Here is a 54,586-nt window from a genome sequence, read left to right as displayed (position 1 = left end):
ACCGCGGGCGGCGCGATGTTCGCCGCCTTCCCCGAGTGGTACGCCTCGCTGTTCTCCGGCTTCTACCTGCCGCTGCTGCTGATCCTGCTGGCGCTGATCCTGCGCGGGGTCGCGTTCGAGTACCGCGGGAAGCGCCCCGCGGCGTCGTGGAAGCGGCGCTGGGACTGGTGCATCGTGTTCGGTTCCGTCGTGCCCGCGTTCCTGTGGGGCGTCGCGTTCGCCAACATCGTGCGCGGCGTGCCGCTGGACGCCGGGCACAACTACACCGGCAGCCTGTTCACCCTGCTCAACCTGTACGCCCTGCTCGGCGGCCTGACCACCCTGGCCCTGTTCCTGACCCACGGCGCGATCTTCGTGGCGCTGAAGACCACCGGCGACATCCGGCACCGGGCCAACCTGCTGGCCGAACGCCTCGGCGTGTTCGCCGCGATCGCCGCGGTGCTGTTCCTCGGCGTGACCCTGCTGCGCCGCGCCACCCCGGCCGCCGTCGTGCTGGCCGTGCTCGCCGCGCTGTGCCTGGTCGGCGGCCTGGTCGCGAACCGGCTGCCGTCCCGGACCGACCCCGACGGCCGCCGCGAGGGCTGGGCGTTCGCGGGCACCGCCGCAGCGATCGCACTGGCCGTGGCGTCGCTGTTCGCCGACCTCTACCCGTTCGTGCTCCCCTCGACGGTCGACCCGGTCACCAACAGCCTGACCGTGGCCAACGCGTCGTCCACCCCGTACACCCTGAAGATCATGACCTGGGTTGCCCTGGTCTTCACGCCGATCGTGCTGCTCTACCAGGGCTGGACCTACTGGGTGTTCCGCAAGCGCATCGGCACCCATCACATCCCCGACGAAGCCGCACAGATGCCCGCGCCCGGCAGCCCGCCCGGCAGCCGGGCCGCCGCCGGATAGCCGCTCGGCGCTGCCGCGCTACCGCTCGCCGACGCGGCACTGACACGCATTCACCACCACCACTACACTCGCGGATCGGGAGCAACGACCGTCCACCCGGGTGGGCGGCCTGATCCGACTGCCGAGGGCGCACCGGGCCGAGCCCGCGTGGCGGCAGCGCACCCGCGCATCTCCCGCTCCGCGGCCTCCGCGGCCGGGACCTGCGTCTCTCCTCGGCAAGGAGCAAACTCCATGACCCCACGCAGAGCCCTGCACGCCCTGTGGCTCGCCGTCGTCCCGCTCATCGCCGCGGTGGTCCTCACCGTGGCCTCCCCCGCCGCCGCCGCGACCCTCACCGAGGTCACCGGCTTCGGCGCGAACCCCGGCAGCCTGCGCATGTTCCTCTACGTCCCGAACACCGTCGCGCCCCGCCCGGCTCTGCTGGTCGCGGTGCACTGGTGCCACGGCGACGGCCCCGCCATGTACAACGGCTCCGACTACGCCCGGCTCGCCGACCAGTACGGCTTCATCGTGGTCTACCCGTCGGTGACCCGCAGCGACGGCTGCTTCGACGTGGCGTCGGCGGCCACGCTCACCCACAACGGCGGCGGCGACTCGCTGAGCATCGTGTCGATGACGAAGTATGCGCAGCAGACCCACAACGCCGACCCGGCCCGCACCTACGTCACCGGCGTCTCCTCCGGCGGCATGATGACCAATGTCCTGCTCGGCGCGTACCCGGACGTGTACCGGGCCGGCTCGGCCTTCGCCGGGGTGCCCTTCGGCTGCTTCGCCGGGACGGAAAGCTGGCACAGCGCCTGCGCCCAGGGGCAGGTCGTCAAGACCCCGCAGCAGTGGGGCGACCTGGTCCGCAACGCCTACCCCGGCTACACCGGGGCACGGCCGCGGATGCAGCTGTGGCACGGCGTCAACGACGAGGTCCTGTCGTACGTCAACTTCGGCGAGGCGATCGAGCAGTGGACCAACGTGCACGGCCTGAGCCAGACGCCGACCTCGACCGACACGCCGCAGTCCGGCTGGACCCGCACCCGCTACGCCAACGGCTCCGGCCAGGTGCTGGTCGAGGCGGTCAGCATGGCCAACACCCCGCACAACCTGCCCGTGCAGTACGGGGCTGCGGTCGCCTTCTTCGGCCTGAACACCACGGCCAGCCCGTCGGCGGGACCGTCCACGTCGCCCAGCGCGTCGCCGTCGGTGTCGCCCTCGCCGTCCCGGCCGCCGTCGCCGAGCGCCTCACCCTCGCCGAGTGCGTCACCGTCGCCGAGCGGCTCGCCCCCGGCACCCGGCGGCTGCACCGCGGCGTTCACCGTGAGCAACGCGTGGACCGGCGGGTTCGTCGCCGCCGTGCGGGTCACCGCGGGCAGCGGCGGGGTCAACGGCTGGCGGGTCGCGCTGGCCCTGCCGTCCGGGACGACCCTCGTCAACGGCTGGAACGGGCAGTTCACCGGGGCCACCGGCACGGTCCAGGTGAGCAACCTGGGTTACAACGGCAAGCTGGCCGCGGGCGCGTACACGGAGTTCGGCTTCCAGGCCAACGGTGCGCCGACCGGCACCACGGTGTCCTGCACGGCCCTGTGACGCCCCCGTGACGGCCGCCGGAGGCCACCGGCGCTGAGCGCCGGGTCGTGGCGTGCCGGAGACCGGGATGCCCACGGACCCGGCGCTGCGCAGCAAGAAGCGGGGCGGCCGCGCGAACGGCCACCCCGCTTCCGTGCTGTCTCAGGCGCCTGCCGCGCCCAACTCGGCCAGCTTGGCCTCTAACTCGGCCAGCTCGGCCCGCAGCTTGAGCGCGTGCGCCTCGGCCTCGGCCCGCTCCGCGCCCAGGATCTGCTCCACGGCCTCCTGCACACCCGGCACGTCCAGCATCGACACCATCTTCAGCGCCTCCTGCGCCTTGATGATGTAGGGCTTGGCGAGCGCCTTGGTGCCCTGGACCGCCCCGACCGTCCACTCGCCCTCGGTGTAGGCCAGCGTCACGGTCAGCCCCGCCGGCGGCTTGACCTTGGGGCCCTTCGCGGCGGGCTTGCGCGGGGCGGGCGCGACGGCGGACGGCGTCTCCTGTTCGGACACCTCGGGATTAACGGACACGGGTCGCTCCTGACGGCCAGGCTTCTCACGGATGATCATAAACTCGGGCTCGGGCGGGGCGACAGGCTCCGGAACCGGCTCGGGCACCGGCTTGCGACCGGTCGCACCCTTGGGCGGGATGGTGAGGTCGCCTGGGGCGAACGGCAGCACGTCGCTACCGAACTTCACCATGATCCATTCATCGTGGGTGGCCGGGTCGTCGAGCTGCACGACCTGTCCCAGCTGGCCCGCGATCTGGCCGGCCGCCTCGGTGAACATGACCCTGGGTCGCTTGCCGGACGCAAGCGTCTCCTGGATCTGCGTCAACTCCTGAGTCGACAGTCCCGCCATAACCGCGCTCCCACACCCTCGCCGAACACATGTTTGATACGCATGTTCTATCAGAGCCCACCGACAACATCGGCACTGACACCATGCGGAAAGTGGGGACATCTTCGCAGCACCGGCCCGCCGCGCGCACCGGGTGTGTCGGCGGTGACAGTGTCACGGCCTGTCACGCTCGTTGCACGGTTGCTCTAATGGAGCGATGGGGATCATCATCGTGACCGGCGGCAGCCGCGGCATAGGCGCTGCCACCTGCGTAAAGCTCGCCGCGGCGGGCCATGACGTCGTCGTCGGCTACCGCGGCGACGCCGATGCGGCGGCGGAGGTCGTCGCGAAAGTGGCTGCGGCGGGACGGCGGGCGGTCGCGGCGCGCGTCGACGTGTCCGACGGCACGCAGGTGCGCGAGCTGTTCGACCGTACGCAGGCCGAGCTCGGCACACCCACCGGACTGGTCAACAACGCCGCGGTGAGCAGCGCCATCGGGCCGTTCACCGAGCTGTCCGAAGCCGACCTGCGCCGGGTGGTCGAGGTCAACGTCATCGGCGCGATCCTGTGCGCCCAGGAGGCGGCCCGCCGGATGGGACCCGGCAGCGCGATCGTGAACGTCTCCTCGGTCGCCGCGAACCTGGGCAGCCCCGGCGAGTACGTGCACTACGCCGCGTCGAAGGCGGCCGTCGAGACGCTGACCGTGGGCCTGTCCAAGGAACTCGGCCCGGCCGGGATCCGGGTCAACACGGTCTCCCCCGGCGTCATCCACACCGGATTCCACGCCGGCAGCGGCGAGCCCGGCCGCGCGGACCGGCTCGGCCCGGCCGCCCCGCTGGGCCGCTCCGGGCAGCCCGAAGAAGTCGCGAACGCCATCGCCTGGCTGCTCAGCGACGAAGCCTCCTACACCACCGGCGCGACCCTCAAGGTCTCCGGCGGCCGCTGACCCTTCCCCGCGCACCGCGCCCGCGATCGTTCGACTTTCCTGGCACCTGGGCGAATGCCGCCTCAAGATGCGCAAAGGCGCCCGGCAGTCGAACGATCTTGACCGACCCTCCCCCGGCCCGGGGACGGAAGGCCATTGACCGGTTCGGCGGCTTGGCGGATAGTGATGCTATCCGTTATCCAGAGAGGGCCGCCATGTCCGCCGCCACCGTTTTCACCGCAGGGATCCTGCTCATCACCGTGTCGACCATCGTGTTCGGCGGGCTGTCGCTGCTGATGAGCATCGTCAAGCGCATCCCCGGCTACCTCGACAACCCGGTCCGGCGGGCGCTCTGGACCGCGGGGCACGCGCACGCGGGCGTACTCGTGATCTTCGCCCTGGTCGCCCTGCCCTACCTCGACCAGACCGGCTACAGCGCGGGTACGCAGACCCTGGTCCGCGCACTGCTGGTGGCCCCGCCGATCGTCATGTCGCTCGGCTTCTTCCTGTCCGTCGTCCGACCGACCGACACCAAGCCGAACAAGCTCATCTGGCTCGTCCCGCTCGGCGGAGCCTCCCTGGCCGCCGGCACCCTGACCCTCGGCCTCGGCCTGGTCTGACCGGCAGGACGCCGAAGCCCGCGTTGATCATGAGGTTAGGCCCACGACACACCGTCGACCCGTGCCATAATTTCATGATCAACACGGAGGGGGCGGGGGGTCGGGGAGGGCGGGGGCGACGATGACCGGTTCGGCGAGGGGGTGGGCGGAGCGGGGCAGGATCACGCGGACGACCAGGCCGCCGCCGGGGCGGGGCACGGCGACGGCGTCGCCGCGGTGGGCCTGGGCGACCGCGCGCACGATGGACAGGCCGAGGCCGCTGCCGCGCGACGAGCCGACCCGGTCGGTGAGCCGCCGGAACGGCTCGAACAGCGTCGGCACCTCGTACGACGAGATGACCGCGCCGGTGTTGCTCACCACGATCTCGGCGTGGCGGGGCCGGGCGATCGTCTGCACCCGCACCCAGCCGCCCTCTACGTTGTAGCGGGTCGCGTTGTCGATCAGGTTGCGGATCATCTGCTCCAGCAGGATCGGGTCGCCCGTCACCGGCGCGGGGGCCAGGTCGCGGCCGATCTGCACGGTCAGCCGCCCGGCCAGGGCCTCGGTCGTGTCCGCGGCGATGGTCGCCAGCTCGGCCACGTCGACCAGGCGGCGCTCGGTCACCGCGTCCTCGGCGCGGGCAAGCGTCAGCAGGGCGTCGATGAGCCGCTCGTGGCGCTGGTTGACCGCGAGCAGGTTCTCCCCGAGCTGGTGCACCTGCGGCGGGCTGTCCGGGCGGCTCATGGCGACCTCGACCAGGGTGCGGTTCAGCGCGATCGGGGTCTTCAGCTCGTGGGCCGCGTTGGCGATGAACCGGCCCTGTCCGGCGAAGGCCTCGTCGAGGCGGTCTAGCATGCTGTCGAAGGAGTCCGCGAGGCTCTTCACCTCGCCGGGCGGTGCGTCCAGGTCGATGCGCTTGTGCAGGGTGCGCCCGGCGATCCGGTGCGCGGTCGCGGTGATCATGCTGAGCGGCCGCAGCAGCCGCCCGGCGACGAACCAGCCCGCCGCGGTGGCCACGACCCACATCGCCAGCAGCGTCAGGCCGCCCTTGAACAGCAGGTTGGACTGCATCGAATCCATGATCGTCTGCTTGGACGCGTCCAGCGAGCTGATCGCCTGCTCGGTGTTCGGGAAGCCGCCGGGCCCGAAACCGGAGTACTTGTCGGCGAAGATGATGCCCAGGCTGTACGCCATGGCGTTGTCGACCATGATCAACATGCCCGCCAGCACCGACCCGCCCGCGAGGGCGAACACGAGGCTGAACACGACGGTCAGGCGTACCCGCAGGTTGCCGCGCCACTCGCCCATCAGCGGATCCGGTAGCCGACGGCGGTGACCGTCTCGATCGGCTGCGGCTCGCCCAGCTTGCGGCGCAGGCCGCTGATGGTGACCCGGACGATGGTGGTGAACGGGTCCATGTGCTCGTCCCAGACCTTCTCCAGCAGCGTCTCCGCCGACACCACCGCCCCCTCGGCCCGCAGCAGCTCCTCGAGCACCGCGAACTCGCGACGGGACAGGCTCACATAACGCCCGTCGCGGTACGTCTCGCGGTGGTGCGGGTCGAGCCGGATGCCGGCCCGCTCCAGCACCGGCGGCGTGGCCGGGCGGGCGCGGCGGCCCAGCGCGCGCACCCGGGCCACCAGCTCGGCGAACGCGAACGGCTTGGCCAGGTAGTCGTCGGCACCGAGGCTGAGCCCGGCGACCCGCTCGGCCACCGTCACCGACACGGTGAGCATCAGCACCCGCACGTCCAGGCCCTGCGCCACGACCTGCCGGCACACCTCGTCCCCGTGCACCCGCGGCAGATCCCGATCCAAGATCATGACGTCGTACGCGTTGACCGCGAGCTTCTCCAGCGCGGCCGCCCCGTCGTAGGCGACGTCGACGGCGAAAGCCTCCTGCCGCAGCCCCTCGGCGACGGCCTCGGCCATCAGTTCCTCGTCCTCCACGACCAGGACCCGCACCCCGCCACCTCCGCGATCGACCGACCGCCAAGTATGCACGGGCGTTGTTAGCGCAGCGTTAGTGAAATCCCTCTCGGCACCCTCACACGCCCTGCTGTTGGCTACCGAGCGTGACTGGAGAGCTGGCTGAGGCGGTAGTCGACCTCGCGGCCGTCGCGGGCAACGTCGAACGGATCGCCGGGGCCACGACCGCCGCGGTGATGGCCGTGGTGAAGGCGGACGGGTTCGGCCACGGCGCGGTGCCGGTGGCCCGCGCCGCGCTGTCCGGCGGCGCGACCTGGCTCGGGGTCACCAGCGCCACCGAGGCGCTCGAACTGCGCACCGCGGGCCTGACCGCGCCGGTGCTGAGCTGGCTGCACGGCCCCGGCACCGACTTCGCGGCGCTGGCCGCCGCCGACGTCGACGTGTCCGTGGCCGCCCCGGAGCTGCTCGACGCGGTCGCCGCCGCAGCCCGCGGCACGGGCCGCACCGCCCAGGTCCACCTCAAGATCGATACCGGCATGTCGCGGCACGGCGCGACCGCCGACGGCTGGCCGGAGCTGGTCGCCTGGGCCCGCAAGTACGAGCGGGAGGGCGTGCTCGCCGTGCGCGGCGTGTGGTCGCACCTGGCCACCGCCGACTCCTCGCCGTACGGCGTCACCGCGCAGACGGCGGCGTTCGCCGAGGCGGTGACGTATGCCCGCGACGCCGGGCTGGACCCGGAGCTGCTGCACCTGGCCAACTCGGCCGCCGTGTTCACCGCCCCGAGGACCCACTTCGACCTGGTCCGGGCCGGCATCGCGGTGTACGGGGTCGAGCCGGTGCCCGGTCGCGCCTTCGGGCTGCGTCCGGCGCTCACCCTGCGTACCCAGGTGATCATGGTTAAGCGGGTGCCCGCCGGCACCGGGGTCTCCTACCAGCACACCCACGTCACGGCCCGGCCCACCACCCTGGCCCTGATCCCGCTCGGGTTCGCCGACGGCATCCCGCGCGGCGTCGACGGCCGCGCACAGGTCCTGCTCGGGGGGCGGCGATTGCCGATCATCGGCCGCGTCGCCATGGACCAGTGCATCGTCGACGCCGGCGAGCTGGACGTACGCATCGGCGACCCGGTGACCGTCCTCGGCCCCGGCGACTGCGGCGAACCCACCGCCGCCGAGTGGGCCACCTGGGCGTCGACCAACCCCCACGAGATCCTCACCGGCATCGGCACCCGCGTGCCCCGCCGCCACGATGGGAAGGGCACCTTCTACACGGACGTCCGATGTGAAGGTGCCCTTCCTTCCTGCACCACGGAAGGAAGCGTTCGATGAAGCTTGCTGTGATCTACGGGGGGCGGAGTGGGGAGCACGACGTGTCGTGCAAGTCGGCCCGCAGCATCCTGGCCCACCTGGACCGGGTCCGGTACGACGTCACCGAGGTGGTCATCGGCCGCGACGGGGCCTGGCACGTCGACGGCATCCCGGTGAGCATGGGCGACGCGCTGCGCACGCTCGGCCGCGCCGACGTGGTCTTCCCCGCGCTGCATGGCCCCTACGGCGAGGACGGCACCGTGCAGTCGCTGCTGGAGCTGGCCGGGGTGCCGTACGTCGGCAGCGGTGTGCTGGCCAGCGCCACCGGCATGGACAAGGAGTTCACCAAGAAGATCCTGGCCGCCGACGGGCTGCGGGTGGCCGACGGCGTCGTGCTGCGCCCCGGCCAGGACGACGTGTCCCCCGCCGACCGCGAGCGCCTGGGCCTGCCCGTCTTCGTCAAGCCGGCCCGCGCCGGGTCCAGCATCGGCGTCACCCGGGTCGACGACTGGGCGCAGCTGCCCGCGGCGCTGGCCGCCGCCCGCGCCTGCGACGGCAAGGTCCTCGTCGAGGCCGGGGTGGCCGGGCGCGAGGTCGACGTGGCGGTGCTGGAGCACCCGGACGGCACGCTGCAGGCCGGGCCGCCGCTGGAGATCCGGGTGGCCGGTGGGCACGACTTCTTCGACTACGACGCCAAGTACACCGCCGGCGAGGTGGTGTTCGACATCCCGGCGCGGCTCGACCCGTGGGTGACCGCGCTGCTGCAGTGCCGGGCGTTGCAGGCGTTCGCCGCTCTCGAATGCCGCGGCCTGCTGCGCGTCGACTTCTTCCTGCCCGCCGACGGCAGCGAGCCGGTCCTGAACGAGGTCAACACGTTCCCCGGGTTCACCGCCGCGTCGCAGTACCCGCGCATCTGGCAGGCCGCCGGGATGTCGTACCCGGAGCTGCTGGACACCCTCGTGAACACCGCGGCCGCCACGGCGGCCCGCTCGCTGACCGCCCTGGCCGGGCGGCGCTGAGACGCCGCGGGGCCGGGCCACTGGGGTAGTGCCCGGCTCCGCGGACACCTCGCGCCGGCCCGGGGACGTCGGCCGCCCGAACCTGGCGGCTTAGGCGGATCGACGTCTCCGGGCCGGCGCACCACGCCCGGTGACGGGCGGCACCAGCGGCGCACCCGTGCGGGGTATCCGCCCCCGCGCCCGATATCCTGGGCAGATGATCAAGGCAGTGGTGTTCGATGTGGGCGAGACGCTGATCGACGAGACCCGCATCTGGAGCCGCTGGGCCGACCGCCTCGGCGTGCCCCGCTTCGCGATGCTCGGCCTGCTCGGCGGCATGGCCGCCATGGACCGCCCGCACGGCGACGCGTTCGCGCTGCTGCGCCCCGGCCTCGACGTGGACGCCGAGATGGCCGCCTGGGCCGCCGACGACCCCGACGGCCTGCGCGAGAACTTCGACTCCGCCGACCTCTACCCCGACGTGCGCCCGGCCTTCGCCGAGCTGCGCCGCCGCGGCCTCGCCGTGATCATCGCGGGCAACCAGCCGCCGCAGGCCAAGGCCGCGCTGGAGCGCATGGACCTGCCCGTGGACGCGATCTACACCTCGGCCGAGTGGGGCATCGAGAAGCCCCACCCGAGCTTCTTCACCAAGGTCGCCGAAGTGGCCGACCTCGCCCCGGCGGCGATCTGCTACGTCGGCGACCGGGTCGACAACGACGTGCTGCCCTCCACCCGCGCCGGTATGAAGCCCGTCCTGGTCCGCCGCGGCCCGTGGGGCTACCTCGGCTCGGAGAAGCCCGAGGCGGCCCGTCACGCGGTCATCGTCGACGGCCTGGACGCCCTGCCCGACCTGCTGCGCCCCGCCTGATCGGGTGCTGATTCGCCAACCGCCTGCGGCCCGCCGCCCGCGCTCCTTAGCGTGGAGGTGATCCGTCGAGGAGGAGCGATGCCCAAGAACAACCAGTCCCGCCGGCACCCGCGCCCGGACAAGCCGCGCGTCGAGCAGGACCAGCCAGGCACGCCGCACGCCGAGCACGACCACGCGCCCGGTGAGCACGCCGCCTGGGCGTCCGAGCACGCGCAGGAGCAGTCCCGCCAGCGCGCCATGGCGGCGCGGGAGAAGGCCACCCGCACCCAGCTGTCGGTGGGCCAGTCCGGCGTGATGCGCCTCAAGAAGGGCAACCAGCCCCGCGGCGGCCGCTGACCGGTCCCGCAGACCCGGCCCCAGGGCCGTGACCTGCTGCTACCGTTGACCGAATGGAAGGCTGTGATACCGGGCCGGGCCGACGCCCGGCCTGCGCGTACCGGCTGGATCTGCTGGCGGGCCCCAGGTGATCAATGGTGGGCGACCACTGGATTCAGCTCGTTCTGGTAGCCGTACTGATCGTATTGAACGCGCTGTTCGCCGGCAGCGAGATGGCGCTGGTCTCGCTGCGTGAGGGCCAGCTGCGCCGGATGGGGCAGCAGGGTGGCGGCGCCGCGGCCGCCGCGGCACTGGCCCGGGACCCGAACCGGTTCCTGGCCACCATCCAGATCGGCATCACCCTGGCCGGGTTCCTGGCGTCGGCGACCGCCGCCATCGCACTGGCCGAGGTGCTGCAACCCGCGCTGGGCTTCCTCGGCCGCGCGGCCCGGCCCGCCGCCGTCATCGTGGTGACCCTGCTGCTGACCTTCCTCACCCTGGTCTTCGGCGAACTCGCGCCCAAACGCGTCGCCATGCAGCACGCCGAGCGGTGGGCACGCCTGGCCGGCCGCCCGCTGACCGTGCTCGCCACCGTCTCCCGGCCCTTCGTGTGGGTGCTGAGCAAAGCCACCGACCTGGGCGTACGCCTCATGGGCGGCGACCCGCACCGGCACCGCGGCGACGAGATCACGCCCGCCGAGGTGCGCGACATGGTCAGCGTGCACCGCGGTTTCACCGCCGAGCAGCGGCTGATCATCGCCGGGGCCGTGGAGATCACCGAGCGGGTCCTGCGCGAGGTGCTGATCCCCCGCCGCAACGTGTTCACCCTCGACGCCGACCTGCCCGTCGAGGTCGCCCGCAAGGAACTCGCGGGCTCCGGATTCTCCCGGGCCCCCGTCGTACGGCGGCGCAACCTCGACGACACGCTCGGCGTCGTGCACCTGCGCGACCTGCTGCTCGACGACGCGGACCGGCTGGCCGACATCGCCCGACCGGCCCTGCTGCTGCCCGACTCCCTGCACGCCGCCGACGCGCTGCGCCGGTTCAAGGTCGAGCACCAGCAGTTCGCGCTTGTCGTCGACGAGCACGGGGCGGTCGACGGCATCGTCACGCTGGAGGACCTGCTGGAGGAGGTCGTCGGCGAGATCTACGACGAGACCGACCGCGACGTGCTGGCGGTGCAGCAGGGCGACGACGGCGACATGCTGCTGCCCGGCACCTTCCCGATCCACGACCTGCCCGACATCGGGGTGAACCTGGACGAGCGGCCCGGCGGCGACTACATCACCATCGCGGGGCTGGTCATCGCGATGCTGGGCCACGTGCCGACCCGGACCGGCGAGATCGTGCACCTCGACGGGTGGACCGCCCAGGTGACGTCAGTGGACCGGCATGCCATCACCGAGATCAGGCTGCGGCCCTGCGGCGGCCCGGCCGGCGACGCGCTGTGCCCGCCGAAGCCGCGTACCGGCTGATCGCGCGCTACCGGATGCGGCGGTTCGACGCCGTCCGCCTGATGCGCTTCGTCCGGCCGTGGCGCGCCAGCAGATCCAGTACCTCGGGCGCCCTGGAGACCTCGGACAGGTTCCGCTGCAACCAGTCGGTCCAGCTCGCCATCACCGCGGCGTCGAGGCCGGGCACGTCGCCGTGCGCTTCCAGGATCGCGTGTTCCGCGGCCCGGCGGGACGCGTATGCCCGCCCTGACTCGTCGCGTGCCAACGCCACCCACTCGCCTCGGGACTTCCGATCGACACCGAGCATCTGCACGACCACGGCCATCACCAGGACCGGGTCCGGGTCGGCAGCGACGGTGGCCATCAGCTGCCCGTGGCACTCCCGCCGGCTCATCGCCTGCTCGTACACCGGCCAGCGCTCGTGCTCGTCGTGCGGATCCTCCGGCACGGGAACACCCGCGCAGCTCGCGAGCACCGTCAGCGCACCGGCGAACGCATCCCCACCCGACATGACACGGCCTCCTTGTGCAGTCTCAGCCCAGGTAGGGGTTCGGCCGGTGATCGAGGTGGTGGCGCAGGCGCAGGCGGGTCGACTCGTGGATCGGCATGGCGTCGAACTCGGCCGGGTCGGCATAGCGCAGGTCCGTGGACTCGTCGCTGAGGGCCAGGTCGCCGCCGACGGCACGGGCGCGGAACACGAGGCTGAACTGCTGGCGGACCTCGCCGTCGCCGTACGCGATGACGTGCCCGGGGTCGGTGTAGACGCCGACCAGGCCGGTGATCTCGATGTCGAGGCCGGTCTCCTCGCGGACCTCGCGCACCACGCACTGTTCGAGGGTCTCGCCGACCTCCATGGTGCCACCGGGCAGCGACCAGTTGCCCGAGTCGGCCCGCCGCTGCAGCAGCACCCGGCCCTGCCCGTCGACGATTACCGCGACCCCACCGGGCACGATGCGGGTGGCCGCAGGCGCGGCAGGGTCGTGGTGATAGTCCCGCCGGATGCTCACGCCGTCTTCGTACCAGGCAGCGCGCCGGTCGCGCAGTACCGGCGCAGGATCTCCATCGCGAGTTCCACCGGCAGGTAGGCCTCGGGCGGGTAAACGTGCACCCGCGTGTCGGCGAAGGCCACCCAGAACGTCTGCAGCCCGTCCATCGTCACCACCGACTGCCGCCGGAGGTCGTCCGGATCGGTCACCAGCACGCTGCGCTCCTCGCCGAGACGGATCCGCACCGTCATACCGGACTCGGGTGTGAAGTCGGCGTGTCTGGGCAGCGTGACCGTGCTCAGGTGCAGCCGCAACACCTCGGCGTGCAGCTGCGCCGAGGTATGCACCACCCGGCGTTTGGTGCCGCTGTCCCACGTCAGGAGCCCGCCGCCGTCCCGGTCCACCGGGGCCGCCCGCCGCGACACCGCCCGGTCGACGTGCGGTGCCGTCGGCGGCGCACGCATGATCTTCGCCCGCTGTGCCATGCGATCCGCTTGCTCCGGACCGACCGTGGACCGCGGCGCGGGCGTCCAGGCGGACGCCACAGCCGATCGCGGCGGCGCATCGCGTTCGAGCCGGCGGATGACGCGCCAGAAGACCAGCGCAAACGCCGCCGTCCAGAGCACCAGCGTGATCGCCCGTGGCCCGCCACCACTCGGCCAGACCGGGAACAGCGCGCGAATGACCAGGATGCCCAGGCCGTAACCGATGGGCACTGACACCACCAGGCCGAACGGCCAGACCTGCCGCCAAAGGTGGAGCCTTCTGTCAGCAGCGGACTTGAACTCCGGCTCGGCAGCGGCCGGCTTGCGGCCCAACCTGACCAGGACCCAACACCATCCCACGAGGCTCGCGCCCACGACCACGTGCCGTGCCACGGACAGCCAGGTCACGTCGTACCACGTCCGAGGTGCGACCGCCGCGAGCACCGTCAGCAGCAGGATCGCCAGCAGCAGCCAGAAGGAGCGACTGGTCCGCAGCTCCCCGACGACGGTCCTGACCATCGGCGCCGCCCCGCCCGGCGGCGGGCTGGCACTTTCCTGGCCCTCGCTTTCGGCAGCCTGGCCTGACGTTTTCGGCGCTGCCGATCGGTCTGCGGAAGCGGCCTGCACCCGGAGCAGAACCGCCAGGAACGCACCCAGAAGAGCACCGCGCGCAACGTTGCCGTCCTTGGGCACCAGCCAATAGAAGACCGCGATGAACAGCAGAGACGTCACCACCGGCGCAGTCAACCGAACAGCATGCCCGTACCGTGTCCACCACCGACTCGCCATCGTCCGCCCCCGCGTCTTGCCGATCATCGGCCGAACGAACCATAACGGAGCCCCGCCAGCCGGTGAGGTCGGCGCAGGCCCGGTCAGTGAGCCAAGCCGGCGAAAACCACCGCGAGCGTGCGGGTCTGGAGCCGCTCGTCCCAGCCGCCGGACACCGCGCCCTGGCACACGGCGCTGAGCAGCGCCATCACCTCGGGCAGGCGTACGTCGGGGCGGACCGTGCCGGCCTCCTGCGCGGCGTGCAGCAGCCCGTCCACGGAGCGCTCCAGCATGCCCACCGCGTCGGGGATGCTCAGCTCCGTACCCGCCTGGGCGAGCAGGTCGAGCACGGTCTTCTGGCGGGCGGCCTGGGCGACCAGGGCGGTGAAGAAGTCGAACAGGGCCGCTCCGGGCGGACTGTCACGCCGCAGCGTCTCCACCTCGGACACCAGCCGCGCCAGCAGGTTCTTCATGATCTCGCGGAGCAGGTCGCCTTTGGTCGGGAAGTGCCGGAAGACGGTGCCGATGGCGACCCCGGCCCGGTTGGCGACCTCCTCGGTCGACGCGGCCGGTCCGCGCTCGGAGAACACCTGCTCGGCGGCCTCCAGGATGCGGTTGCGGTTGCGCAGCGCGTCCGCGCGCAGCGGCTTGTCCTCGGCCGGCAACGGCCCTCCCCTTGAAAAGTGAGTCACCACTCATTATCGTGCGAAGTCGAGTCGCCGCTCATCTTAGCTGGAGGTGTCCCATGTCCACGCCCCGCGAAGCGTTCGCCCGGCTGCGGCAGCAGTGGTTCCTGTCCGACCAGCCCACCCTCGACCCGGACCTGTTCACCGAGGACCTCGTGGTGGAGATGCCGTTCGCCGCGCCCGGCCACCCGAACCGCATCGAGGGCCGGGCCGCGTTCGTCGCGTTCGCCCAGGCCGGGCGGGCCGCGCTGCCGGTGCGGTTCGACCGGTGCCTGGTCACCGCCGCCCACGAGACCGCCGACCCGGACGTCATCGTCGTCGAGTACGAACTCGGCGGCACCGTCACCACCACCGGCGCGAAGGCGTCGGCACCGTTCATCGGCGTGCTGCACACCCGGGACGGCCGTATCTGCGGGTGGCGGGAATACCAGCACACCGTTGCGATCGCCGCCGCCCTCGCGGGGGCCTGACCGTCCGCCCCGCCCACAGCTCAGGACCGCGATCCGCTCGCGTCCGACCTGATCGGCCTTTCGCACGCCCGGACACTCCGGGCGGGGAGTTCACCGGTGATGAAGTAGCGGTCGAGAACGTCGATCGCGGCCTCGACACTGATGGCCGACTCCGGCGGGAACACCGCCATGCCGTCGTCCGTGCGCGTGACCGGCGCGACGGCCAGGCCGCCCGGCGTCATCGTCACGACGAGCGGGTCGCCACCGACTGACATGATCGTCACCAGGCTGTCCTCGCCGCCCAGGGCGACGCTGACCCGCGCGCCGACCGCCGGCACGAAGTCGACGATCCGCAGGCTGTGCACCGAGCTGAGGTGCAGGTGCAGCAGTTGTCTGCGCAGTCGCGCGGAGGTGCGGACCGCACACTGCCTGCCACCTGCGTGCCACACCAACATCGCGCCGAACCGGGGCGACGGGACGTGGCGTGATCCGTCCGATGGGCGCGGGGCGGCGCCCGTCGGCCTCGCGGGTGCGGTCTGCGTGGCAGGAGCCGGCGGACGAACCGGCGGCCCGGACCGTTTCAGGGCCAGCACAGCCCCGCCCACAGTCAGCACGGCCAGCGCCAGCTCCAGCAGATCCGTCCAGAACCAACCCCAGTCGGCGGGAACGAGCCGGTGCACGATGAAAACGCTCACGATGAACATCGGGAGTGCCGACGCCAGCAGGACGTATCGCCAGTACGGCCGCCGCAGGCGGAAATCCGGCCGGACCGCGCCTGCCCGCCGCTGCGGATCGCCGGACCGAGCCGCCGTCCACTCCGCCCACACCCGCAGGTAGGTACACGCGGCACCGAGAAGCCCGCAGCCCGCCAGCTTGAGGACCGTCTTCGCCACGATCCAGTCCTCTGGCACGTACAGCTCGATACCGCGCAATCCGATGCAGAAGATCCCGGCGACCGGCACAACGGCGACGATCCACCACAACCGAACCATGCAGCGACGCCCCCGTCATGAAGATGATCACGCAGACAGTAGCGGTGATGGGCCAGGCGGTGGGGGTCAGAGCAGTTTCTGCTTCTTCAGGTAGCTGACCAGTTCGTCGTACGCGCCGCCCTCGTTGGCGAACATCGCCACGTTGCGGGCGGTGGTGAACCACGGACCGGTGGACGGGCGCACCTCGCGCAGCGCGGCCTCGAAGTCGCGCTGCTCGATCATCCGCAGGTCGCCGCTGGTGATGGAGTCGTGCATGGCGTACTCGGTGGCGGTCTCGCACAGGTGCGCCAGGTCCGCGCCGGAGAACTGCTCCGTCGAGGCGGCGAGCTTCTTCAGGTCGATGCCCGCGATGGGCCGCTGCCGCAGGTGGTACTCGATGATCGAGCGCCGGGCGGCGGCGTCCGGCGGCGCGACCAGCACGGTGCGGTCCAGCCGGCCGGGGCGGCGCAGCGCCGGGTCGACGTCCCACGGGGCGTTGGTCGCGGCGAGCACGAACACTCCCTCGTTGGCGCCCTCCATGCCGTCGAGTTCGGCCAGCAGCTGGTTGCCCAGCGTGCGCATCGCCGAGGACTTCATCTGGCTGCGCTTGTGCCCGAGCGCGTCGACCTCGTCGAGGAAGATCACGCACGGGGCGTTGCGGCGGGCCGTCTCGAAGATCTCGTGCAGGTTGCGCTCGGACTCGCCGATCCACATGTTCAGCACGTCGACCAGCGAGATCGTGGTGAACTTCGCGCCCATCTCCCCGGCGACCGCGCGGGCCAGGAACGTCTTGCCGCAGCCGGGCGGGCCGTAGAGCAGCAGGCCGCCGCGTAGGCTCTTGCCGTACAGCTCGCGCAGCTTCTGGTTCTTCATCGGCGCGAGGAACGCCAGCTCCAGGCGCTTCTTCACGTCGGCCATGCCGCCGACGTCGGCCAGGCGCACGTCGCTGCTCTCGACGTCGAAGACCCGGTCCCCCTCGCCCTTCACGGCCTCGGGCTCGTCGTCGGCGGGCGCGAAGCGCAGCGGCACCGAGTCGGCGAACTGCGCCTCCATCGCCAGCCAGTCCAGATCGGCACGCGGGGCGGCCGGCGGCGCGCCCTGGGGCTGCACGTCCTCGGACCGCACGGCCTCGGGCTGGGCGGCGGCGGGCGCCGGTCCGCCGAGCGCGCGGGCCATCAGCGCCTGCGCCTGCTCGTGCTGAGGCTGCTGGGCCAGCACCGCCGCGAGCTGGCCGATCGCCTCCGCGGGCCGGTCCGCGGATACCAGCAGCTCGGCTACGTGCAGCCGCAGCGGCAGGTCGTCGGGACGGGCAGCTACGGCCGCGAGCAGACTTTCGATCAGCGAGGAGCTCATGGCGTGCCATTATGCTGTGCCGACCCGAACCGGCAACGCCCCTGCCTGAGGACCCCCATGAACGACGACCTGTTCCAGCCGACCATCGGCGCCCGCCCGGTGGTCACCGAGCGCCCGTGGCGGCCCTCCTCTCTCGTCTACCCGGCGTTCTTCGGCGGCCCGCTGGCCGTGACGATGCTCGGGGTGCTCAACGCGCGCCGCCTGTCGCTGGGCCGCAACCAGCAGCTGATCCTGGCCGGGGCGGGCCTGGCCGCCATCCTCGCCCGGCTGGCGGTGACCGGCCTGCTCGGCGGGCAGGTCGGGGCCCGGACCCTGGGCACCCTGTTCGGGCTCGCCGTCTGGGGACTGATCGCCGCGACCCAGAAGAAGGCGTTCCGGGCGTACCAGTACGGCGACGGCGAACCGGCGAGCCTGTTCGGCCCCGGTCTGGCGGCCGTCATCGGCTGCGGACTCCTCGAGAACCTCCTGATCGCCGTGGTGGTGGACTGATGACCGAGAACGCCCACGCGCCCGCGCTGATGCGCGCGCACGCGCTGCTGTCGGCCGACCGGCCCGAGGAGGCGCTGCGCGAGCTCGCGGCGCTGCCTGCCTCCGAAGCCGTGTCGGCGATCGTGTTCGAGTTGCGCGCGGCCGCGCTGCTGCAGCTCGAACGCTGGTCCGAGGCGTCCGAGGCGGCCCGGTCCGGCCTCGCCGCGGGCGGCCCCGACCCGGACCTGCTGTGCCAGCTGGGCCTGGCCGAATACCGGCTGGGCCGGCACGAGACCGCCGAGCGGGCGCTGCTCGACGGGCTCGCGCTCGCGCCGGAGGACGTCAGCCTGCTGTGCGTGTACACCCGGCTGTGCCTGGAGCACGGCCAGCTCGACAAGGCCCGCCGGCTCGTCGACCTGGCCGCGGCCCAGGACCCGGACTCCCCGACGGTGTACTCGACCCGGGTGCAGCTGGCCCACGCGAGCGGCGACGACGTGCTCGCCCAGCGGATCAGCCGCGCGTTCGTCGCCGCGCACCCCGAGAACGCGCAGGCGCACGCCCTGCTCGGCGGGACCAGCGCGGCCCGCGGGCAGGTCCGCTCGGCATACTCGGGGCTGCGTCAGGCGGTCGCGAACGACCCGGGCGACCGCGACTACGCGCAGGCCGCGTACGAGGCGCGGATCGCGATGCACCCGCTGCTGGTGCCGCTGCGCCCGTTCGCCCGATTCGGGCCGGTCAAGACGTGGATCGCGGCGATCGTGGTCATCTACGGCCTGCGCAGCCTCGGGCTGTCCACGCTGGCGACGGTGGCCGCGGTGGCCTGGTTCGCGCTGTGCGTGTACTCGTGGGTCGTGCCGCCGCTGCTGCGCAAGTGGATGATGCGCCGCTGGCGCTGACCCGTCACCGTCCCGGTGGCAGCCTGCCCGTGGTGAAGTAGCGGCAGGCCGCGTCGAACGCCGTCGCCACCGGCAGCTCCGGCGCCGGCGGCGTCTCCTGCCCGGCGGCCCCACCCTGCAGGGGCACGGTGTGCGGGCCTGCCGGGTCGGCGGCGACGGCTCGGGGCGTGCCGCCGTCGCCGGGGGCCACCGCCAGCAGGCTGTGTGTGCCGCCGAGCAGCAGGCTGACCCGGTCGCCGTTGGCGAGCACCAGATCGGCTACCTCGGGTGCGCCCGCGAGTGCGCGATGCACGAGGTCCAGCCGGGTCCGCAGCTCCTCCGCCGTCCCCACGACGAGGGTGTTGCCGCCCTGGCCCCACACCAGGCGGCCGTGGCCGCTCGCGGGCACCCGGATGCGGCGACCGGCCTCGGACGAGTACACGAAGTCGGCGCCGCGGTGTTCGCGCCGCTTGCGGAGCAGCTCCCGCGTGGTGGACACGGCGATCACCGGCAGGCCGACGGCCAGCACCAGCCGGAACCACATCGACCAGCCGCCCCGCTCGACCGCCTCCGGCACCCGCAGAATGCTGTAGACGCCCAGCACCAGCGCCACCCAGGGCATGCCGCCGGCAACCGCCCGCGGCCGCCGTACGGCGAAGCTCCTTTTGGCACCCATCCGCACGCTCCCCGTCGTCAGCCGCCGAAGGTAACGCCCGCCCGCCACGGTCGCGGCCCGACCGGACCCCACCCGGCAGGCGGCCGTGGCATGATCTGCGGCCATGCGCCTTCTCGACGACGAGGCCCTGCAGCGGTCCTCGGTGGTGGCGAACAACGCGATGAACCGCGAGCGCGGGCTCGACGGCGTCAACAGCTACGCCCGTGACCTCGGCTTCCATCCACTGGACCGGCTCCGGCCGCAGCTGGTGGAGCACGGCTCGGCGGCGTGGCTGGACCTGTGCTGCGGCCAGGGCCGGGCGCTGGCCCAGGCGGCCCGGCAGGCGCCGGACGGCCTGGCCCTGGTCGGCGTCGACCTGGTCGACCACTTCGACCCGCAGGCGGCCGGGGTGGACGGGCTCACCCTGGTCACCGGCTCGGTCTCGCAGTGGCAGCCCGGCCGGACGTTCGACCTGATCACCTGCGTGCACGGGCTGCACTACGTCGGCGACAAGCTCGGCGTGCTGGCCCGCGCGCTGACCTGGCTGTCCCCCGGCGGCATGTTCGCCGCGCACCTGGACGTGGCGAGCATCCGGCTGGCCGACGGCACCCCGGCGACGCGGCTGGTACGCCGCCTGCTGCGCGACGCCGGGGTCGACTACGACGCCCGCCGCCGCATCGTCACCCGCACCGGCCCGGCCGTGCTGGACCTGCCGCTGGAATACGCCGGGGCCGACGACCGGGCCGGCCCGAACTACACCGGCCAGCCCGCCGTCGACTCCTACTACCGCCCGCTGCGCACCGGCACCCGCCCCGACCCGGTGCCGCCGCCGCGCCGCGCGGTGGCCGTCGACGACCGGGGTGTGCGCGTCGAGCATGACGGCTCGGTCTTCGACGTCGCATGGCACGACGTCCACCGCGCCTCGGTCTCCCGGCTCGTCGTCGAGGTCGCCGGCATCGACCATCTCGAACTGACCGTCGACCTCGTGTACGGCCACCACCTGACCATCCCCGACAGCGACGACGGGTTCGCCGCGGCCGTCGCCGAGTTCGCCCGCCGGTCCGGCCGCGCCGAGCCCGACCTGGCGCACCTGCGGGCCGGGCTGGACGACATCGAGCTGTGGCAGCAGGACGCCTGACCCTGCCCGGTCCACCGGCCCGTGATTGGCCGTCCCGCCGGTGGCGTCGGCCGGGTTAGGGTGCCGGTATGCGGATCAGGATCATCGACGCGTTCACCGACCGGCCGTTCGGCGGCAACCCGGCCGGGGTCGTCGTGCTGGCCACGGACACGTTCCCGGACGAGGCATGGATGCAGCGCGTGGCCGCCGAGATGAACCTCGCCGAGACCGCGTTCGCGCACCCGCGCGGCGGGCAGGACTGGGCGCTGCGCTGGTTCACGCCGCTGTGCGAGGTGAACCTGTGCGGCCACGCCACCCTGGCCATGGCCCACGCGCTGGTCGACGATCAGTTGATCGGCGACCGGGTCGCGTTCGACAGCCGCAGCGGCATCCTGACCGCCGCCCTCGCCGCCGACGGGGCCATCACCCTGGACTTCCCGGTCTCGCCGCTGACTCCTGCCGAGCCGGTCGGGGTCGCCGAGGCGCTGGGCGCGCCGGTGCTCGCCGCGTACGAGACCGGACCGGCGCTCGGCGACCTGCTCGTCGAGGTCGCCGACGAGCAGACGGTCCGCGGCCTGCGCCCGGACCTGGGCCTGGTCGCGGCACTGGCCACCCGCGGGGTGATCGTCACGGCGGCCGCCGCCGACCCGGCGTCGGGGTACGACTTCGTGTCGCGGTTCTTCGGCCCGGCCGTCGGCGTCCCCGAGGACCCGGTGACCGGCAGCGCGCACACCGCGCTCGCGCCGCTGTGGGCGGCGCGGCTGGGCCGCGACGAGCTGGTCGGGCTGCAGGCGTCGGCCCGGTCCGGGCTGGTCCGCACGGCCCTGCGCGGCGACCGCGTCGAGCTGACCGGCCGCGCCGTCACCGTCCTGGACGGCACCCTGCACGCCTGATCGGGAGTCGGCGACGCAATGCGCGTCAGTCCCCCTGCTTTGCCGCGCGCACGCGGGCCTTCTCGCGCACCTTCTCCGGCAGCGCGTCGGCGGCCAGCAGGCTCGGCAGCAGGTCGGGCTCCAGGGTCAGGGCGCGGAACGTCAGCGCCACCGTCACGTCGTGGTCCGGGCGGTGCAGGACGGTGACCGGGTCGCCTTGCTTGACCCGGCCGGGCACGACCACGCGCAGGTACGCCCCCGGCAGGGCGCGCTGCGTGAACGTCTTGATCCAGCCCCGCTCGCGCATCTGGTCGGCGAACGTGCGGCACGGGATGCGCGGCAGCGACACCTCCAGCACCGCCTCGTCGCCGACCTGCCAGCGCTCGCCGATGCGGGCCCCGTTCACGTCGATGCCGGACGTGGTCAGGTTCTCGCCGAACATGCCGCCGGGGATGTCGCGCCCCAGCTCCGCCGCCCAGCCGTCGAGATCCTCCCGGGCGTACGCGTACACCGCCTGGTCGTCGCCGCCGTGATGGCGCCGGTCGCAGATCTCGTCGCCGACCACGCCGCTGCCGAGCCCGCCCTGCTTCGGCCCCGGTGCGCGCAGCTCGACCGATCCGGTCACCGGATGCTTGTCGATCGCGGTGACGCCGGTGTCGGCGGCGTCGCTGTGCCGGGCCTTGCCCAGGTTGACGGAGAGTACGGTGCCCATCGGGCCAGCCTAGTGGGCCCTGTCCGGACGGGCTGCGAGTATCGTCCCCGCCATGATCCGCCCCGCTGTGCCGGCCGACGTCCCGGTGCTCATCGACCTGATCCGCGAGCTCGCCGAGTACGAGAAGGCCCCGCAGGAGGCCAAGGCGACGCCGGCACAGCTGCACGAGGCCCTGTTCGGCCCGCACCCGGCCGCGTACGCGCACCTGGCCGTCGACGACGAGTCCGGCGAGCCGGTCGGCATGGCGATGTGGTTCCTGAACTTCTCGACCTGGCACGGCGTGCACGGCATCTACCTGGAAGACCTGTACGTGCGTCCGGCGGCGCGCGGCCAGGGCCACGGCAAGGCCCTGCTGCGCGAACTGGCCCGCATCTGCCGCGAACGCGGCTACACCCGCCTGCAGTGGTGGGTCCTGAACTGGAACACGAGCGCGATCGACTTCTACCGCTCGATCGGCGCGAAGCCGATGGACGACTGGACCGTCTACCGCGTCTCCGACGAAGCCCTGACCGCCCTGGCCCGGTAACGCCCGCGGCTGACGCCGTTCCCGCTTGCAGTTTCGGGGAAAGCGCACGAATCAGCGACGTGATTTCTGCACTTTCCCCGAAACTGCGGGCCGCTTGCGCGGGAGTCGGGCTCTGCGGTTGAACAGGGGGTTTGACTGACGGCGGTTGATGCCGAAGGCTGGCTTCCATGCTTGACCCGGGGTTGACGCTCGGCGGCCGGTACACGCTGCAGACTCTGATCGCCCGCGGTGGCATGGGTGAGGTGTGGAGCGCCGACGACACGGTGCTGGCCCGCCGGGTCGCGGTGAAGGTGCTGCTGCCGAACCTGGCCGCCGATCCCGGCTTCGCCGCCCGGTTCCGGGCTGAGGCGCAGGCGATGGCGGCGCTCAGCGACCCGGGCATCGTCGAGATCTACGACTACGGCCAGGCCGACGGCATCGCGTACCTGGTGATGCAGTTCGTCGAGGGCGAGTCGCTGCTGTCGCTGGTGCGCCGGGTCGGGCCGCTGGAGCCCGCCCGCGCGATGCGGCTGCTGGCGCAGGCCGCCGACGCCATTCACGCAGCGCACCTGCAGGGCATCGTGCACCGTGACGTGAAGCCCGCGAACCTGCTGCTGCGTCCGGACGGGCGGCTGGCGCTGACCGACTTCGGCATCGCCCGGATCGTCGCCGCCGACCGGCTCACCGCCGCGGGCGAGATCTTCGGCACCGCGTCGTATCTGGCCCCGGAGCAGGTGACCGGCTCCGACATCGGTCCCGCGACCGACGTGTACGCCCTGGGTGTCGTCGCCTACGAGATGCTGACCCAGCGCCGGCCGTTCGCCGGGGACACCCCGTTCGCGGTGGCGATCCAGCACGTGAACGAGCCGCCGCCGGAGCTGCCGCCGAGTGTTCCCGAGCCCGTCCGGGCGCTGGTCATGCGGGCGATGGCCAAGGACCCGGCCGACCGGTGGCCCAGCGCGGCCGCGCTGTCCCAGGCCGCCTCGGCGGCGATGCGAGAGGTCGCGGGCCAGGCCGCAGCCGGTGTGCCGGCGACGCCGAACGCTGCGCTGCCACGGGCGGCGACCGAGACCGGGCCGGCCGTGGCCGTAGCCGCGCGACGGCGGCCTGTGCTGGTCGGCGCGGCGGGAGTGCTGGCGCTGGTGGCGCTCGTCGCCTTCGTGCTGTCCCGGGGCGGCACCCCGCCCACCGACGCGCAGGGCCCGGACGCGTCCCTGCCGGTGGCCGCTTCGGGTGCCACCCTCGCGGGCTCTCCGGCCCAGGCGACGGGCTCCGCGGCGGGCACGACACCGACGCACACGCTGTCACCGCCCGCCAGGCCCGGCGAGAACGGGCCCTCAGACGCCCCCGCGAACTCGACCGCTCCCGGCCCCGCCGACCCGGCGAGCCCCGCCGCCTCACCGAGCCCGCAGTCCACGACCCGGACCGTGCCGGGCATGTTCGGCTGGCGGGAGGTCGAGGTGACAGAGGCGATGCAGCGCCTCGGCCTGGTCGCCCACATCGAGTACCGGTCGACGCCCGACAAGTGCCACGTCCTTGAGCAGACCCCGGCAGGCGGCTCCGTCGTCGCAGCCGGATCGACCGTCGAGGTCGTCATCGCCACCGCCACCGGCGTCTGCAAAGTCGTCTGATCCGCTCAGCCCCGCCCCGTCCCCGTCGGGCTGACGCCGCGGCGAGCCGAGATCCGTACCGCCACGGCGCCGATCAGCAATGCCGCGGCGGCGACGTGCAGGACGCGTACGCCGGTGGCTGCCGCCAGCTCTGCACCCGGCAGCGACGGCACCACCGCCAGACCCGCCAGCGCCGTGACGGCTGCGGCCGTCCAGAAGATCCGTGGCCGGGGCTCGAGCAGGCCCGAACCGACGCCGATACCGTCATCGTCCTCGCTGTCGGCCAGGGCGGTGGCGCGATCACGGCCGGTGCGGGCCGCGAGGGTGACGACGACGGCCGCCCCGATCACGGTGCTGGCCAGGTCGGAAACCGTCCACCAGGGGACCTCGCTGATGTCTGCCCAACGGACGCCGAAGACGACGTGAATCCAGCCGTCGGTGTGGGTGAGCCGGTCCCAGGCGACGTGGCTGGCCGCGCCGAGCAGGCATGATGCGGCGGTGATCCACCAGTGGCGCCGGTGGTCGGCGAGCGCGGCGTACGACCGCCAGGCGAAACGCCGGCTGTCCGGCAGGTGGACAGCGACCGTGCCGACCGAGCGCCGGACGATCCAGGTGAATGCCAGTGCCGTCGGCAGGCACCACCACAGCAGCGCCGACCACGCGTGCGTGTCGGCGAACAGCCGCCCGTCCGCGTCCAGCACCAGGTAGGCGACGTCCGGTGCGACCGTGCCGGACGCCAGCGCCACACCGTCGAACCAGCGTGGCCGCCACAGCTTCAACGGCAGCACCGCCGCCAGGTGCGAGGGAAACGTCAGCGGCATCGCGGGAGCATAGCCGCAGGATCCGGACGTGTGGTGGCCGCTGGAACCACCCCGACCCGGCCAGATCCGAATGTGCACGCCGGGCGGGTTGGGCGGCGGGTGACGGGGTATGCGGGCGTCATGACCAAAGACGTGGTGGCGCCGCCGGGCGGGGTGATGACCGACGAGGTCGGCACGATCACCGGTGAGCTGACCCTCGAGCCGAAGGTCGGCCCCGACGGCACGGTGCGCCTGCGGGCGCAGTACAAGGGCGCCGAGGAGTGGTACACCGTCAGCGGCGCGCAGATCAAGGTCCCCGACCCCGGCAACGGCGACGCCGTCGACCGCGCCGCCCAGGACCTCCTGTCCCGCTTCATCCCCTGACCCACCGGCCCGCGGCTTCGCGACTCTGACGGAGTTGCGCCCTCGACAGGTCCTGAAGGCCGCGACTCTTTAAGAGTTGCGCCAAACGGGGGCCGGGTGGGGCGAGATAGTGTGGCGATCATGCGTTATCGGGCACTGGGAAAGTCGGGGCTGGTCGTTTCGGCGGTCGGGCTGGGGTGCAACAACTTCGGATGGCGGCTTGATCTGGACGGCACGCGTGCCGTGGTCGACGCCGCCATCGACGCGGGGATCACGTTCTTCGACACCGCGGACATCTACGGCCGGGCGACGGCGATCGGGGCGTCGGAGTCGATGCTGGGCGAGGTCCTCAAGGGACGCCGCGACCAGGTCGTGCTGGCCACCAAGTTCGGCCACCAGGGCGCGGACATGGGCTACGGCCCGGCCGCGGGCGCAAAAGGCGGGCGGGCGTACATCCGCCGGGCGGTCGAGGAGTCGCTGCGGCGGCTGGACACCGATCACATCGACCTGTACCAGCTGCACACGCCGGACCCGGTGACGCCGCTTGCGGAGACCCTGGCCGCGCTGCACGAGCTGGTCGTCGAGGGCAAGGTGCGCTACGTCGGCAGCTCGCAGTTCGCGGGCTGGCAGATCGCCGACGCCGCACGGCTGGCCGAGTCGATGGGCGTGACGCCGTTCGTCAGCGCGCAGAACCACTGGTCGATGCTGGAGCGCGGCAGCGAGATCGAGGTCGTGCCCGCGGCACGGCACTTCGGGCTGGGCGTGCTGCCGTTCTTCCCGCTGGCGAACGGCCTGCTGACCGGCAAGGTCCGCAAGGGTCAGGACGCGCCTTCGGACAGCCGGCTGGCCAAGGACCAGGCCGGGTTCATCACCGACGAGCGGCTGAACACCGTCGAGGCGCTCGCGGAGTGGGCCCAGGCCAACGGCCACGAGCTGGGCAAGGTCGCGATCGGCTGGCTGGCGGCGCAACCGGGCTGCGGGTCGGTCATCGCCGGCGCGACCAGCCCGGCCCAGGTCGCCGCGAACGCGGCCGCCGCCGACTGGGAGCCGACCACGGCGGAGCTGGCCGAACTGGACAAGCTCGCGCCGCTGCCCACGCTGTGACACCAGGTGGAGAGGAAACGGTCGTGACCGGAGTCGAGGTCGTCGAGGTCCCCGAGAGCAGCCGCTACGAAGCCCGCCAGGGCGGCCGCCTGCTGGGTGTGCTGACGTACCACCGCAAGCCGGGGTCGATCGTGTTCGACCACACCGGCGTCGAACCGGAGGCGCGCGGGCGCGGCATCGGCGCGATGCTGTGCGCGGCGGCGCTGGCCGGGGCCGCCGAGGACGACGTGCACGTGGTGCCGTCGTGCTCGTTCGTGCGCCGCTGGGTGCAGGACCACCCGGAATACCTGCCGCTGATCGAGCGGGCGTAAATCACTGGCAGCTCGGTGGGGCCGGCCGTTAGGCTGGCCCCACTATGAAGCTGTGACATCACCGACCGGCCTGTGACCTGAGGCTGCGACCCGCCCGACCGCGTACGCGGGGGCGTCGCACACGCCCGGCAGGCTTCTGTTTGCGAAAACCTCCCGGTGGTGTTCATGCCTGCACAAACCCTCATTGCTGTCGATCTTGTCAAGTTCTTCGGTGACCGCCGCGCCCTCGACGGCGTCAGCCTCACCGTGCCCCCCGGCCGCCGGGTCGGCCTGGTAGGCGAGAACGGAGCCGGGAAATCCACCCTGCTGCGGCTGCTCGCAGGGGTCGACTCCCCCGACAGCGGGACGGTCGCCCGGCCCGACGACACCGGGCTGCTGCACCAGGAACTGCCCTACGCCCCCGGCGACACCGTCGGCGACGTGCTCGCCGAGGCGCTGGCCGACAGCCGCGAGCTGCTCGCCCAGCTCGACGAGCTGGCCCGCGACCTGACCGGCGAGGACCGCCTCGCCGCGTACGGCGCAGCGCTGGCCAGGGCCGAGCAGGTCGACGCCTGGGACGCCGAACGCCGCGCCGAACTGGTCATGCACGGCCTCGGCCTGGCCGCACTCGACCACGGACGCGCCCTGGGCACCCTGTCCGGCGGGCAGCGCTCCCGCGTCGCCCTGGCCGCGCTGCTGGTGCGCCGACCGGCCGCGCTGCTGCTGGACGAGCCCACCAACCACCTCGACGACGAGGCCGTCGCGTTCGTCGAGCAGCAACTACGGCAGCTGCCCGGCGTGGTCGTGGTCGCCAGCCACGACCGGGTGTTCCTCGACGAGGTCTGCACCGACATCGTCGACCTCGATCCCAGCGACGACGCCCACGGCGGCCTGGTCCGCTACGGCGGCGCATACACGCAGTACGTGCAGGCCAAGCGGGCGCAGCGGGCCCGCTGGGAACGCGCGTACGCCGACCGGCAGGCCGAACTGGAAGCGCTGCGGCTGGCCGCGGCGACCACCGCCCGCGACGTCGCCCCCGGCCGCGCGCCACGCGACGGCGACAAGATGGGCTACAACTTCCACGGGGCGCGAGTCCAGGCCCAGCTGTCCCGGCGCGTACGCAACGCCGGGCAGCGCCTTGCGGTGCTCGAACGCGACCCGGTCCGCAAGCCGCCCGCGCTGCTGCACTTCCAGGCGCCCGCGCTGACCTCCGCCGGCGGCGAGGACACCGCGCTCGCCCTGCGCGACGTGCACGTGCCCGGCCGCCTGCGGCTGGACCGGCTCGACCTGGCACCGGACGGGCGGCTGCTGGTCACCGGAGCCAACGGGGCGGGCAAGTCCACGCTGCTGTCGGTGCTGGCCGGGCGGCTGCGCCCCACCGAGGGCAGCGTCACCCGCCGCCGCGGGCTGCGGGTCGGGCTGCTCGCCCAGGACGACCGGTTCGACGACCCGGCCGCCACCCCGCGCACGCTGTACGAACGCACCTACGCCGCCGTACCCCTGGTCGAGCTGGGCCTGGTCGCCCCCCGCGACCTGGACCGGCCCGTCGGCGCGCTCAGCGTCGGGCAGCGCCGCCGCCTCGCCCTGGCCCTGCTCATCGCCGACCCGCCGCACCTGCTGCTGCTCGACGAGCCCACCAACCACCTGTCCCCCGCGCTCGCCGACGAACTCGAAGACGCGCTCGGCCGCGCCCCCGGCGCGATCGTCGTCGCGAGCCACGACCGGTGGCTGCGCCGGCACTGGCCGGGAGCGCGGCTGGACCTCGTCTGCTAGGAAGGTGTGAGCGCAGGTCGAGTGGACCCCGCACTTACGAGGAGATCAGTTCCGTGGTTTTCAAGAAGATGCTCGCCGCCTTCGGTGTCGGCGGCCCGTCGGTGGACACCGTGCTCGCGACCCCCGTCGTGCAGCCAGGCGGCACGCTGTCCGGCACCGTGCACATCCGCGGCGGTGACCACGACACCCTGATCGAGTACGTCTCCGTCGGCCTGGTCACCCGGGTCGAGGTGGAGGGGCACGACAGCGAGTACGACACCACCGTGGAGTTCCACCGGGTGCACCTGACCGGCTCGTTCAACCTGCCCGCCGGTGCGCAGCACTCCCTGCCGTTCACCGTCGAGGTGCCGTGGGAGACCCCGGTCACCCGGTTCTACGGCACGCCGCTGCACGGCATGACCATGGGCGTGCGCACCGAGCTGTCGGTGGCCAAGTCCGTGGACAAGACCGACATCGACCCGGTCGGCGTCGAGCCGCTGCCGCTGCAGGCCGCGGTGATGGAGGCGTTCACCCGGCTCGGCTTCCACTTCACCCGCGCCGACCTGGAGCGCGGCCGGATCAGCGGGGTGCACCAGACGCTGCCGTTCTACCAGGAGATCGAGTTCCACCCCGCGCAGGCGTACGCCGGCCGCATGCGCCAGCTGGAGCTGACCTTCATCACCAGCCCGCAGGGCATGGACGTGATCCTGGAGTTCGACAAGCGCGGCTTCCTCGGCTCGCACGACTCGTTCAGCCGCCACCACGTCGGCCACGCCGACGCCGGCCGCACCGACTGGCCGGCCGTCGTCGACGGCTGGATCCGCGGGGCGCTGGACCGCCACGGCGCGGGCCACGGCGGCGGCTACGGGCACGGCGGTGGGCACGGCTTCCACGGCGGGCACGGCGGCCACCAGAGTCACCGTGGGCACGGCATGGGCGGCGTCGCCGCCGGTGCGGCCGCGGGCTTCGTCGGCGGCATGGTCGCCGGCGAGGTGGCCGAGGAGGTCTTCGACATGGACATGGACTTCGGCTTCGGCGACGAGTAGCCACCGGTTTCTCCTGCGGCCCGGCCGAAGAACGCGAAAGCCGCCGTCCCGCACCGGGACGGCGGCCTTCGCCGCGTCGGGGCCTACTCCGTCGCGGTCGCGGCGGCGTTCTGGATGACCTTCGCGACCTGGTCCGGGTGGGAGATCATCACGACGTGCGACGCGCCGTCGACGACGACCGTCTCCTTGGACCCGGCCCGCTGCGCCATGAACGCCTGCGCCTGCGGCGGGATGTTCTTGTCCGCCGAGCCGTACACGAACCACGACGGGATGTTCTTCCACGCCGACGCCGGTGACGGCTCGTTCAGCGCCGCCTCGGTGATCGGGCGCTGGGCGACCGCCATCAGCTTCGCCTTCTCCGCCGGGACGTCGGCGGCGAACTGGTCCTGGAACTTGGCCTGGTCGATGTAGAGGTCGTTGCCGCCACCGGCCAGCGGCACCGGCTTGGCCAGGGTCGGGCCCAGGGTGCTGCCGGGGAACTTCGCCGACAGCGCCGCCGCGGACTCGCCCACCTCGGGCGCGAACGCCGCCACGTACACCAGCGCCTTGACGTTCGGGTTGCCCTCGGCCGCGTTGGAGATCACGCTGCCGCCGTAGGAGTGCCCGACCAGCACCACCGGCCCGGGGATGCTCTTGAGCAGCGCGGCGACATAGTCGGCGTCGCTGCTCACGCCGCGCAGCGGATTCGCCGCGGAGATCACGTTGTAGCCCTGCGCCTGCAGCAGCGGCACGACCCCATCCCAGCTCGACGAGTCGGCGAACGCGCCGTGTACCAGCACGATCGTCGGTTTCGTCTGCTTGCCCGCCGCAGCGGCGGGCGCTGCCGTGAGCGACATGAGCAGCACGGCGGTGACAAAGCCGAAGAAGCCCGCGAGGGCCCGGCGGATGAACATGGTCTACTCCTCCCATCCCAAGTACGGCCCCGGGGGTTCGACCACCGCCCAACTTACGCCAGGCGCACGACCGCCCACCCGGGTTCGCCCAGACCGCCGCTATCGATCATCGGCGGGACAGTCGCTATGGTTGCCGGGTGTTCAAGGCCCTCGTCTGCTTCATGCTGCTCTTCATCGCCATCGGGGCGATCGGGATGTGGCTCGCCACCAAGCGCCGCCAATCATGATCCACAGCACCCCCGTGCCGGCTCGTGGACGCCGGTAGCCTCACGCTGCTGCTGACCGCCGCCACCGCCGCCGGGTGGGTGGACGCCGTGGTCGGCGGCGGCGGACTGCTCCTGCTGCCCGCACTGCTCATCGGCCTGCCGCCCCAGGTGCCGCTGGCGACCGCCCTGGGCACCAACAAGATGACCGCGATCGCCGGCACCACCAGCGCCGCGATCACCTACGCGCGGCACACCCGCATCGACTGGCGCGTCGCCGGGCCCGCCGGAGCCATCGCCGTGGTCGTCTCCGGCATCGGCGCGTGGCTGGCCATCGAGCTGACCCCCAACAAGGACGTCTACCGGCCCGTCGTGCTCGGCATCCTGGTCGCCGTCGCGCTGTTCGTCACGTTCCGCCCGAACAACGGCATCTACGCCCACCCCGAACGGCGCACCCAGGGCCGCGCCGCGCTCGCCGTCGCGCTCGCCGGCGGCCTCATCGCGCTGTACGACGGCATGATCGGCCCCGGCACCGGCACCTTCCTGGTGCTCACCTTCACCACCGTCATCGGCGCGGACTTCCTGCACGGCTCGGCCATGGCCAAGATCGTCAACGCGGGCACCAACCTCGGCGCGCTCATCGTGTTCGCCGCCGGCGGCCACGTCTGGTGGCAGCTCGGCGCTGCCATGGCCGTCTGCAACATCATCGGAGCCCAGGTAGGCGCGCGAATGGCCCTCAAACGAGGGTCCGGGTTCGTCCGCATCGTGCTATTGGTCGTCGTGCTGGCCCTGATCGCCCGGCTGTCCTACGACCAGTGGCTGGCCTGAGCGCCACCGCTCCGCCAGCGCGTGCGCGGCGACCCGCTCGATCACCAGGCTCACCGCGGGCCAGTGCTCCCGGCCCGGCCTGGTGATCGAGAACATGCGCCGCCGCACCGGCACCCCCGGCATCGGCACGTACCGCACCCCGGGATGCGCGGGCAGGTGACCGGGCACCAGCGCCACCCCCAGATCCGCCGACACCAGGTCCAGCACCAGATCCATGCTGTCCGCCCGATGCTCGATCATCGGCTGGTACGCCGCCAGCGCGCACACCCGCACCGCCAACTCGTCGTCGGCCGGCCCGCGCGAGTTCACCACCCACGACTGCCCCGCCAGCGCGCACAACCGCCCCGGGCCGTCGATCTCGTCGGGCAGCGCCCGCTCCGACGGCACCGCCAGCACCATCGGCGTCTCACACAGCTGCCGCACCACGTAGCCGTCATAACCACGCGGAACCAGGTCGTAGTCGTACACGAAACCCAGGTCGACCTGGTCGTCCTCCAGCAGCCGCACCACCTCCGGCGGCTCCCGCTCCTGCAGCAGCAGCTGCAACCCCGGATGTGACACCGCCAGCTCCCGCACCACCGGGATCAGATCCCCCGACAGCACCGACGCGTACGCCGCCACGTGCACCGCCCCGCCCGGCTCCCCGCCCCGGGCCAGCGCCGCACGTGCCGCGTCCACCGCCGCCAGGATCGGCCGCGCGTGCGTGACCAGCCGCCGCCCCGCCGGAGTCAGCCGGACCGTCCGCCCCGTGCGCTCGACCAGCGGCGCGCCGACCTCCCGGGTCAGCGTGGCCAACTGCTGCGACACCGCCGACGTGCCGTACCCGGTGGCCTCGGCGACCGCGCGCAGCGTGCCCCGGTCCGACAGCTCGACGAGCACGCGCAGCAGCCTGGTGTCCACACCCCCATCATCCGCGATCCGCGGACGGTCAGTCCGCAGACCCGTGGTGGACGGCGTGATCTTCATCCGGTGACATGGAGTGGTGACCGCAGTCGACCTCGCCACCGGCACCACCCGCCGCCGCCAGAGCACCGCCCCCGCCATCGGACTGATCATGGGGTCGATGCTCTCCGTGCAGGTCGGCGCGGCCGCCTCCACCCGCCTGTTCGACGACATCGGTCCCGCCGGCACCGCCTGGCTGCGCGGCTGCTGGGCAGCCCTCGCCTTCCTGCTCATCGCCCGCCCCTCGCCGCGCTGGCTGCGCGCCCAGTCCCGGCACGACCTGCTCGGCGCGGTCGGCCTCGGCGTGGTCAGCGCCGCGATGAGCATCGCCTTCTTCGAATCCATCGCCCGCATCCCGCTCGCCACCGCCGTCGCCCTGGAGTTCCTCGGCCCGCTGTCCCTGGCCGTGCTGCGCCGCACCGGCCGCTGGGGCCTGCTGTGGCCCGCGCTGGCGCTGGCCGGGGTGCTCGCGCTCACCCGCCCCTGGCGCGGCGACATCGACCTCGTCGGCGTCGCGCTCGCCCTGGTCGCCGCCGCCGGCTGGGCCGGCTACATCGTGCTCACCCAGCGGGTCGGCGACAGCTTCAGCGGCGTCAAAGGCCTCGCCATCGCGATGCCCGTCTCCGCCGTCGCCGCCGCCCTGGTCGGCGCACCACAGGCCGTGCCGAACCTGACCTGGGCCATCGTCGCCCAGGCCGCCTGGCTGGCGCTGCTGCTGCCGGTGCTGCCGTTCGCGATGGAGCTGCTGGCGCTGCGGCGGCTCACCGTCGCCGCGTTCGGCACCCTGATGTGCCTGGAACCGGCGTTCGCCCTGGCCGTCGGTGCCACCGTGCTGCACCAGACCCCGCACCCGCTCCAGATCGCGGGCGTCGCCTTCGTCGTCGCCGCAGGCATCGGCGCCCAACGCTCCGGCCGCCGCTGAAGAAGCGAAGGAAGGGCGCCTTCACAACGCTCCGCGTGGCAGAAGGCGCCCTTCCCGACGTGGAACCGGCTGTGGGCAGCCGGTTCCACGTCACCTGGTGGTCAGGGCCTGTTCCCGCTCGGCCGCGAGCTGCCCGAGCCGGGCCTGCGTCTGCGCCAGCCGGCCGTTGAGCTGCTGCCCAATCTGGGCGACCTGCTGATCGCAGTGCTCCACGCGGGCCTGCGCCTGCTTGATCCGGTCCCGTACCGCCAGGTCGGTGAAGATGTTGTCGAACCACACGTCCAGGAATCGGGTCATCCCGTCGATCGCCAGAGTGGCCGCCGTCCCGCCCCCGGCGACGTCCGCTAGCTCGGCGTTCAGGGCGGCGATGCGCTGGTCGGCGAGCGCCGCCGCGGTCGCCGCCTCGTCGAGCCGGTCATGCTTGATCGCGCTGCTGATGACGCCGCCGCCGAAGAACGTGTCGTAGGTCGACCAGCCGGCCGCGCTGTCCAGCAGCCTCTTGAGCTGGAGCAGCGCCGCCGAGGCCGCCTCGGCGGCACGTTGCGCCTCCCGGATCTCCTTGGTCTCCGCCTCGGCCACACCACGTGCCTCGGCGATCTCCAGCAGTCGTCGCGCGCGAGGGTCGCCGGTCTCGGCGAGGGCCCGCTCCTTCTCGTCGAGCACTGCGGCATACCGGCCCGGGGCGTCCTGAAGCGCGGCCAGGCGTGCGCCGACGACGTCGAGTTCCCGCCGCAGCGCGTCCACGTCGGCCCTGGCCCGCGCCAGCCGGTACGCCGCCGCGTCGGCCTCGGCCTGCTCCCGGGCGATCGCGTCGTGGCGGGTGCCCCGCAGCGCGGCGATCACCCGGGTGAGGGTGACCGTTTCGAGGCGTACGACGTCGCGCGCCTCCCGGTCGTGGGCCTTCGACAGTTCGAGCGCCCGTGCTTCGGCGTCCTCGATCAGCCGCAGCAGTTCACGATGCCGGGCGGCGGCGGTCTGCCGCTCGCGGTGCGCCTCGGCCGCGGCCGCCAGCCGCGCCTCCATGTCCCCGTGTCCCATGCCCGACATTGCAGCAGCACCGGGCAACAAGCCTGCCTGCTGCGCGGCGGCGCCACAGCCGGTGGGTCCGCGTCCGCGCGCCGTCGGCGGGAGGCGGACGTCACGGCGTCTACCGGATCCTAGGACGCTAGGCTGAGATGGGTGCTGGCAGGCGGCCAGTCCGGTGGTCCACACTGGATCTCTGCCGAGCCCGTCGGACGAGGGAGTCGACTATCAACACCGTGCCGAGTGTGTCCGAGACGCTCCCCGGGGCCCGCGCGGCGATCCTGGCCCGGCTGTGGGGCGCGCTGGTCCGCGAGCCGCTGCCCGGCGTCGTCGAGCGGCAGGTGTACGGCGGCGACACCCGCGTCACCCTGGCGAACGGCCGGCGGCTGATCGGGTCGACCGCGCTGGCCCAGCCGTTCGCGGTCCCGCCGGAGGGCATGCGCGTCGTCACCGACGCCGGGGCGTTCGACGACCCGGTCGAGCTGCTGCGCGCCCTGGGGCTGCCGGGCAACGTCACGCGGCTGGCCGACGAGGTCGCCGACAGCGTCGCCGGGGTGGCCCTGGCCCGCGCCAACCAGCCGTACCGTCCCGGCGGGGAGCCGACACTGACCGTGCTGGCAGGCCGCCCCGACGGGCTGGCGCTGCTGGAGCAGTCCGTGGTGGACGGTCACCCGCTGCACCCGTGCTGCCGCACCAGGATGGGCATGTCACAGGCCGACGTGCTGCGGTTCGCGCCCGAGCACCGGCCCACGGTGGCGCTGGAGGTGTTCACCGTGCCGGCCAAGCGCTGGCTGACCACCGGGGCCGGGCTCGCACCGCGGCTGCCGGTGCACCCTTGGCAGCGCGAGCACGTGCTGTCGGCGTACCCCTTCCTCAAGCCCGACGGCGACCGGATCGCGGCCATGCCGCTGATGTCGCTGCGCACCCTGGCCGCGGTCGCCGACCCGACGCGGCACTACAAGACGGCCATCGACGTGCAGATGACCAGCGCGGTGCGGATCGTGTCGCCCGCCGCCGTGCGCAACGGCCCGGTCGTGTCGAAGCTGCTGTCCGTCGTCAGCGCCGACCTCGGCCTGCGGGTGTGGCCGGAGCTGGCCGCGGGCGCGGTGCTGGACAACGACGGGACGCCGCTGCGCAGCCTGGCCGTGGTCGTCCGGCGGGCCGCCCGGCCCGGCCCGAACGAGGTGATCCTGCCGATCGCGGCGCTGGCCGCCCCGTCCCCGGCGGACGGCCTACCGCTGATCCGCGAAGCGGTGCTGCTCGGTTACGGCGGGCACCCGGCCGGGTTCCTCGCCGACCTCGCGGGGCTGATCGTGCCGGTGCTGCTGACACTGCTGCACCGGGGCGTGGCACTGGAGGCGCACGGGCAGAACCTGCTGGTCACACTCACCCACGGGCGGCCGACCAGGCTGTCCTACCGCGACGTCGGCGGGGTGCGGCTCAGCCCCGCCCGGCTGCGCCGCCACGGCGTGGACGTGCCCGCCCTGCACGGCGACCTGGCCAGCGACGACCCGGCGCAGTTGCGGGCCAAGGCGCTCGGCTCGGGCATCGCGGTGGCGCTCGGCGAGCCGATCGCGGTGCTGTCGCGCGAGTACGGCATCGAGCCGCAGCAGCTGTGGCGGCTGGTCCGTGACCGGGTGGAGCAGACGTACGACAACCTGCCGCCGTCGGCCGCCGCGGACGCGCGGTCGGTGCTCGGCGACCCGCTGCCGCTGAAGGCCACCACCGTGATGCGGCTGGCCGACGACCCGCTCGACGACGCCTGGGCACAGCTGCCCAACCCCCTGGTCGCGTGATGCGCCCGCTCGCCGACCCGCTCGCCGCCGAGCTGGCGGACCTGGCCCCGCAGCTGCTGAACGGCTACTTCGACGCGCTGCCGCAGGCCCGGGTGACCATCGCCACCCGGCTGGCCGAGGCGCTGTGGCGGGAGGACATCGACGACGCCCGCGCCCGCTTCCACGGCGAGCGGCACGGCTTCGACCGGGTGCTGCTGGACCCGGTCGACGTGGACCCGGTCACCCTGGTGACCCACGAGGGCCTGCGCGCGGAGCTGGACAGCGCGGTGCACGGGCTGGCGCTGGCGTACGCCCGCCGGGCGACCATGGACCCCGGCCACCGCGCCGCCGCCGCCGTCGCGGGCGCTGCCGACCTGCTCGCACTGCTCGACGGCACCGCGCCCGACGAGCGCACCGCCCGGCTGGAGCAGCTCGCCGTCGAGGGGCACAACCTGCACCCCTGCGGGCGCACCCGGCTGGGCTGGAGCACCGGCGATCTGATCGCGCACGACCTGGAGAGCGAGTCGACCGCGATCGGGTTCCTGGCCGTGCCGCCGGAGCTGGCGCTGGGCGACGACCTGTCCGAGCGGCTCGGCGTCGCCGCCCCCGGCGGGCGGCGGCTGCTGCCGGTGCACATCTGGCAGCTGCGGCACCTGACCGGCCTGCACCCGGAGCTGTTCGCCGACGGCACGCTGCGGGTGCTCGACGAGGTGCTGCCGGCCCGGCCCACCGCGGCGCTGCGCACCGTGCTGCCGCCGGGGTCGACCTACCTGAAGTTGTCGCTGGACATCCAGGTCACCTCGACCCGGCGCAGCATCTCCATCGCCTCCACCCGCAACGGCCCGGCGCTGAGCGCGGTGCTGGCACAGCTGCTGGAGCTGGTGCCGGGCGGCGACCGGGTGCTGCTGATGGCCGAGCCCGCGGGCGTCGCCGGGCTGCTGGAGGACGGCCGCCAGCTCAGCACCATCGTGCGCGACGGCCTGGGCGGCCGGCTGACCCCGGACGAGCAGCCGGTCCCGGCCAGCTCGCTGGCCGCGCTCGACCCCGTCACCGGGCGGACGCTGCTGTCCGGCCTCGTCGACCGGTACGCGAACGCCCGCGGCCTGGCCGAGCCGCGGTCGGCGGCGGCGGGCTTCCTGCGCGAGTACGCCGGGCTGCTGCTGCCGCCGGTGCTGGCGCTGGCCGCCCGGCACGGCATCGGACTGGAGGCGCACCTGCAGAACTGCGTCCCCACCTTCATGCACGGGGTCCCGCACCGGCTGGCCCTGCGCGACCTGGCCGGCCTGCGCGTGCACCACCGGCGCCTGGCCGCCTCCGGGGCGCGGCTGCAACTGTGGCCCGGCTCGGTCATCGGCACCGACGACGAGACGGTGCTGCTGTCGAAGGTGGCCTACACCGCGTTCCAGGCCCACCTGGGCGAGCTGGTGCTGCGGCTCGGGCACTCGCACGGCCTGGCCGCCGGCACCGCGTGGCGGATCGTGCGGGATGTCGTGGACGAGAGCCTGGCCGGGCATCCCGACCACGCCTTCTACACGGCCGCGACGGTGCCGCACAAGGCGCTGACCCGGATGCGGCTGGCCGGTGCGGGCGACCTCTACGTCCCCGTGCAGAATCCGCTCCATGGCCTCTGACCAGCGCTCCCCGCACGGCCGACACGGCGTCCCTGAGCGGGTCGCAGCGGCGCTGCGCGAACTCGACGGACCCGTCTGCGCGTACGTCTACGACCCGGACGTGCTGCGGGCGCGGGTCGGCGAGCTGCGGCGGGCGATGCCCGGGGTGACGGTCTGCTATGCCGTGAAGGCCAACGGGCATCCGGCGATCGTCGCCGCGGCGGCGCGCGCCTGCGACGGCCTTGAGGTCGCTTCAGGTGGCGAGCTGGCACTGGCCGAGGCCGCCGGGGCGCGGCGGATCGTGTTCGGCGGCCCGGCCAAGACCGACGCCGAACTGGCCCACGCATTGCGCCTGACCGCGACCGCGGACGTGACCGTGAACGTGGAGAGCGCGCACGAGCTGCGGCGGCTGAGCCTGCTGGCGCAGCGGGCGGGCACGACCGCGACCATCACGCTGCGGGTGAACCGGGCCGACGCCGGGCTGCCCGGCACGCACGCGATGACCGGGGCGCCCACCCCGTTCGGCGTCGAGGAGGCGCAGCTGCCCGAGGCGGTCGCGCTGGCCCGGTCGCTGCCCGGCCTGGACCTGGCTGGCTGGCACCTGCACGCGGTCTCCAACAACCTGGACGCGGCCGCGCACTCGGCCTTCCTCGCCGAGGCTCTGCGCTGGTCGGCAGCCACCTCGCAGCGGCTCGGCGTGCCGCTGCGCACGGTGAACGCGGGCGGCGGCTTCGGCGTGGACTACCCCGGCGACGCGGTGTTCGCGCTGGACGAGCTGCGGGTGGCCGTGCCGGACGGGGTCGAGCTGGTCGTGGAGCCGGGCCGGTGGCTCGCCGCCGACACGGGCTGGTACGCCGCCGAGGTGCTCGACCTCAAGCACACGCACGGCCGCCGGTTCGCGGTGCTGCGCGGCGGCACCCACCACTTCCGCCTTCCCGCGGCCTGGGGATACGACCACCCGTTCGCGGTGCTGCCGGTGGCACGGTGGGACTACCCGTGGCCCCGGCCCGAGGTCGCCGGCGTGGCGGTGGACGCCGTCGGCGAGCTGTGCACGCCGCGCGACGTGCTCTGCCGGGGGCAGCACGTGGACCGGCTGCGGGTCGGGGACCTGCTGGTGTTCGGCCGGACCGGGGCGTACGGCTGGGACATTTCGCACCATGCGTTCCTGCGGCACCCGGAGCCGACATTCCTCGTCCTCTGACCGCGCAGAGTGATGCCCTGGTCTACCCAGCGAATCGGATGATCACGAGATGGTCCGCCCTGTTCGACCTGGCTTGACAAGGTCCTAGACTGTGCCGGTCCGCCACGAGTTGTGGTGCGTGACACCCCCCTTTCACCCCCCCTCGACACCCCTCGAAAGCGGAGGCCCCGATGCCGAACGGCCGTAACTCCACGGTCCGATCGCACCGGCGCGGTGGTGGCCGTCGCCGCAGCATCGCACCGTGGATCGTCATCCCGACGGCGCTCGTGCTGATCGGTTCCGGTGCGACCATCGGCTATGTGTACGTCATCAAGGACTCGTGCAGCGGCAGCACCCAGGCCACCGTCGTGGCCGCTCCGGGCACCGCCGGCCTGCTGCGCTCGCTGGCCGGCAAGTGGGCCGAGACCAACCCGTCCATCGACGGCGTCTGCGCCTCGGTGACGATCGGCGAGCAGGACACCGCGGCGACCGTACGGGCGCTGGCCCGCGAATGGGACCCGGCCGTCTCCGGCCCGGCACCCGACGTGTGGGTCCCGCCGTCGAGCGCCTGGGTCAAGGCCGCGGCCGCCGGCAGCGAGACCGCCGACCAGCTCCTGCCGGACCTGCTGCCCAGCGTGGCGCGTACGCCGGTGGTCATCGCCATGCCGAAGGCCGCCGCCGAGAAGCTCGGCTGGCCCGACGCGAAGCTCGACTGGAAGGACCTGCTCGACAAACTCGCGCAGGACGGCTCCGTCAAGATCGGCATGAGCAACCCGGAGACCTCCACCGCCGGTCTGCTGGCGCTGTCGGCGATCATCGACGCCGACGACAACACCGAGGTCGACCCGACCGAGCTGAGCCGCGTGTTCGCGCTGGAGCAGCGCATGGCGGTCTACAAGAACAGCACCGAGGAGCTGCTCGCCGAGTACGTCAGCGGCGGCGGCAAGACGGTCAACGCGTTCCCGGCGCTGGAGCAGGACGTGGTGCGGCACAACACCGACCACCCCGACCTGCCGCTGGTGGCCGTCTACCCGCAGAACGCCACCACCGAGGCCGACAACCCGTACCTGGTGCTGAAGAACGCCTCCTGGACCAACCCGCAGCGGGTCGGTGCGGCTGAGGCCTTCCTGGGCTACCTGCGCGGCGACGCCGCCCGCGGCGAGGTGCAGAAGCAGGGCTACCGCGACTCCAACCGCCAGCCCGGTCCGCAGCTGTCCACCGCCAACGGCGTGCTCAGCAAGCTCACCGCGCTCCCCGGCGGCGTGCTGCTCACCGAGTCGATCACCAAGACCAAGGAGACCTGGACCGCGCTCACCCGCTCCACCAACATGCTGCTGGTGCTCGACGTGTCGGGTTCCATGGGCGGCGTGGTGCGGGGCACCGGCGGCCAGACCAAGCTCGACCTGACCAAGCAGGGCGCGCAGGAGGCCGTCGACATGTTCGGCGACGACGCCCAGGTCGGCCTGTGGAGCTTCTCCTCCAAGCAGTCCGGCAACAAGGCGTACCGCGAGGTCGTGCCGCTGGGCAAGCTGACCGAGGAGGTCGGCGGCAAGCCGCGCCGCGACCAGCTCACCACCAAGCTCAAGGGCCTGGAGCCGGGCGGCAACACCGGCATGTACGACACGGTGTGGGCGGCGTACCAGACCATGCAGAAGAACTACGTGCCCGGCGCGACCAACATGATCGTGCTGCTGTCCGACGGCGCTGACGACGACCAGCTGCAGGGCCTCAAGCTCGATCAGCTCGTCGAGAAGATCAAGGGCGCCGACAAGGAGCGGCCCGTCAAGGTGGTCACCATCGCCCTGGGCAAGCCGTCCAACAGCGACGCCCTCGCCAAGATCTCCGCCGCCACCGGCGTCAGCACCTACAGCTCCGAGCGCTCGTACGACATCGGCAACGTCCTCCGCGCCGCCATCTTCGACTACCAGTAACCACCCGGCGGCCCCGCCGCCCCCTCTAGCGCAACTCTTAAAGACTCGCGGCCTCAGGACTGTCCTGAGGCCGCGAGTCTTTAAGAGTTGCGGACCGGGGTGCCGGGCCGCGGGTCGGTCGGCGCGGCCCGGCGCGGCGGGGCCCGGCGCGGCCGGGGGTGTCAGATCAGGCCGTGGAGGGCGGCGCGGACGGGGGCGGCCTTGGCGGCGGCTTCGGCGACCTCGGCGGCGGGGTCGGAGTCGATGGTGATGCCGCCGCCCGCCCAGACGTGCAGGTCCTGGCCGTCGGCGACGACCGTGCGGATGGTCAGGCCGAGGTCGATGCCGTCGGGGCCGATCCAGCCCAGCGCGCCCATGCTGGCGCCGCGGCCTACGGGCTCCAGGGCGGCGATCTCGCGCAGCGCGGCGAGCTTGGGCGCGCCGGTGACCGAGCCGCCGGGGCAGATCGCCCGCAGCAGCTCCGCCAGGCCGGTGCCGGGACGCAGCAGCGCGGTCACCTCCGACTCGGCCTGCCACAGGTCGGCCCAGCGGCGTACCGCGAACAGCTCGGGCACCCGCACCGTGCCGGTGACCGCGACGTGGGACAGGTCGTTGCGCTGCAGGTCGACGATCATGATGTGCTCGGCGCGCTCCTTGGGCGAGGAGAGCAGGTCCGCCCGGCCGGCTTCGGTCGCCGGCGTGGTGCCCTTGATGGGCCGGGTGACAGCGTGCCCGCCGCGCACCTCCAGCAGGGTCTCCGGGGAGGCGCAGCCGATCGCCCAGCCGTCGCCCTGCAGGATCCCGGCGTACCGCGCGCCGGGCAGCCGGGTCACCCGGCGTAGCGCGGGCAGCGGGTCGCCGTGGTAGGCCGCGCTCGCATGGCCGACCATGTTGACCTGGTAAACATCACCTCGGGCGATCGCCTCGCGGACCGACCGCACCGCCTCGGCATGGCATGAAGGGCTCCAGGAGGGCCGCCACGGGCCGAGCCGCCACGCGCCCGAGGTTCGGGCGAGCCCGCCACTTGGGGGCTCCTGGAGGCGTACGGTTGCCGTGTGTTCGTAGACCACGACGACCACGTCCGGCACGGCCGGCGCGGGGCTGGGCGCCCCGAGGCGGCCGCCGATCATGGCGGCTCCGCCGGCCGCGGACACGAACAGCGAGGCTCCGCAGACCTCATGGGCCAGTCCCGCCAGGGACGGCCCGGACAGGTCACGTACCGGCAGCCCGTGCCGGGCCAGGAAGTTCTCCACCAGCGTGGCCGGATCGCCCGGATCGCCCACACGCCACTCCAGCCGGGAGCGTTCCCACGCCTGGTCACGGCAGGTCGCCGGAATGCCTGGAATATCCCTGGCCATCCCGTGGGTGGGGGCTAGACCGACTGGCTTCATTCCGCTCGTCCGAAAGGTTGATATCTAGAAAGGCCCTGCGTTACCTGCTCGTAAAAGACTCGTTCGGCTTGGTAGCGTGCGTCACTGTTGTGATCGACAGCACACCGGCGGCGGATCTCAGATCGAGCGTCCAACGCCACCACCCCTAACCGAATCGCGGAGAACCCCGATGTTGTGCCAGCACCAACCGGTCTGCCCCTCAGCCGACGCGATCGACCACGACGCCGCCAAGGTCGTCGCGTCCTTCCCTGAGCAGGGCTGGAGCCTGCTCTGCAACGGCGTCATCGTCTTCGAGGACACCGGCGAGCTGCTCCCCGACGGGTCGAGCATCGCCCCGCACCGCGGTCCCGCAGTGCACGCCATGGCCTGACCCTAGCCACGAGAACCCGCGGCGCGACGCAGCGCCCCGAAGATCAGTTCCCTCATTGTCACACCCGCCGAGCCGGCCCGAAGCCCGCGTCACGCAGACGCCTCCCCGGGCCGGCGGCAGCAGCCTCAGGCGAACGCCTCCGGCGGCGGGCACGAGCACACCAGGTTCCGGTCACCGAACGCGCCGTCGATGCGCCGGACCGGCGGCCAGTACTTGCCGGCGCGCTCGGACGCGCTCGCCAGCCCCGGGTACGCCGCGACCGATCGCGGGTACGCGTGCTCCCAGGAGTCCCCGGTCACCATCGACGCCGTGTGCGGCGCGTTGACCAGCGGGTTGTCCCCGGCCGGCCACTCCCCCGCGCCCACCTTGTCGATCTCGCGGCGGATCGAGATCATCGCGCTCACGAAGCGGTCCAGCTCGCCCAGGTCCTCGCTCTCGGTCGGCTCCACCATCAGCGTGCCGGCGACCGGGAACGACATCGTCGGCGCGTGGAAGCCGTAGTCGATCAGGCGCTTGGCCACGTCGTCCACGGTCACGCCGGTGGCCTTGGTGATCGGCCGCAGGTCGAGGATGCACTCGTGGGCCACCAGGCCCTTGTTGCCGCTGTAGAGCACCGGGTAGTGCTCGCGCAGCCGGGCCGCGACGTAGTTGGCCGCCAGCACCGCGGTGCCGGTCGCGGCCGCCAGGCCGTCCGGGCCCATCATGCGCAGGTACGCCCACGGGATGGGCAGGATGCCGGCGCTGCCGTGCGGGGCCGCGCTGATGGCCGACACGTCGTTCGAACCCGGCAGGAACGGGGCCAGGTGCGCGCGCACCGCCACCGGGCCGACGCCGGGGCCGCCGCCGCCGTGCGGGATGCAGAACGTCTTGTGCAGGTTCAGGTGCGACACGTCAGCCCCGAACTTGCCCGGCTTGGCGAAGCCGACCAGCGCGTTGAGGTTCGCGCCGTCGACGTACACCTGGCCGCCGGCCTCGTGCACCTTGGCGCACAGCGAGGCGATGCCGGTCTCGTAAACCCCGTGCGTCGACGGGTAGGTGACCATGATCGCGGCGAGGTCGTCGCGGTGCTTGTCGATCGCCCGGTCCAGGTCGACCAGGTCCACGTTGCCGGAGTCGTCGCAGGCCACCACGACCACGCGCATGCCCGCCATCACGGCGCTGGCCGCGTTGGTGCCGTGCGCGCTCGACGGGATCAGGCACACGTCGCGGTGCGCCTCGCCGTTGGCCCGGTGGAACGCCCGGATCGCCAGCAGGCCGGCCAGCTCGCCCTGCGAACCGGCGTTCGGCTGCACGCTGACCGCGTCGTAGCCGGTCAGCTCGGCCAGCCAGGTCTCCAGCTGCCCGATCAGGTCCCGGTAGCCCGCGGTCTGGTGCTGCGGCGCGAACGGGTGCAGCTGCCCGAACTCGGGCCAGGTCACCGCCTCCATCTCGGTGGTGGCGTTGAGCTTCATGGTGCACGAGCCCAGCGGGATCATGCCCCGGTCCAGCGCGTAGTCCAGGTCCGACAGGCGGCGCAGGTAGCGCAGCATGGCCGTCTCGCTGTGGTGGCTGGAGAACACCTCGTGGGTCAGGAACTCGGTGTCGCGGGCCAGGTGCGCCGGGATCGCGGTGGCCTGGCGCGGCTCGGCCGGCTCCACGCCGAACGCGGCGCAGACCGCCTTGAGGTGCGCGACCGTGGTGGTCTCGTCGCACGACACGCTCACCCGGTCGGCGTCGACCAGGCGCAGGTTGATCCCGTCGCGCTCGGCGGCGGCGACCACGTCCCGCGCGCGGCCCGGCACGATCGCGGTGACCGTGTCGAAGAACGCCGTGTGCGCGATCTCCACTCCCCCGGTGAGCAGGCTGACCGCCAGCCGGGTGGCGCTGTCGTGGGCATGGCGGGCGATGCCCTTGAGCCCGTCCGGGCCGTGGTAGACGGCGTACATGCTGGCCATGACGGCGAGCAGCACCTGCGCGGTGCAGATGTTGCTGGTCGCCTTCTCGCGGCGGATGTGCTGCTCGCGGGTCTGCAGGGCCAGCCGGTAGGCGCGGGTGCCGTCGGCGTCCTTGGAGACGCCCACCAGGCGGCCGGGCAGCGAGCGCTCCAGGCCGGCGCGTACGGCCAGGTAGCCGGCGTGCGGGCCGCCGAAGCCCATCGGCACGCCGAAACGCTGGGCGCTGCCGCAGGCGATGTCGACGCCGATGCTGCCCGGGGCACGGACCAGGGTCAGCGCCAGCAGGTCGGCGGCCACCGAGACCAGGGCCTGGCGGGCGTGCGCGGCCTCGACCAGGGCGGCGTGGTCGCGCAGCGCGCCGGAGGCGCCCGGGTACTGCAGCTGCAGGCCGAAGAACTCCGCCGGCAGCTCCTCGGTGTCCAGGTCGACGACCCGGACCTCGATGCCGAGCGGCTCGGCCCGGGTGGTGATCACGTCGATGGTCTGCGGCAGCGTGTCCGCGTCCACGACGAACAGGTTGCTCTTGCTCTTGGCCGAGCGGCGGGCCAGCGTCATCGCCTCGGCGGCGGCGGTGCCCTCGTCGAGCATGGAGGCGTTCGCGGTGGCCAGGCCGGTCAGGTCGGTGACCACGGTCTGGAAGTTGAGCAGGGCCTCCAGCCGGCCCTGGCTGATCTCCGGCTGGTACGGCGTGTAGGCCGTGTACCACGCGGGGCTCTCCAGCACGTTGCGCTTGATCACGCCGGGGACGTGGGTGCCGTAGTAGCCCAGGCCGATCATGGAGGTGGCCACGGTGTTGCGGGCGGCGAAGGCGCGCAGCTCGGCGATGGTCTCCGCCTCGGTGGCGGCGGCGGGCAGGTCCAGCGCGCCGTGCCAGCGGATCACCTCGGGGATGGCGGCGTCCATCAGCTCCTCGATCGAGGAGTAGCCGATGGCGTTGAGCATGCGCTCGGTCTGGTCAGAACCGGGACCGATGTGACGGTCTACGAAGGCGCTCATTCTCAAGACTCCGGGGTCGAGGACTATGGAAGTCCTCCCCCTCTGTCACGGACGACGCTCGCAAGCCTCGCCACGGCGGTCGCGCCGCTCCAGAGTCGCCATGCCCGTGAGGTCCGGGTGCCTGAGAGGTTCCGGGGAGGAATTGCCCCTTCGGCGCCGCTTTTACGCGGACTCTCCCACACGGGTGTGCCGGCACCGCCCACGCTACCAGCACGTGTGTTTCGGCACCGTAACCCACGCCACTAACCCTCCGACAGGTCACGCGCGAGCGCCGCATGATCGCCCGACTTGCCTGGCACCTGTGCGTATCTTGCGAACCCATTCGCACACGTGCCTGGCAAGTCGGATGATCAAGGACCGACGGCGGGGCGGGACAGGACGAATCGGGCGCCATGTCAGGGGATCAGGACGACCTTGCCGACGGTGGCGCGGGTTTCCAGGGCGGTGTGCGCGCGGGCGGCGTCGGCGAGCGGGAACGTGGTGATCGCCGGGGTGGACCAGCCCTCGGCGGCGTCGCGCAGAGCCTGCTCCTCCAGGGGGCGCAGGCCGCCGGCGACCTTCATCATCGCGGGGCCGATCGCCGAGGAGGCGACGATGCCCCGGGCGTACAGGTCCTGCGTGGTGATCTGAGTGGGCGTTCCCGCGGAGCCGCCGAAGATCAGGAAGCGGCCGAGCGGGGCGAGCAGTTCCAGGGCCGCCCGGCCCGCCGCGCCGCCGACGCCGTCCAGCACCACGGTCAGGTCGCGTTCGCCCAGCTCGGCGCGTACCTTCTCGGCCCAGCCGGGTTCGCGGTAGTCGACGGCGATGTCGGCCCCGTTGCGCTGCACCAGGGCCACCTTGTCCGGGCCGCCCGCCGCGCCGACGACCAGCGCCCCGGCCCGCTGGGCCGCCTGCACGAACAGCGTGCCCAGGCCCCCGGCCGCGCCGGTGACCAGCACCGCGTCGCCCTCGCGCAGCTGCGCCAGGCGCAGCACCCCGACCGCGGTCCGGCCTGTCCCGATCATGGCCACGGCTGCCGGGGCGGTCAGCTGCGCCGGGATCTCGTGCAGGGAGGCGACGGCGGCGACCGCGCGCGAGGCGTACCCACCGCTGGTCATGCCCAGGTGCGCGACCACGCGCCGGCCCTGCCAGGCCGGGTCGACGCCCGGTCCGGTCGCGCCCACCCGGCCGGCGACCTCCCGGCCCGGCGTCATCGGCAGCTGCGGCGGCGGGAACGGCCCGGGGACGCCGGAGCGGATCGTGGTGTCGATGAGGTGCACCCCGGCCGCCTCGACCTCGATCAGCACCTGCCCCTCGCCGGGGATCGGGTCGGGGACCTCCTCGTAGCGCAGGTTCTCGGCGGGGCCGAACTCGTACTGCCGGATGGCGTGCATGATCGCTCCTGGTGTGCGTCGGATGCCCACGACGCTAGGAGCTCAAGCACGGTTGAAGTCAAGAGCGCGGGGCGGCCGCGAGGCGGCGCAGCACCTCGGTCAGGCGGCGCGCCTCGCCCGGGTCGAAAGCCGGACCCGTGACGTCGACCCGGCGGCGTACCCGCCAGGCGGACAGCGGCTCCGGCGGCGGCTCGTCGAGCAGCGCGACGATCGGCGGCACCGCCCGCGCCACCGGCGTGGCGAACAGCCTGGCCGCCGCCTTGACCGCGGCGCGGGCCGGCTGCCGCATCCCGTCGGCCAGGCCGGTGTCCACGAACAGCGGGTTGTACAGCACATACCTGACCGCGCTGCCCGGCTGCTCGGCGGCGAACGCGGCCCCGAGCAGGTCGTTCGCGCGGGCCCCCTGCATCGTGGCGTCGAACGGCCGGTAGCGCCGCGTCAGTTGCAGGTCGTCCCAGTGCAGCCGCCCGGCCCGGATGCCGCCGGTGCCGCACAGGTTCACCACGACCGGCCGCAGCGCCCGCTCCAGCGCCGGACGCAGCCCTTCGGCGAGCAGGAACCGGCTCAGCACGTACAGCGCGAAGGTCCGCTCCAGCCCCTCGGCGGTCTCCCGCCGCCGCTGCTCGAACCGGAACGCGCCGAGCACCAGCGCGTCGAGCTGCGGGTACTCCTGCCGCAAGGCGGCGGCGAGGTCGGCTGTGGCGGCCGCGGAGCTCAGGTCGGCCTGCCGGAACGTGAACCGGTCGGCCGCCCCCAGCCGCTGCGCCTCCGCCCGCAGGCTCGCGCCCTTGGCCTGGCTCGATCCGACGGCGACGACCCGGTCGCCCGCGGACAGGTGATGCAGGGCGAGCCCCCGGCCGATGCCCTGGGTGCCACCGGTGATGACCAGCGTGCGCACGGTTCTCCCTCCCGGGTGCGGATACGCTCGATCGTCTGCCGGAGGCGACCGTCACCGAAAGAAGGCACATTGATGTCACCCCTGCTCGCGACGCCGGTGACGGCGCAGGACCGGCTCGACTGCGCGGCGACCGACGTGCTGCGGCGCGTCGGCGACAAGTGGAGCCTGCTGGTCATGGCGCTGCTGGCGGAGCGGCCGTACGGCTTCAACGAGCTGGACCGGACCGTGCCCGAACTCAGCCGCCGCATCCTCGCCCTCACCCTGCGGGAGCTGGCACGCGACGGCCTGATCGACCGCACCGCACCACAGGCCGCCGGAGCGCGCGCCGAGTACACGCTCAGCGAGCTGGGGCGTTCACTGCTGCCGCTCGTCGTCGCCGTCGGCGAGTGGGCGCACGCGCACCGGCACGACATCCACCGCGCCCGCGCCCGGCACGACGCCGGGGCGCCCGCCTGAACCTGCCGCCCGCCTAGACCTGCTTCGCCAGCGCGCGCACCGCGTCCAGCAGCACGTCCACGTCCTCGGTCGTCGTGTAGTGGTAGATGCCCGCCCGCACCGCGCCGCCCGTCTCGCGCAGGCCCGTCGCGGTGAAGTACTCCCACGCGTAGTAGTCACCGGCGAACGCGCAGACCCCGGCGTCGCCGAGCAGCTTTGAGGTCTCGGCCGGGGGCTGCCCGCCGATCCGGAACGACACGGTCGGGCAGCGGTCGGCCGGGGCCGGGCACAGCCGCACCCCGTCGATCGCGGCGAGCCCGTCGACGAGCCGGGCGAACAGGTCCGCCTCGTAGTCGCGTACCGCGGCCAGGGACGTCAGCAGGCGCTCGCGCCGGGTGCCGGTCGCGGCCGCGTCCAGGTCGGCCAGGTGGTCCACGGCGGCGGTGACCCCGGCCAGCGAGGCGAAGCTCGGCGTGCCGAACTCGAACCGCTCCGGCACCGCGTCACTGGACGGGCGCAGCTTCGGCGGGAACATCCACGCCCACGTCTCCGGGTCCGCGACGCAGGCGGCCAGGTGCGGCCCGGACCACTTGTACGCGCTGGTCACGTAGAAGTCCGCGCCCAGCGCGACGACGTCGGTCGGCTGGTGCGGCGTCGCGTGCACGCCGTCGACGAACACCAGAGCCCCGGCGGCGTGCGCGAGCGCGGCGATGGCCGCCACGTCGGGCCGGGTGCCGATCGCGTTGCTGGCCGCGGTCACCGCGACCAGCCGGGTCCGGTCGGTGATCAGATCCCGGTACTGGAGGGTCGGCAGCTGCCCGGTGGCCGGGTCGAACTCGGCCCAGACGACCGTCGCGCCGCGCTCCTCGGCGACCTGCACCCACGGCCGCACGTTGGCGTCGTGGTCCAGCCGCGACACGACCACCTCGTCGTCCGGGCCCCACGACTGCCCGAGCGTGCGCGCGACCAGGTACACCAGCGACGTCGCGCTGTTGCCGAACACCACCCCGGCCGGGTCCGCGCCGAGCAGGTCGGCGACCGCGCGCCGGGCGTCGGCGACGATGCCGATCGCGCGCCGACCGGGCGCGAACGCCTCGCTGCGGTTGGCGACCGCACCGCGGTACACCGCGTCGACCGCCCGCGCCACCGGCTCCGCGACCAGCGACCCCGCCGCCGCGTCGAAGTGCCGAAAACCCTCACCCAACGCCGGGTATGCAGCGCGAGCCCGCGCGATGTCGAACGCCATGGCCGCCACCCTAACTTCCCCACCCGCCCGCGTCATGATCCGGATGGCCCTGCACTTTCGGGGGAAGTGCACGAACCGGCGGCCCGATTGCTGCGCTTTCCCCGAAACCGCAGCCCCGCACGCGGGGTTCGTAGGATGAGGGCGTGCCCGAGATCGTGCAGTTGCTCGCCTCGCCGGTGCGCCGGTTCCAGGGGCGGCCCGCCGACGGGCCGTCGCCCGCGCCGGAGGGTGAGCTTGTCGAGCAGGTGCGGGTCCGGGCGCAGCTGGGCATCGTCGGTGACCGGTATTTCGGCAGGCAGGCGCACCGCGACGCGAGCGTGACCGTGATCGCGCAGGAGTCGCTGCCGTCCGGCGCGGACCTGAGCCACGTCCGGCGCAACATCCTCACCAGCGGCATCCCCGTCGACGACCTGGTCGGCTCGGTGCTGGTGCTCGACTCCGGCGACGGGCCGGTGCGCCTGCGCGTCAACCGGCCCGCCAATCCCTGCGCCTGGATGGACGTGACCATCGCCCCCGGCGCGTGGCGGGCCCTGCGCGGCCGGGGCGGCATCCGCTGCACCCCGCTCGACGACGGGATCCTGCGCGTCGGCCCGGTCGCGTTCTCGATCGCGGCCTGACCGCCGGACCGGGCGCTCACCAGGGTTCGGGGCCGACCTCGCTGAAGAAACCCGCCGTCGGACCGTCCTCGGGCAGGGTCGCCAGCCGCACCGCGACGGCCGCGCCCTGCCCCGGCGTACGCGGCCCGGCGTGCCCGTTGAGGTCGGTGGCGCAGTAGCCGGGATCGGCCGCGTTCACCTTGACCGCCGTGCCCCGCAGCTCGTTGGCGTAGGAGACGGTGACCGAGTTCAGCGCGCTCTTCGACGCGTTGTACGCCAGCAGCGGGAACGGCGCGTACGGGCCGTCCGGGTCGCTGGTCAGCGCCAGTGAGCCCAGCCCGCTGGACAGGTTGACGATCCGCCCCGCCGGGGCGCGCCGCAGCAGCGGCAGCACCGCGTTGGTCACCCGCACCACGGCGAACACGTTGACGGCGAAGGTCCGCGCCAGCAGCTCCACCGGCATCGTGCTCGGCCGCTGGCCGCGTTCGAGCAGGATGCCCGCGTTGTTGACCAGGATGTCCAGCCGGCCGTGCGCCAGCTCGATCCGGGCCGCGGCGGCCGACACCGACACCGGATCCGTCACGTCCAGCTCCAGCACCGTCGCGGTGATCCCCTCCGCGGCCAGCTTCTCGGCCGCGACCGTGCCGCGCTGCGCATCACGTGCTCCCACCAGCACCGTCACCCCGGCCAGGCCGAGCCCGCGGGCGATCTCGTACCCGATTCCCTTGTTGGCCCCCGTCACGAGGGCGATCTTCGGTTCGCTCATGGTGCCGAGCCTGCGGCGTTCCCGAGGCCGTGGGGAGAGCACGGCGTATCCAGGGATCGGCGGTCCCTGGATGGGTTCCGGACGCCCGGCGCATGATGGCGGCATGGATCGCCGCCAGCTCGCCGAGTTCCTGCGGAGCCGACGCGCCCGCGTGCAGCCCGGCGACGTGGGGCTGCCCACCGGGACCCGGCGGCGCACCCCCGGCCTGCGCCGTGAGGAGGCGGCCCGGCTGGCCGGCATCTCGGTCGACTACTACACGCGGCTGGAGCAGGCACGCGGGCCGCACCCGTCGCGGCAGGTGCTGTCCGCGCTGGCCCGCGCGCTGCGACTGTCCGACGACGAGCGTGCCCACCTGTACCACCTGGTCGGCGAGCTGCCCGCCCCGCCGACCGGGCCGAGCCCGCACGTGCCCGCGGGCATCCTGCACCTGCTGGACCGGCTCGACGACACGCCCGCGTACGTCATCGACGTCAAATTCGAGATCCTGGCCTGGAACCCGATGGCCGCCGCCCTGCTCGGCGACCCCACGACCTGGCCGCCCGGCCGCCGCAACATGGTGTGGAACATGTTCGGCAGTGAGCTGAGCGCCATCGCGCTGGCCGACCCGCAGTCGTCCGCCTTCGCCGACGAGTGCGTCGCCGAGCTGCGCGCGGCAGCCGCCCAGTACCCGAAGGATCCGGGCATCCAGGGGCTGATCGCCCGGCTGCGCGCCGCCAGCCCCGAGTTCGTCCGGCGGTGGGAACAGCTGCGGGTCTACGTGCGGCGCGGCTCCACCACCAAGCGGGTCCGCCACCCCGTGGTGGGCGAGCTGACCCTGGAGTGCGAGGTGCTGGACGTCGCCGGGCACGGGCAGCGCCTCATCGTCTACACAGCCGCCCCAGGCAGCCCGTCCGCCGAGGCGCTGAAGCTGCTCGGCGTCGTCGGCACCCAGTGGCCTTCGGAGTATCTCGCCTGAATCCAGCCCGACCGTCGATCCGGAATCTGCCATGCGATCACGGTTTGGGATTGCCGTCCTTGGACGGGCCCATGGTCACGCACCAGCGGCCGCCGCAGTCCTGGAGCCAGATCGTGGTGTGGTACGGCGCGCCGTGGAGAGTCCCGGACAGGTCCGCGGCCTTGGTCGCGTCGGACTCCGTGTCGGCGATCGTCGACTGGGTGACGGCCAGCGCAGGTCCGCCGAGTTCGGCCAGCCTCCTGTCGATCTCGGCCGCGGCGTCGCTGCGCGGATGGACGAGCAGGCGCATCCGGTCTCGGTCTCCGGCCTGGAGTGCGGCCACGTACTCGGTGACCGCCGCCTCCGGTGTCGCCTGGCCGGGGGTGTCGCGCGTCGCCAGGAAGACCCCGACCGCGATCACGACTCCCACGACCGCGACGACGGCAGCAACCGCGGTTCTCGACCTCATACCGGGGAGCATAGGGCGGTCCATCCACATCGGTCGACATCGGATCCGTCTGCTCGTTCACCTTCCGTTCGGCTGTCGATCCTGCGCCGGCTCGTTCGTATAGGGGGTGACGGGCCGGCATGGGGCCGGCCGCCGCAGGGCAGGAGAGGTTCATGCGCAAGCTGATGGTCATCGAGTTCGTGACGCTGGACGGGGTCATGCAGGGCCTCGGGTCACCCGACGAGGACCGCGACGGCGGCTTCGAGCACGGCGGCTGGTCCGCGCCGTACTTCGACCCCGCCCAGGCGTCGGCGGCGGGTGAAGGCCTCAAGGACACGACGGCGTACCTGTTCGGGCGGCGGACGTACGAGAAGATGGCCGCGTTCTGGCCGACGCAGCCGGATGAGAATCCGATGGCCGCACACCTCAACGCGACCCCGAAGCATGTCGCGACGCGCACCCTGACCAGCCTCGACTGGCCGAACGCGCGGGTGCTCGACGGCGAGCTGGCGACCGCCGTGCGCGAACTGAAGGAGCAGGGCGACGGCGTGCTCGCCGTGCTGGGCAGCGGTGTGCTCGTGCAGGAGCTGATCGCCGCCGAGCTCGTCGACGGATACCGGCTGTTCCTGCACCCGCTGCTGCTCGGCACCGGCAAGCGGCTGTTCCGCGAGATGGCCCGCCCGCAGCGGCTCCGCCTCGTCGACCACACCTCGACCAGCACCGGCGTGCTGATGCTCGGCTATGACGTGATCTAGCCCGGTCAGGCGGCGGGAAGATACGCGGTGCGGCCGGACGAGCGCGCTGCCATGGCCGCTGCCGCCCGGCGTGCACTGTGGTCGGGCAGCAACGCAGCACATTCTGCGATCGGGAAGAACCCAACGCGGTCGATCTCCTCAGCGTCCATCCGGAAGGCGGTGTCGCTGTTCACGGACCCGCCATCAAAGAGGAAATACATGATCGCGCTCGGCCGCTGGCCCATCGGCGGCGCCCAGTCGACGACAAGCAGTTCACCCAGCTCGACCTTCAGCCCGGTCTCCTCGGCGAGTTCCCGTGCGGCGGCGACGTGCGGCGGCTCGCCCTCCTCGATCATCCCGCCTGGGAACGCCCAGTGGTCGCGGTAGTTCGGCTTGACGAGCAGAAGCCGATCCCGCTCATCCGTGATCAGAACACCGGCGGCGGCATAGAAGGTCGGCAGATTCCGGTACCAGATCTCAGGTTCGACCCATGCCACCGCATCAGGGTACGCCCGCAGTGAGCATCGCCTGACCGTGGACGATCACCTCATCGGCTCGGGAGTCGCCACGGTGACGTGCCAGTGCCGCGAGCAATGTCCGGATACGGTCCTCGACACGGTTCGAGCGAACGCGCTCTGCCAGGTGCACGGCTGTCCGGCCGAACGCCGTCGCCTGTTCGAGGTCGCCGTTCTCCGCGTGAACCGTGGCCAGCAGGGCCGTATGGAGTGCCTCGGTCCGGACGCCTCCCGCGCTGATGACCAGCGCGGCGTCGGCATATCCCAGCGCCCGCGCCGGTTGCCCCAGGTCACGGAAGCAGCGGACGGCAGTTCCGGCGTGGTGCGCCGCGCTGAAGTAGGTGGCCCACGATGGCCCGCCGTCAGGCTGGCGTCCCATCGCCGCTTCAGCATCGCCCAGCGCGCGGTACGCACCGGTCCGATCGCCGGTACCGGCCCTCGCACTCGCTGCCGCAGTCTGGATGCGGGCAATGACACCAGGTGCCGACCCGCGGGCCGCCTCGATCGCTGCGGAGCTCAGCTGAACCGCCTCCCCGGCCCTGCCCATGAACAACGCCTGGGTCGACATGTTCGCGAGCACATGTGCACCGAACGCACGATCTCCCGACGCCTTCGACAGCCGCAACGCCTGCACGTAGGCACGCTGAGCGAGTCCCATCGCACCGCCGTCGTATGCCATGAAGCCGAGCTGTGCGGTCAGTTCGGCTGCCGCTGCGAAGAGTTCGCGCCCGACCGCATCGGTATAGCTCCCGTTCAGCAGAGGAGCGACCTCCCGATGCAGGAACTCGGCGACGAAGCTACGTGCGTAACCGCCGCCGTGTCGCCGGTCGAGGTCGAAGAACTGCCGCTGGATCGTCCGCAGCACCTCGATGTCGGCGGCAGTCACCCGTCCGTCCCCACTGCGCTCGACCGTCCTGTCGTCCGGGTCGAACAGCCACCGCCACCCGGCTCGGGTGGACGCCTCGTCGGTCACCGACATGGCCAGTGCGAGCGACCGCCTCACCACCGTGTACCGCCACAGCCGGGTGGCGACGTCCACCGCCTCGGCCACGCCGTCCGGGTAACCGACGCCCAGCGGTGCATCCGGTCCGGCAAAGCCGAGGTCGAGC

The 54,586-nt window shown here is 72.8% G+C and carries 56 protein-coding genes and 1 riboswitch (2 of these 57 cut by a window edge); of the genes, 32 read left to right on the top strand and 24 right to left on the bottom strand.

From position 1 onward, the window contains the following. Nucleotides 1–897, top strand: the 3' portion of a protein-coding gene (cydB, locus tag F6W97_RS18240) for a cytochrome d ubiquinol oxidase subunit II (protein ID WP_155371561.1). Its footprint begins 183 nt before the window's first position; 897 of the gene's 1,080 nt are visible here — the last part of the coding sequence; its start codon lies beyond the left edge, outside the window; it ends in the stop codon at nucleotides 895–897. 231 nt (nucleotides 898–1,128) lie between these two features. Beyond that, nucleotides 1,129–2,475: an extracellular catalytic domain type 1 short-chain-length polyhydroxyalkanoate depolymerase gene (locus F6W97_RS18235; protein ID WP_155371560.1), complete on the top strand. Its 1,347-nt coding sequence runs from the start codon at nucleotides 1,129–1,131 to the stop codon at nucleotides 2,473–2,475. A gap of 141 nt (nucleotides 2,476–2,616) precedes the next feature. Here F6W97_RS18235 and F6W97_RS18230 read toward each other — a convergent pair whose 3' ends face one another. Further along, nucleotides 2,617–3,315 (bottom strand): hypothetical protein, encoded by a 699-nt coding sequence (locus F6W97_RS18230; protein WP_155371559.1) that lies wholly within the window; start codon nucleotides 3,313–3,315, stop codon nucleotides 2,617–2,619. 196 nt (nucleotides 3,316–3,511) lie between these two features. Here F6W97_RS18230 and F6W97_RS18225 point away from each other — a divergent pair, with 196 nt between their 5' ends. After that, on the top strand, nucleotides 3,512–4,240 hold the full coding sequence (locus tag F6W97_RS18225; protein WP_155371558.1) for an SDR family oxidoreductase: 729 nt from the start codon (nucleotides 3,512–3,514) through the stop codon (nucleotides 4,238–4,240). A gap of 194 nt (nucleotides 4,241–4,434) precedes the next feature. After that, nucleotides 4,435–4,839, top strand: coding sequence for a hypothetical protein (locus tag F6W97_RS18220; protein ID WP_155371557.1), 405 nt, complete (start codon nucleotides 4,435–4,437; stop codon nucleotides 4,837–4,839). A 78-nt stretch (nucleotides 4,840–4,917) separates the two neighbouring features. On the opposite strand, the gene F6W97_RS18215 is transcribed toward F6W97_RS18220, so the two are convergent. Both F6W97_RS18215 and F6W97_RS18210 read right to left on the bottom strand, forming a co-directional pair. Next, nucleotides 4,918–6,126 (bottom strand): sensor histidine kinase, encoded by a 1,209-nt coding sequence (locus tag F6W97_RS18215; protein ID WP_155371556.1) that lies wholly within the window; start codon nucleotides 6,124–6,126, stop codon nucleotides 4,918–4,920. Beyond that, on the bottom strand, nucleotides 6,126–6,782 hold the full coding sequence (locus tag F6W97_RS18210) for a response regulator transcription factor (RefSeq protein WP_155371555.1): 657 nt from the start codon (nucleotides 6,780–6,782) through the stop codon (nucleotides 6,126–6,128). The genes F6W97_RS18215 and F6W97_RS18210 overlap by 1 nt, the downstream gene beginning before the upstream one ends. Before the next feature lie 110 nt (nucleotides 6,783–6,892). On the opposite strand from F6W97_RS18210, the gene alr reads away from it, so the two are divergent. From alr to F6W97_RS18185, 5 genes are all read left to right on the top strand, one after another. Beyond that, complete coding sequence (gene alr, locus F6W97_RS18205) at nucleotides 6,893–8,074, top strand: alanine racemase (RefSeq protein WP_230686782.1); 1,182 nt, start codon at nucleotides 6,893–6,895, stop codon at nucleotides 8,072–8,074. Beyond that, complete coding sequence (locus tag F6W97_RS18200) at nucleotides 8,071–9,072, top strand: D-alanine--D-alanine ligase family protein (RefSeq protein ID WP_155371554.1); 1,002 nt, start codon at nucleotides 8,071–8,073, stop codon at nucleotides 9,070–9,072. The genes alr and F6W97_RS18200 overlap by 4 nt, the downstream gene beginning before the upstream one ends. Nucleotides 9,073–9,268: 196 nt before the next feature. After that, nucleotides 9,269–9,919 carry an HAD family hydrolase gene (locus tag F6W97_RS18195; RefSeq protein WP_155371553.1) on the top strand — a complete coding sequence of 217 codons (651 nt, stop codon included), beginning with the start codon at nucleotides 9,269–9,271 and terminating at the stop codon, nucleotides 9,917–9,919. Nucleotides 9,920–9,997: 78 nt separating this feature from the next. Beyond that, nucleotides 9,998–10,255, top strand: coding sequence for a hypothetical protein (locus tag F6W97_RS18190; protein WP_155371552.1), 258 nt, complete (start codon nucleotides 9,998–10,000; stop codon nucleotides 10,253–10,255). Nucleotides 10,256–10,392: 137 nt separating this feature from the next. Further along, complete coding sequence (locus tag F6W97_RS18185; protein WP_155371551.1) at nucleotides 10,393–11,709, top strand: hemolysin family protein; 1,317 nt, start codon at nucleotides 10,393–10,395, stop codon at nucleotides 11,707–11,709. Nucleotides 11,710–11,716: 7 nt separating this feature from the next. Here F6W97_RS18185 and F6W97_RS18180 read toward each other — a convergent pair whose 3' ends face one another. From F6W97_RS18180 to F6W97_RS18165, 4 genes are all read right to left on the bottom strand, one after another. Further along, nucleotides 11,717–12,199, bottom strand: a complete 483-nt coding sequence (locus tag F6W97_RS18180; protein ID WP_155371550.1) for a hypothetical protein — start codon at nucleotides 12,197–12,199, stop codon at nucleotides 11,717–11,719. A 22-nt stretch (nucleotides 12,200–12,221) separates the two neighbouring features. Next, nucleotides 12,222–12,695, bottom strand: a complete 474-nt coding sequence (locus tag F6W97_RS18175) for an NUDIX domain-containing protein (RefSeq protein ID WP_155371549.1) — start codon at nucleotides 12,693–12,695, stop codon at nucleotides 12,222–12,224. Next, on the bottom strand, nucleotides 12,692–13,906 hold the full coding sequence (locus tag F6W97_RS18170) for a hypothetical protein (protein WP_155371548.1): 1,215 nt from the start codon (nucleotides 13,904–13,906) through the stop codon (nucleotides 12,692–12,694). The genes F6W97_RS18175 and F6W97_RS18170 overlap by 4 nt, the downstream gene beginning before the upstream one ends. A gap of 125 nt (nucleotides 13,907–14,031) precedes the next feature. After that, entirely contained in the window at nucleotides 14,032–14,592 is a 561-nt protein-coding gene (locus F6W97_RS18165) for a TetR/AcrR family transcriptional regulator (protein WP_230686781.1), read from the bottom strand. Between the two features lie 80 nt (nucleotides 14,593–14,672). Here F6W97_RS18165 and F6W97_RS18160 point away from each other — a divergent pair, with 80 nt between their 5' ends. Then, entirely contained in the window at nucleotides 14,673–15,083 is a 411-nt protein-coding gene (locus F6W97_RS18160) for a nuclear transport factor 2 family protein (protein WP_155371547.1), read from the top strand. 20 nt (nucleotides 15,084–15,103) lie between these two features. On the opposite strand, the gene F6W97_RS18155 is transcribed toward F6W97_RS18160, so the two are convergent. Both F6W97_RS18155 and F6W97_RS18150 read right to left on the bottom strand, forming a co-directional pair. Continuing rightward, nucleotides 15,104–16,045: a hypothetical protein gene (locus F6W97_RS18155; RefSeq protein ID WP_155371546.1), complete on the bottom strand. Its 942-nt coding sequence runs from the start codon at nucleotides 16,043–16,045 to the stop codon at nucleotides 15,104–15,106. A 75-nt stretch (nucleotides 16,046–16,120) separates the two neighbouring features. Further along, complete coding sequence (locus F6W97_RS18150) at nucleotides 16,121–17,386, bottom strand: AAA family ATPase (protein ID WP_155371545.1); 1,266 nt, start codon at nucleotides 17,384–17,386, stop codon at nucleotides 16,121–16,123. A 57-nt stretch (nucleotides 17,387–17,443) separates the two neighbouring features. Here F6W97_RS18150 and F6W97_RS18145 point away from each other — a divergent pair, with 57 nt between their 5' ends. Both F6W97_RS18145 and F6W97_RS18140 read left to right on the top strand, forming a co-directional pair. Continuing rightward, complete coding sequence (locus F6W97_RS18145) at nucleotides 17,444–17,875, top strand: hypothetical protein (protein WP_155371544.1); 432 nt, start codon at nucleotides 17,444–17,446, stop codon at nucleotides 17,873–17,875. Continuing rightward, nucleotides 17,875–18,750, top strand: a complete 876-nt coding sequence (locus tag F6W97_RS18140; protein WP_155371543.1) for a tetratricopeptide repeat protein — start codon at nucleotides 17,875–17,877, stop codon at nucleotides 18,748–18,750. Before F6W97_RS18145 ends, F6W97_RS18140 begins: the two co-directional genes overlap by 1 nt. A gap of 4 nt (nucleotides 18,751–18,754) precedes the next feature. Here the strand turns inward: F6W97_RS18140 and F6W97_RS18135 are convergent, their stop codons facing one another. After that, the gene (locus tag F6W97_RS18135; protein ID WP_155371542.1) at nucleotides 18,755–19,405 is read right to left on the bottom strand and encodes an Imm1 family immunity protein; all 651 of its coding nucleotides are present in this window, start codon (nucleotides 19,403–19,405) and stop codon (nucleotides 18,755–18,757) included. Between the two features lie 103 nt (nucleotides 19,406–19,508). Between F6W97_RS18135 and F6W97_RS18130 the strand changes: the two genes are divergently transcribed. Beyond that, nucleotides 19,509–20,522: a class I SAM-dependent methyltransferase gene (locus F6W97_RS18130; protein ID WP_155371541.1), complete on the top strand. Its 1,014-nt coding sequence runs from the start codon at nucleotides 19,509–19,511 to the stop codon at nucleotides 20,520–20,522. A gap of 68 nt (nucleotides 20,523–20,590) precedes the next feature. Beyond that, nucleotides 20,591–21,394: a PhzF family phenazine biosynthesis protein gene (locus F6W97_RS18125; RefSeq protein WP_155371540.1), complete on the top strand. Its 804-nt coding sequence runs from the start codon at nucleotides 20,591–20,593 to the stop codon at nucleotides 21,392–21,394. Between the two features lie 25 nt (nucleotides 21,395–21,419). Here F6W97_RS18125 and F6W97_RS18120 read toward each other — a convergent pair whose 3' ends face one another. Continuing rightward, nucleotides 21,420–22,085, bottom strand: a complete 666-nt coding sequence (locus F6W97_RS18120; protein ID WP_155371539.1) for an MOSC domain-containing protein — start codon at nucleotides 22,083–22,085, stop codon at nucleotides 21,420–21,422. Nucleotides 22,086–22,137: 52 nt separating this feature from the next. Here F6W97_RS18120 and F6W97_RS18115 point away from each other — a divergent pair, with 52 nt between their 5' ends. Next, nucleotides 22,138–22,611 (top strand): GNAT family N-acetyltransferase, encoded by a 474-nt coding sequence (locus F6W97_RS18115; RefSeq protein WP_155371538.1) that lies wholly within the window; start codon nucleotides 22,138–22,140, stop codon nucleotides 22,609–22,611. A gap of 167 nt (nucleotides 22,612–22,778) precedes the next feature. Further along, nucleotides 22,779–24,221, top strand: a complete 1,443-nt coding sequence (locus F6W97_RS18110) for a protein kinase domain-containing protein (RefSeq protein ID WP_155371537.1) — start codon at nucleotides 22,779–22,781, stop codon at nucleotides 24,219–24,221. 5 nt (nucleotides 24,222–24,226) lie between these two features. On the opposite strand, the gene F6W97_RS18105 is transcribed toward F6W97_RS18110, so the two are convergent. Then, a complete protein-coding gene (locus tag F6W97_RS18105) occupies nucleotides 24,227–25,021 on the bottom strand; it encodes a DUF4184 family protein (protein WP_155371536.1) in 795 nt (264 codons plus the stop codon). A gap of 120 nt (nucleotides 25,022–25,141) precedes the next feature. Between F6W97_RS18105 and F6W97_RS18100 the strand changes: the two genes are divergently transcribed. The 5 genes from F6W97_RS18100 (at nucleotide 25,142) to F6W97_RS18080 (ending at nucleotide 29,555) form a co-directional block, all read left to right on the top strand. Continuing rightward, entirely contained in the window at nucleotides 25,142–25,384 is a 243-nt protein-coding gene (locus F6W97_RS18100; RefSeq protein ID WP_230686780.1) for a hypothetical protein, read from the top strand. A 120-nt stretch (nucleotides 25,385–25,504) separates the two neighbouring features. Then, a complete protein-coding gene (locus F6W97_RS18095) occupies nucleotides 25,505–26,467 on the top strand; it encodes an aldo/keto reductase (RefSeq protein ID WP_155371534.1) in 963 nt (320 codons plus the stop codon). 23 nt (nucleotides 26,468–26,490) lie between these two features. Then, the gene (locus F6W97_RS40155) at nucleotides 26,491–26,778 is read left to right on the top strand and encodes a GNAT family N-acetyltransferase (RefSeq protein WP_196279209.1); all 288 of its coding nucleotides are present in this window, start codon (nucleotides 26,491–26,493) and stop codon (nucleotides 26,776–26,778) included. 165 nt (nucleotides 26,779–26,943) lie between these two features. Then, the gene (locus F6W97_RS18085; protein ID WP_155371532.1) at nucleotides 26,944–28,530 is read left to right on the top strand and encodes an ABC-F family ATP-binding cassette domain-containing protein; all 1,587 of its coding nucleotides are present in this window, start codon (nucleotides 26,944–26,946) and stop codon (nucleotides 28,528–28,530) included. A gap of 53 nt (nucleotides 28,531–28,583) precedes the next feature. Then, entirely contained in the window at nucleotides 28,584–29,555 is a 972-nt protein-coding gene (locus tag F6W97_RS18080; protein WP_155371531.1) for a sporulation protein, read from the top strand. 83 nt (nucleotides 29,556–29,638) lie between these two features. Here the strand turns inward: F6W97_RS18080 and F6W97_RS18075 are convergent, their stop codons facing one another. Next, nucleotides 29,639–30,448, bottom strand: a complete 810-nt coding sequence (locus F6W97_RS18075; protein ID WP_230686779.1) for an alpha/beta fold hydrolase — start codon at nucleotides 30,446–30,448, stop codon at nucleotides 29,639–29,641. 251 nt (nucleotides 30,449–30,699) lie between these two features. Between F6W97_RS18075 and F6W97_RS18070 the strand changes: the two genes are divergently transcribed. Next, complete coding sequence (locus F6W97_RS18070) at nucleotides 30,700–31,479, top strand: sulfite exporter TauE/SafE family protein (protein ID WP_155371530.1); 780 nt, start codon at nucleotides 30,700–30,702, stop codon at nucleotides 31,477–31,479. Here the strand turns inward: F6W97_RS18070 and F6W97_RS18065 are convergent. Beyond that, nucleotides 31,420–32,379: a LysR family transcriptional regulator gene (locus tag F6W97_RS18065; protein ID WP_196279208.1), complete on the bottom strand. Its 960-nt coding sequence runs from the start codon at nucleotides 32,377–32,379 to the stop codon at nucleotides 31,420–31,422. The genes F6W97_RS18070 and F6W97_RS18065 overlap by 60 nt on opposite strands. 82 nt (nucleotides 32,380–32,461) lie before the next feature. Between F6W97_RS18065 and F6W97_RS18060 the strand changes: the two genes are divergently transcribed. Next, nucleotides 32,462–33,343 carry an EamA family transporter gene (locus tag F6W97_RS18060; protein WP_230686778.1) on the top strand — a complete coding sequence of 294 codons (882 nt, stop codon included), beginning with the start codon at nucleotides 32,462–32,464 and terminating at the stop codon, nucleotides 33,341–33,343. A gap of 90 nt (nucleotides 33,344–33,433) precedes the next feature. Here the strand turns inward: F6W97_RS18060 and F6W97_RS18055 are convergent, their stop codons facing one another. Beyond that, entirely contained in the window at nucleotides 33,434–34,381 is a 948-nt protein-coding gene (locus tag F6W97_RS18055; protein WP_155371527.1) for a hypothetical protein, read from the bottom strand. Nucleotides 34,382–34,611: 230 nt separating this feature from the next. Here F6W97_RS18055 and F6W97_RS18050 point away from each other — a divergent pair, with 230 nt between their 5' ends. From F6W97_RS18050 to F6W97_RS18035, 4 genes are all read left to right on the top strand, one after another. Then, nucleotides 34,612–36,162, top strand: coding sequence for an IucA/IucC family protein (locus F6W97_RS18050; protein ID WP_196279207.1), 1,551 nt, complete (start codon nucleotides 34,612–34,614; stop codon nucleotides 36,160–36,162). Further along, complete coding sequence (locus F6W97_RS18045) at nucleotides 36,162–37,772, top strand: IucA/IucC family protein (RefSeq protein WP_155371619.1); 1,611 nt, start codon at nucleotides 36,162–36,164, stop codon at nucleotides 37,770–37,772. Before F6W97_RS18050 ends, F6W97_RS18045 begins: the two co-directional genes overlap by 1 nt. Further along, nucleotides 37,762–38,952, top strand: a complete 1,191-nt coding sequence (locus F6W97_RS18040; protein WP_155371525.1) for an alanine racemase — start codon at nucleotides 37,762–37,764, stop codon at nucleotides 38,950–38,952. The genes F6W97_RS18045 and F6W97_RS18040 overlap by 11 nt, the downstream gene beginning before the upstream one ends. A 170-nt stretch (nucleotides 38,953–39,122) precedes the next feature. Next, nucleotides 39,123–40,862: a substrate-binding and VWA domain-containing protein gene (locus tag F6W97_RS18035; protein WP_155371524.1), complete on the top strand. Its 1,740-nt coding sequence runs from the start codon at nucleotides 39,123–39,125 to the stop codon at nucleotides 40,860–40,862. A 161-nt stretch (nucleotides 40,863–41,023) separates the two neighbouring features. Here the strand turns inward: F6W97_RS18035 and F6W97_RS18030 are convergent, their stop codons facing one another. Then, entirely contained in the window at nucleotides 41,024–42,232 is a 1,209-nt protein-coding gene (locus F6W97_RS18030) for a chorismate-binding protein (protein WP_407924586.1), read from the bottom strand. A 172-nt stretch (nucleotides 42,233–42,404) separates the two neighbouring features. Here F6W97_RS18030 and F6W97_RS18025 point away from each other — a divergent pair, with 172 nt between their 5' ends. Continuing rightward, entirely contained in the window at nucleotides 42,405–42,602 is a 198-nt protein-coding gene (locus tag F6W97_RS18025) for a DUF5999 family protein (protein WP_120321268.1), read from the top strand. 125 nt (nucleotides 42,603–42,727) lie between these two features. On the opposite strand, the gene gcvP is transcribed toward F6W97_RS18025, so the two are convergent. From gcvP to F6W97_RS18010, 3 genes are all read right to left on the bottom strand, one after another. Next, nucleotides 42,728–45,532, bottom strand: a complete 2,805-nt coding sequence (gcvP, locus tag F6W97_RS18020; RefSeq protein WP_155371522.1) for an aminomethyl-transferring glycine dehydrogenase — start codon at nucleotides 45,530–45,532, stop codon at nucleotides 42,728–42,730. 99 nt (nucleotides 45,533–45,631) lie between these two features. Next, nucleotides 45,632–45,721: riboswitch (glycine riboswitch) on the bottom strand. 206 nt (nucleotides 45,722–45,927) lie between these two features. Continuing rightward, a complete protein-coding gene (locus F6W97_RS18015) occupies nucleotides 45,928–46,905 on the bottom strand; it encodes a zinc-binding dehydrogenase (protein ID WP_155371521.1) in 978 nt (325 codons plus the stop codon). Nucleotides 46,906–46,963: 58 nt separating this feature from the next. Beyond that, nucleotides 46,964–47,803 carry an SDR family NAD(P)-dependent oxidoreductase gene (locus tag F6W97_RS18010; RefSeq protein ID WP_155371520.1) on the bottom strand — a complete coding sequence of 280 codons (840 nt, stop codon included), beginning with the start codon at nucleotides 47,801–47,803 and terminating at the stop codon, nucleotides 46,964–46,966. A gap of 72 nt (nucleotides 47,804–47,875) precedes the next feature. Here F6W97_RS18010 and F6W97_RS18005 point away from each other — a divergent pair, with 72 nt between their 5' ends. Continuing rightward, the gene (locus F6W97_RS18005) at nucleotides 47,876–48,259 is read left to right on the top strand and encodes a winged helix-turn-helix transcriptional regulator (RefSeq protein WP_155371519.1); all 384 of its coding nucleotides are present in this window, start codon (nucleotides 47,876–47,878) and stop codon (nucleotides 48,257–48,259) included. A 13-nt stretch (nucleotides 48,260–48,272) separates the two neighbouring features. Here F6W97_RS18005 and F6W97_RS18000 read toward each other — a convergent pair whose 3' ends face one another. Continuing rightward, nucleotides 48,273–49,484 (bottom strand): cysteine desulfurase-like protein, encoded by a 1,212-nt coding sequence (locus F6W97_RS18000; protein ID WP_155371518.1) that lies wholly within the window; start codon nucleotides 49,482–49,484, stop codon nucleotides 48,273–48,275. 143 nt (nucleotides 49,485–49,627) lie between these two features. On the opposite strand from F6W97_RS18000, the gene F6W97_RS17995 reads away from it, so the two are divergent. After that, complete coding sequence (locus F6W97_RS17995; RefSeq protein WP_155371517.1) at nucleotides 49,628–50,101, top strand: molybdenum cofactor biosysynthesis protein; 474 nt, start codon at nucleotides 49,628–49,630, stop codon at nucleotides 50,099–50,101. A gap of 16 nt (nucleotides 50,102–50,117) precedes the next feature. Here the strand turns inward: F6W97_RS17995 and F6W97_RS17990 are convergent, their stop codons facing one another. Beyond that, complete coding sequence (locus F6W97_RS17990; protein ID WP_155371516.1) at nucleotides 50,118–50,846, bottom strand: SDR family oxidoreductase; 729 nt, start codon at nucleotides 50,844–50,846, stop codon at nucleotides 50,118–50,120. Nucleotides 50,847–50,949: 103 nt separating this feature from the next. Between F6W97_RS17990 and F6W97_RS17985 the strand changes: the two genes are divergently transcribed. Next, a complete protein-coding gene (locus tag F6W97_RS17985) occupies nucleotides 50,950–51,801 on the top strand; it encodes a helix-turn-helix transcriptional regulator (protein ID WP_155371515.1) in 852 nt (283 codons plus the stop codon). Nucleotides 51,802–51,838: 37 nt separating this feature from the next. On the opposite strand, the gene F6W97_RS17980 is transcribed toward F6W97_RS17985, so the two are convergent. Further along, complete coding sequence (locus F6W97_RS17980; RefSeq protein WP_155371514.1) at nucleotides 51,839–52,249, bottom strand: hypothetical protein; 411 nt, start codon at nucleotides 52,247–52,249, stop codon at nucleotides 51,839–51,841. Between the two features lie 152 nt (nucleotides 52,250–52,401). Between F6W97_RS17980 and F6W97_RS17975 the strand changes: the two genes are divergently transcribed. Next, nucleotides 52,402–52,983, top strand: a complete 582-nt coding sequence (locus tag F6W97_RS17975; RefSeq protein ID WP_155371513.1) for a dihydrofolate reductase family protein — start codon at nucleotides 52,402–52,404, stop codon at nucleotides 52,981–52,983. A gap of 5 nt (nucleotides 52,984–52,988) precedes the next feature. Here the strand turns inward: F6W97_RS17975 and F6W97_RS17970 are convergent, their stop codons facing one another. Together F6W97_RS17970 and F6W97_RS17965 are read right to left on the bottom strand one after the other, a co-directional pair. After that, nucleotides 52,989–53,459, bottom strand: a complete 471-nt coding sequence (locus F6W97_RS17970) for an NUDIX domain-containing protein (protein ID WP_155371512.1) — start codon at nucleotides 53,457–53,459, stop codon at nucleotides 52,989–52,991. Between the two features lie 4 nt (nucleotides 53,460–53,463). After that, a protein-coding gene (locus tag F6W97_RS17965) for a transcriptional regulator (RefSeq protein WP_155371511.1) crosses the window boundary here: on the bottom strand, nucleotides 53,464–54,586 show its 3' portion. It continues 239 nt past the right edge of the window; only the last 1,123 of its 1,362 coding nucleotides appear in the window; the start codon falls outside the window, past its right edge; the stop codon is at nucleotides 53,464–53,466.

The sequence above is a fragment of the Catellatospora vulcania genome (assembly GCF_009720385.1).
Lineage (GTDB): Bacteria > Actinomycetota > Actinomycetes > Mycobacteriales > Micromonosporaceae > Catellatospora > Catellatospora vulcania.
The sequence above is the reverse complement of the archived record's forward strand: the minus strand, read 5'-3'. Positions and strand labels throughout refer to the sequence as shown.

What these genes read in the sequence shown, in the direction of transcription:
- F6W97_RS18235 (WP_155371560.1), top strand. Translation starts at nt 1,129, where the DNA reads ATGACCCCACGCAGAGCCCTGCACGCCCTGTGGCTCGCCGTCGTCCCG.
- F6W97_RS18230 (WP_155371559.1), bottom strand. Translation starts at nt 3,315, where the DNA reads ATGGCGGGACTGTCGACTCAGGAGTTGACGCAGATCCAGGAGACGCTT.
- F6W97_RS18225 (WP_155371558.1), top strand. Translation starts at nt 3,512, where the DNA reads ATGGGGATCATCATCGTGACCGGCGGCAGCCGCGGCATAGGCGCTGCC.
- F6W97_RS18220 (WP_155371557.1), top strand. Translation starts at nt 4,435, where the DNA reads ATGTCCGCCGCCACCGTTTTCACCGCAGGGATCCTGCTCATCACCGTG.
- F6W97_RS18215 (WP_155371556.1), bottom strand. Translation starts at nt 6,126, where the DNA reads ATGGGCGAGTGGCGCGGCAACCTGCGGGTACGCCTGACCGTCGTGTTC.
- F6W97_RS18200 (WP_155371554.1), top strand. Translation starts at nt 8,071, where the DNA reads ATGAAGCTTGCTGTGATCTACGGGGGGCGGAGTGGGGAGCACGACGTG.
- F6W97_RS18195 (WP_155371553.1), top strand. Translation starts at nt 9,269, where the DNA reads ATGATCAAGGCAGTGGTGTTCGATGTGGGCGAGACGCTGATCGACGAG.
- F6W97_RS18190 (WP_155371552.1), top strand. Translation starts at nt 9,998, where the DNA reads ATGCCCAAGAACAACCAGTCCCGCCGGCACCCGCGCCCGGACAAGCCG.
- F6W97_RS18180 (WP_155371550.1), bottom strand. Translation starts at nt 12,199, where the DNA reads ATGTCGGGTGGGGATGCGTTCGCCGGTGCGCTGACGGTGCTCGCGAGC.
- F6W97_RS18160 (WP_155371547.1), top strand. Translation starts at nt 14,673, where the DNA reads ATGTCCACGCCCCGCGAAGCGTTCGCCCGGCTGCGGCAGCAGTGGTTC.
- F6W97_RS18150 (WP_155371545.1), bottom strand. Translation starts at nt 17,386, where the DNA reads ATGAGCTCCTCGCTGATCGAAAGTCTGCTCGCGGCCGTAGCTGCCCGT.
- F6W97_RS18145 (WP_155371544.1), top strand. Translation starts at nt 17,444, where the DNA reads ATGAACGACGACCTGTTCCAGCCGACCATCGGCGCCCGCCCGGTGGTC.
- F6W97_RS18140 (WP_155371543.1), top strand. Translation starts at nt 17,875, where the DNA reads ATGACCGAGAACGCCCACGCGCCCGCGCTGATGCGCGCGCACGCGCTG.
- F6W97_RS18135 (WP_155371542.1), bottom strand. Translation starts at nt 19,405, where the DNA reads ATGGGTGCCAAAAGGAGCTTCGCCGTACGGCGGCCGCGGGCGGTTGCC.
- F6W97_RS18130 (WP_155371541.1), top strand. Translation starts at nt 19,509, where the DNA reads ATGCGCCTTCTCGACGACGAGGCCCTGCAGCGGTCCTCGGTGGTGGCG.
- F6W97_RS18125 (WP_155371540.1), top strand. Translation starts at nt 20,591, where the DNA reads ATGCGGATCAGGATCATCGACGCGTTCACCGACCGGCCGTTCGGCGGC.
- F6W97_RS18120 (WP_155371539.1), bottom strand. Translation starts at nt 22,085, where the DNA reads ATGGGCACCGTACTCTCCGTCAACCTGGGCAAGGCCCGGCACAGCGAC.
- F6W97_RS18115 (WP_155371538.1), top strand. Translation starts at nt 22,138, where the DNA reads ATGATCCGCCCCGCTGTGCCGGCCGACGTCCCGGTGCTCATCGACCTG.
- F6W97_RS18110 (WP_155371537.1), top strand. Translation starts at nt 22,779, where the DNA reads ATGCTTGACCCGGGGTTGACGCTCGGCGGCCGGTACACGCTGCAGACT.
- F6W97_RS18105 (WP_155371536.1), bottom strand. Translation starts at nt 25,021, where the DNA reads ATGCCGCTGACGTTTCCCTCGCACCTGGCGGCGGTGCTGCCGTTGAAG.
- F6W97_RS18100 (WP_230686780.1), top strand. Translation starts at nt 25,142, where the DNA reads ATGACCAAAGACGTGGTGGCGCCGCCGGGCGGGGTGATGACCGACGAG.
- F6W97_RS18095 (WP_155371534.1), top strand. Translation starts at nt 25,505, where the DNA reads ATGCGTTATCGGGCACTGGGAAAGTCGGGGCTGGTCGTTTCGGCGGTC.
- F6W97_RS18085 (WP_155371532.1), top strand. Translation starts at nt 26,944, where the DNA reads ATGCCTGCACAAACCCTCATTGCTGTCGATCTTGTCAAGTTCTTCGGT.
- F6W97_RS18075 (WP_230686779.1), bottom strand. Translation starts at nt 30,448, where the DNA reads ATGTTCATCCGCCGGGCCCTCGCGGGCTTCTTCGGCTTTGTCACCGCC.
- F6W97_RS18055 (WP_155371527.1), bottom strand. Translation starts at nt 34,381, where the DNA reads ATGGGACACGGGGACATGGAGGCGCGGCTGGCGGCCGCGGCCGAGGCG.
- F6W97_RS18045 (WP_155371619.1), top strand. Translation starts at nt 36,162, where the DNA reads ATGCGCCCGCTCGCCGACCCGCTCGCCGCCGAGCTGGCGGACCTGGCC.
- F6W97_RS18040 (WP_155371525.1), top strand. Translation starts at nt 37,762, where the DNA reads ATGGCCTCTGACCAGCGCTCCCCGCACGGCCGACACGGCGTCCCTGAG.
- F6W97_RS18035 (WP_155371524.1), top strand. Translation starts at nt 39,123, where the DNA reads ATGCCGAACGGCCGTAACTCCACGGTCCGATCGCACCGGCGCGGTGGT.
- F6W97_RS18030 (WP_407924586.1), bottom strand. Translation starts at nt 42,232, where the DNA reads ATGAAGCCAGTCGGTCTAGCCCCCACCCACGGGATGGCCAGGGATATT.
- gcvP (WP_155371522.1), bottom strand. Translation starts at nt 45,532, where the DNA reads ATGAGCGCCTTCGTAGACCGTCACATCGGTCCCGGTTCTGACCAGACC.
- F6W97_RS18015 (WP_155371521.1), bottom strand. Translation starts at nt 46,905, where the DNA reads ATGCACGCCATCCGGCAGTACGAGTTCGGCCCCGCCGAGAACCTGCGC.
- F6W97_RS18005 (WP_155371519.1), top strand. Translation starts at nt 47,876, where the DNA reads ATGTCACCCCTGCTCGCGACGCCGGTGACGGCGCAGGACCGGCTCGAC.
- F6W97_RS18000 (WP_155371518.1), bottom strand. Translation starts at nt 49,484, where the DNA reads ATGGCGTTCGACATCGCGCGGGCTCGCGCTGCATACCCGGCGTTGGGT.
- F6W97_RS17990 (WP_155371516.1), bottom strand. Translation starts at nt 50,846, where the DNA reads ATGAGCGAACCGAAGATCGCCCTCGTGACGGGGGCCAACAAGGGAATC.
- F6W97_RS17985 (WP_155371515.1), top strand. Translation starts at nt 50,950, where the DNA reads ATGGATCGCCGCCAGCTCGCCGAGTTCCTGCGGAGCCGACGCGCCCGC.
- F6W97_RS17980 (WP_155371514.1), bottom strand. Translation starts at nt 52,249, where the DNA reads ATGAGGTCGAGAACCGCGGTTGCTGCCGTCGTCGCGGTCGTGGGAGTC.
- F6W97_RS17975 (WP_155371513.1), top strand. Translation starts at nt 52,402, where the DNA reads ATGCGCAAGCTGATGGTCATCGAGTTCGTGACGCTGGACGGGGTCATG.